We start from the raw sequence: 56,534 nt of genomic DNA, 5'->3' as shown, positions 1-56,534 counted from the left end.
CGGTCGGCGCGCACCATTTCGCACTATCCACAAAGGACCGTCGCATCGCAGGGCGCTGGTGGCCAGCGGTCGAAGGCGCGCTCGACTTCGTCACCGGTCACCAGCGCGACGGCGGCGAGTTCCCGTGGCGGATCGGCGCCAAGCGCGCGGCACTGCTCGCAGGAAACTGCAGCATCGCGCACGCACTCGCGAACGGCCTCGCGCTTGCGGACGAGTTGGGGCACGCCAAACCGGACTGGCGGCGTGCACGCGAGCGCGTGCTAGGCGCGATTACCGGCGCGCCGGAGGCATTCGAGCCGAAACCGCACGCGATGGACTGGTACTACCCCGTGCTCTGTGGTGCGCGCGATCGGCTGGCCGACCGGTGGGACGAGTTCGTGGTGCCCGACCTCGGCGTGCGGTGCGAGCACACGCAGCCGTGGGTGACCGGCGGCGAAACCGCTGAGCTGGCACTGGTTCTCGCCGCGCGGGGCGATCGTCGCCGCGCCCGCGCGCTACTCCGCACGCTCGACCGCCTTCGGCACGACGACGGCTCGTACTGGACCGGCTACCAGTTCGAGAACGACGACCTGTGGCCGCTCGAACGCACGACCTGGACCGCGGGCGCGGTGCTGCTCGCGTCGGCCGCGGCCGACGGTGATCCCGCCACGGTAGCCGTGTTCGGCGCGGGCGAGCGCCACTCGCGTGTCAGCCCGGCCGCTCTTTGAGCACCAACCGGGCCCGTCTCAGTTCTGGTATACGAATATCGCCTCGGCCGTGCCGTCCTGTTCGGACGGAGCGGCAGTGGTCAGGCGGGTGGCAGCACGAGCAGGTCCAGCAGCCGGTCGGCCTCGGCCGCCGCGGACCGGGTGAACCCGGGGTGCACCGGCCCCGCCCTGACCACCGTGCTGCGCGGCGCGGTGAGCCAGCGGAACCGCCGTCCGATCTCCTCGGCCGCGGCGGGGCCCGCATCCGGGTTACCCGCGCAGATCCCGGCCATCAGCTTCAGTGAGGTCTCGATCGCGTCGAGATCGGCGCCGGGGTCCAGTGCGCGCACGCGTGCGTGATCGAGGTGCACGCGCGCGACGAGCGAGCGAAGCGGGCGGCAGTAGACGAGCACTCCGGCGTTGACCAGCTCACCGCGCTCCGGCCTCGGCATGACCTGCAAGAGCGCGTACTCGTAGCGCTGCGGCTCCTGCGTCACGACGCGCTCCCTCCTTCGGCGAGCCACGACGGCAGCGCGCGCTTCGCGGGCGTCCGCTCGTGATGGGGCACGGCCGTGCGCACCGACTCCCGCAGTGGCGGGAGCCATTGTGGCCGGGCGTCGAGCCTCGCGCCGAGCCGGCTGACGTAGGCGGCGCGCAGTTCGTCGGCGGAGGCAAACCCGGGCTCATCCTCCAGCCACTCGTCCGGCACGGCGGCGAGCACATCCCGCAGGAGACCTTCGTGCACCACAGCCGAAAGCTCGGCGTCCGCGGAGTCCAGTTCGGACACTTCAGCCACGGCGGGGAGCAGCACGTGCTCGTTGGCCGCGTACGGGCGCGCGGCGCCCGCGTCCGCGGACGGCCAGTTGTGGTGGAACGTCAGCGCGGCGCCGTGGTCGATGAGGTAGGCGTTTCCGTGCCACCACAACATGTTCGGGTTGCGCCACGACCGGTCGACGTTCTGCGTGAACGCGTCGAACCAGAGCAGGCGCGCGGCGAAACCGCTGTCGGCCGGGAACGCGCGCGGGTCGTAGTCGAGCGAGCCGGGCAGATAGTCGACCCCGAGGTTCAGCCCACCGCTGGCCCGCAGCAGCTCCTGGATCTCGGGATCCGGCTCGGCGGCGGCGAGCGCGACGTCCAGCCCGGCGGTGACCAGCCTCGGCACCGCGAACCCCATGGCCCGTGCCAGCTCGGCGCAGACGACCTCCGCCACGAGCACCTTCCTGCCCTGGCCCGCGCCGTGGAACTTGACCACGTAGGTGCCGAGGTCGTCCGCCTCCATGAGGCCGGGCAGGGAGCCGCCTTCGCGGAAGGCGGTGACGTAACGCGTGACCTGGACGTGGTCCAGTACGCGGGGCTCGGGTTCGATGCTCACGGGTTTCAAGATACAGACCTGTATTCGAATATTGATCGGGTTTCACCAGCCGAACAGCTTCTCCATGATCCGGGCGCAGCGCGCCGCCATGTCCCCGGCGGTTTCCTGCGGCTGTTCGATCCACCAGGTGATCAGGGAGTCGACGACCCCGGTCCAGACGAACGCGATCGCCTCGATGTCCTTGCGCGCGGTCAGCCCCCGCGAATGCATCAGCTCGGTCGCGCCGATCTCGGCGAACGCGTCCAGCCGGGAGCGGTAGTCCTCGGCCGCGGCGCCGATCTCACCCGTCTTCGGCAGCGTCTCGTCGCGAAGGAGCTTCCAGGCGTACCGGTCCTGGTCGAAGGCGGTGAAGATGGCGCCGAGCACCGCGAGCGGCATCCGCTCCGGCGCGCCGCCCCGCGCCATCGCCTCGGCGACGGCCTCGGTCAGCTTGTCCCCCGACCGGTGCAGGCAGGCGAGGTACAGCCCGTCCTTCGAGCCGAAGTACTGGTACAGCAAGGGTTTCGTGACACCGACCTGGCGGGCGATCTCGACCATGGACGCGCCGGAGTACCCAGCGCGCCCGAACTCCCTGGTACCGGCGCCGATGATCTGCGCCTCGCGTTCTTCGCGCGGGACACCCTTCGTCCCGGCGACCCTTGCTTCCGTCACCCCGCTTATCTTACCCTCAGGTAAATGACCCTGCGGTAAGTTACCTGAAAGTCAGATAGGTGGGTGCGTGATGTCCGGTTTCCTCGACCACCTCCGCGATCCGGTGCTGCTGGCCACGCCGGTGTTCCTGCTGTTCATCGCCATCGAGGTGCTCGCGGTGCACGTGCTGGGCCATGACGACGCCGTCGTGGGCTACAGCGCGAAGGACACCAGGACGAGCATCGCGATGGGCGCGGGCGCACTCGTGGTGAACGCGCTGTTCCGCCTGGTGATGCTGGTGGTGTTCGCCGCGTTGTACGAGATCGCGCCGGTGCGGTGGGACCCGCGCGACTGGTGGACGTGGGTGCTCATGCTGCTCGGGCAGGAGGTGGTGTTCTACGCCTACCACCGGGCCAGCCACCGCGTCCGGCTGCTGTGGGCAGGCCACCAGGTGCACCATTCGAGCGAGCACTACAACTTCTCGACCGCGCTGCGGCAGAAGTGGACCCCGTACTTCCAGCTCCCGTTCTGGTCGGTGCTCGCGTTCGCCGGCCTCCCGCCGTGGATGATCCTGACCGGTCTCTCGATCGACCTCGTGTACCAGTTCTTCGTGCACACCGAGAAGATCGGGAAGCTGCCGCGCTGGTTCGAGTTCGTGTTCAACACCCCGTCGCACCACCGGGTGCACCACGGCAGCGACGCGGACTACCTCGACGCGAACTACGGCGGGATCCTGATCATCTGGGACCGGATGTTCTCCAGCTTCGTACCGGAGACGCACCGCCCGACCTACGGGCTCACCAAGAACATCGGCACCTACAACCTGGTGAAGGTCGGCTTCCACGAGTACGGCTCGATCCTGCGCGACCTGCGGTCCGCGACGCGCTGGCGCGACCGGATCGGGTACGTGCTCGGCCCGCCCGGGTGGCAGCCCGCCCAGAAGCTGGCCGGTGCGGGAGCGGCCTGACCCGCGCGCGATGATCACGTCATGCACGCACTTGTCCACCGCGGTGACGCGTGGGTCCGCACGGAGGCCGCCGACCCCGTGCCAGGACCGGCCGACGTAGTGGTGTCGGTGGCCGCCGCCGGGCTCAACCGGGCGGATCTGCTGATGCGCAGCGGAAACTACGTCCCCACCGGCGCGGACTGGGCCGTGCCGCTCGACCGCGTCGGCTTCGAGATGGCCGGTCGCGTCGTGGCGGTCGGCGCGGACGTCACCGGCGTCCGCGAGGGAGACCGGGTGCTGGCCCAGACCGGCGGCGCCTGCGCCGAACTCGTCGCCGTGGACCACCGCCTGGTGCTCGGGGTTCCCGACGGCATGGACTGGACCGCCGCCGCGGCGCTGCCCAGCGCGCTGCTCACCGAGTTCGACGCGCTGGCCCCGGCCGCCGAACTCCGCGGCGGCGAGCGCGTGGTCATCACGGGCGCGTCGAGCGGGGTCGGGCTCGTCGGGGTGCAGCTCGCCCGCGCGCTCGGCGCCGCCTCGGTGGTCGCGACCACGAGATCGACGGCGAAGTTGCCGCTGCTGCGCGAACTCGGCGCCGACACGGCCACCCTGTCCCTTGTGGACGCGGTGGAACCCGGCACCGTCGATGTCGCGCTCGACCACCTCGGCGGGACGGCGCTGGCGGACCTGGTGTCGTTGGCCGCCCCCGGCGCTCGGATCGTCCAAATAGGACGGCTGGCGGGCGGGCGCAGCACCATCGACCTCGAAGCGCTCGCCGCGCACCGCGTCCGGCTGATCGGCACCACGTTCCGCGGCAGGTCCGCGCCGGAACTGCACGCACTGGTGGCGCGAGTGCGGGCACTCCTCCCCGAACTGGTCGAACGGCACGGCGTGCACGCGGTCGTGGACTCGGTCTTCGACATCGCCGACGCCGAGCAGGCGGCGGCCCGCCTCGACGCGCCCGGCGTCACGGGGAAGGTCGTCCTCATCGTGATGGCTTCGCTCGCGTAGCCGCGGCGCTGGTGGCCGCGCCGACCCCCGTAGGCGAACCGGCCCGCCTGCGGGTCGGCGTCCGTTGTGGACAGTGAACCGACCGGGACGCCCTCGGCGAGCGACTCGACCACGAGGGGAACTCGCCGGAACCGGTCCGGTCGGTCAGGAGCAGGCCCCCCCCGTCCTCCCCCGCGCCGTGCGCACGACGGAACGAGCCCGCCGTGGCGTTCGAGCCGGTCACGCTCGCTTCGCGCGGCCCAACAAGCGGGAAAGCCGTTTCGTCGCGGGTGTCAGCTCTTCGATCCTCAGCAGGTAGAGCACGCCGAACGCGACGCCCAACCCGGTCGCGCTTTGCACGGCCACCTCGACCGCGGCCATGATCCGCCCGCCGGAATCGGGGAGGAGCAACCCGGCGAGCACGGCCACCAGCACCCCCAGCGCGCTGGCCGCGACCGACCACAGGATGACCCCGAGCGCCCGCCTGCTGCGCAGGTGTCCCAGGCTCACCCAGAGCCAGACCTGGCCGACGATCGCGCCGATGACGAAGGTCAGCGAGTTGATCAGCATCACCCCGAGCACCACCTGGCGGCCCTCGAGCAGCTGCGGGCACAGGTACAGCAGCGGCACCTTCACCACGGTCATCACGACCATGATCAGGGTCGGCGTCCGCGCGTCCTTCATCGCGTAGAAGACCCGGAGCTGGAGCATGACCAGCGCGTAGGGCAGCAGGCCGAACGCGGACACGGCGAGCGCCTGCCCGAGCCGGGCGGCGTCCTCGGCGGAGTTCGCCCCGCCGTGGAACAGCGCGATGCCCAGCGGCACCCCGATCACCGTGAGCACGGCGGCGATCGGGACCAGCAGCACCGTCGCGATCCGCGAACCGTAGGACAGGTCCGCGACCACCTTGCGGGTGTCGCCGTCGGCGGCGTTGCGGCTCAGCCTCGGCATGATCGCGGTCAGCAGTGACACGCCGATCACGCCGTAGGGCAACTGGAACAGCAGCCAGGCGTTGGAGTAGATCGCCACCCCGCCGGGGTCACCGGTGGCGAGCACGCGGGTCGTGACCGTGATGGCGATATTGCTGACCACGACGTAGGCGAGTACCCACAACGCCAGCCCGCCGAACTCCTTCATCCTGGCGTCGAGACCCCAGCGCCACCGGAACCGGAACCCCGAGCGCACCACCGCGGGCACCAGCACCCCGGCCTGCACCGCGATACCCGCGGTCACGCCGATGCCGAGCACCAGCAGTTTCGGCTCCCCCATGCGCACCGGGTCGAGGCTGATCTGCCCCGGCATCGCCATGAACACCGCGAGCGTCGCGATGACCACCACGTTGTTCGCTACCGGCGCCCAGGCGGCCTGGCGGAAGAGGTTGCTCGCGTTGAGGACCGCCGACAGCAGCGCGAACACGCCGTAGAAGAAGATCTCCGGCAGCACCAGCCGCGCGAACGCGGTGGTCAGCTCGGCGCTGGCACGGCTGCCTTCGGGGATGTACAGCGAGGTGAACGCGGGCGCGGCGAGCACCGCGACGACCGTTCCACCCAGCAGGACCACCAGCCCGACCGTCAGCATCCGCTGCGTGTAGGCCGCACCGCGGTCGGCGTCGTCCTGCGCGCGCACCAGCAACGGCACCACGACGCTGGTCAGCACTCCGCCGAAGAGCAGTTCGAACAGGATGTTCGGCATCGTGTTGGCGATGGTGAACGAGTCGTTCACCGTCCCGGTGCCGATCGCCCACACCAGCATGACCTTCCAGAGGAACCCGGTGATCCGGCTGGCCAGCGACGCGATCGCCATCGTGGCGCTGGACCTCGCCAGCGACGGCGCGGCCGGTGCCTCGGGTGCCGGAGCGGGAGTCGCGGGCGGCGGCACCCTCGGCAACATCCGGGTGGCGAGGCTCTCGTAGGGCCGTAGCGCGTCCGGATCCGCCACGGGCCACACCGGATCGGCGGGCACCCCGCCGACGCGCGGGAGGAACACCGTCGCGTCCGGATCGTCGGGCCGCAACGGCGGCGCACCGAACGGCATCGCGTCCAGCCCGGTTTCGCGAGGCCAGTGCGGTACCGGGGCAACGGGCAGGGTGGGGTACTCAGCCGGTTCCGGCTCTCGATCCGACAAGCGTGTCCCGTCCTCGGCGCCGACTCGACCACCCATCGTAGTCAGGCCGCCCTACCCCGGCGCACGGGCAAGCAGCTCCCCACCCCGCCAAGCCGCCCACAAACCTCGTAGGGGCTGCTGTTCCAGCTTTTCCTAAGCGGCCCAGCCGTTTGAGTGGGCCGTCAGCTCACACCGCCACGCGAGCCGACCACTGTCAAACAGCCCTAGGCGTCTTCTTCTTCGAGCATTTCCGGGGTGACTGCCGACTCGGTGTCGGGGATGTTCTGCTCCTTGGCCTTCTTGTCGGCCATCGCGAGCAGGCGGCGGATCCGGCCCGCGACCGCGTCCTTCGTCATCGGCGGGTCGGCGAGCTGGCCCAGTTCCTCCAGTGACGCCTGCCGGTTCGACAGCCGCAGCTTGCCCGCCATCAGGAGGTGATCCGGCGCGGAGTCGCCGAGGATGTCCATCGCCCGTTCGACGCGGGCGGCCGCGGCGACGGCGGCGCGGGCCGAGCGGCGCAGGTTCGCGTCGTCGAAGTTCGCCAGCCGGTTCGCGGTCGCGCGCACCTCGCGGCGCATGCGGCGCTCTTCCCAGTTCAGCACGCTCTTGTGCGCGCCGAGCCTGGTGAGCAGTGCGCCGATCGCGTCACCGTCGCGCACCACCACCCGGTCCGCGCCGCGCACCTCGCGCGACTTCGCCTGGATGCCGATCCGGCGCGCGGCGCCGACGAGCGCGAGCGCGGCCTCGGGACCGGGGCAGGTCACCTCCAGCGACGACGAGCGGCCCGGCTCGGTCAGCGACCCGTGCGCGAGGAAAGCGCCTCGCCACGCCGCTTCCGCGTCGGCGATCCCGCCCGACACGACCGCGGCGGGCAGCCCGCGCACCGGTCGGCCGCGCTGGTCGATGAGCCCGGTCTGGCGCGCGAGGCCCTCGCCGTCCTTCACCACGCGCACCACGTAGCGGGTGCCCTTGCGCAGCCCGCTCGACGACAGCACGTGCACGTCCGAATGGTGGCCGTAGAGGTCGTGGATCTCCTTGCGCAGGCGCCGCGCGACCGAGCCGGTGTCCAGCTCGGCCTCCACCACCACGCGGCCACCGACGATGTGCAGTCCGCCCGCGAAGCGGAGCATCGAGGCCACCTCGGCCCGACGCGGGCCGATCTTGGTGATCTCCAGACGGCTCAGCTCGTCCTTCACCTCGGCGGTCATCGCCATACGCCGCTCCTCACCCTCTCCCACCGTTCGACCGGGCGCGCCCCTGCGCGCGCCGTGGCCGTGGCATCGCTAGTCAAAGCTCGTTGAATGTCCTTATCGCAGGCCCGAAGACCCGCGAAGCCACCCGAGGCGGCTCCATATGCTCCCCCGGCGAGCTTAAGGCCGTGACTCCGGGCCCCGGTCACCGCGCTCGCCGAGACCGAGAGCCTCTCGCACACAGCGCGCGAGCGCATCCGGATCGTGCTGGCCCGGCGCGGCCGGATTCCCCACGTCGGCGAGGTGCGCGCGGGCGCCCAGCGCGGCGGCCGCGTCCCGCAGCCGCGCCGGGACCGGCACCGATTCCCGATCCGCGATCACCGCGTCGACCTTCAGCTCGGGTGCGTGCTGGAGCAGGACGTCGAGATGGCGCTCCGGCGAGAACCCCGCGGTCTCCCCCGGTTGAGGGACGAGATTGAGGATCACGATCTTCGTGGCCTCGGTGCGCACGAGCGCGTCGTGCAGCTCCGGCACCAGCAGGTGCGGCAGCACACTGGTGAACCACGAGCCCGGCCCGAGGAACACCACTTCGGCGCCGAGCACCGCGTCGACGGCTTCCGCGCAGGCACGCGGCGGTTCGGTGGAGTGCCGCGCGGTGTCCACGGTGATGCGGCGGACCTGTCCCGGGGTGGAGGCCACCGCGACCTGGCCGCGGATCCGGCGGACCGCGCCGGTGGCGAGATCGCCGTCGAGACCGGTCACCTCGGCCACGATTTCCAGCGGTTCGGGTGACATCGGCAGCACGCGGCCGGAGACGCCGAGCAGCTTGCGCGCCTCGTCGAGCGCGGCGACCGGATCGCCGAGCACCTCGAACAGACCGGCCAGCAGCAGGTTGCCCACCGCGTGCCCGGCGAGCGCGCCCTCACCGCCGAACCGGTGCTGGAACACCTCGGCCCAGAAGGTGCCGTCGTCCTCGGCCGCGGCGAGCGCGGCGAGCGCCTGCCGGAGGTCGCCGGGCGGCAGCAGGCCCAGTTCGCGGCGCAACCGGCCGGAAGAGCCGCCGTCGTCGGCCACGGTGACCACCGCGGTCACCTCGTCGGTCAGGCGGCGCAACGCGGTGAGCGTCGCGTGCAGTCCGTGGCCGCCGCCGAGCGCGACCGCGCGCACGTTACTCGCGGCCAAGGTCGCGGTGCACCACCTTCACGGCCATTCCGTCCTCATCGGACAGTCGGGTGGCGAGTTCCTCGGAGATCGCGACGCTGCGGTGCTTCCCGCCGGTGCACCCGACCGCGAGCGTGAGGTAGCGCTTGCCCTCGCGCTTGTAGCCTGCGCCGATGAGCCCCAGCAGCTGGTGGTAGCGGTCGAGGAACTCCTCGGCGCCTTCCTGGGAAAGCACGTAGTTCCGGACCTCGCCGTCGAGGCCCGTGTGGTCGCGCAGTTCGGGGATCCAGAACGGGTTCGGCAGGAACCGGACGTCCATCACGAGATCGGCGTCCATCGGCAGGCCGTACTTGTAGCCGAAGGACAGCACGGTGACGCGGGTCTGCGTGCTCGCCTCGGAACCGAACGCGTCCTCGATCTTGGCGCGCAGGTCGTGCACCGACAGCGACGAGGTCTCCAGCACGAGGTCGGCTTCCTCGCGCAACGGCGCGAGCAGCGCGCGCTCGGCGGTGATGCCGTCGGCGAGCCTGCCGTCGCCCTGCATCGGGTGCCCGCGGCGCACTGCCTCGAACCGGCGCACCAGCACCGCGTCCGTCGCCTCGAGGAACAGCACCCTCGGCTTGTAGCCGCGTGCGTCGAGGTCCTTGATGACCGAGGCGAGGTCGTCGGTGAACGCGCGCGACCGCACGTCCATCACCACGGCCACCTTGGTGATCACGCCCCTCGCCTGCGCGCCGAGCTCGACCATGGTGGCGATCAGCTCCGGCGGCAGGTTGTCCACGACGAACCAGCCGAGGTCCTCGAGGCATTTCGCCGCGGTGCTCCGGCCGGCGCCGGAAAGCCCGCTGACGACCGCGACCTCCATCCCTGCGCGCCCCTCGCCGCTGTTTCCGCTGTCGCTCGTCACGAGCCCTTCTCCCCTCCGTGGCCGGCTTCCGCCGAACCGTTCGTCGAACCGGCCAGCGCGGCGTGCACCACTTCCGCGGTGCGCCTGCCGAAGCCCTGCACTCCGGCGATCTCGTCCACGCTCGCCTGCTTGAGTTTCTTCACCGAGCCGAAATGCTTGATGAGCGCCGTCTTCCTCGCCTGGCCGAGGCCGGGCACGCCGTCGAGCGCCGAGGACTGTACGCGTTTGGACCGCTTTTCGCGGTGGTACCGGATGGCGAACCGGTGCGCCTCGTCGCGCACGCGCTGGAGCAGGTAGAGCCCGTCGGAGGTGCGGGGCAGGATCACCGGGTCCGGATCGGCAGGCAGCCACACCTCTTCCAGCCGCTTCGCGAGCCCCACCACGGCGACGTCGGTGATGCCCAGCTCGGCGAGCACGTCCGCGGCCGCGGTGGCCTGCGGCCCCGCGCCGTCGACCACCAGCAGGTTCGGCGGGTAGGCGAACCTGCGCGGCCTGCCGGTCTCCGGGTCGATCCCGGGGGTGGACGTGTCCGGCTCCGCGTTCTCGGTGCCCTCGGTTTCCTTGAGGTAGCGGGAAAACCGCCGCCGGACGACCTCCGCGATCGAGGCGACGTCCCCCTCCTCCGCGGCTTCCTTCAGCGCGAAGCGCCGGTACTCCGACTTGCGAGCGAGGCCGTCCTCGAACACCACCAGCGAGGCCACCACGTCACTGCCCTGGATATGGCTGATGTCCACGCATTCGATGCGCAGCGGCGCGGTGTCGAGGCCGAGGTGCTCCTGCAACTCGGACAACGCGGCCGAGCGCGCGGTGAGATCGCCCGCGCGCTTGAGCTTGTGCTGCGCGAAGGCCTCCGCCGCGTTGCGCTGGACGGTCTCGGCGAGCGAGCGCTTGTCGCCGCGCTGGGGCACCCGCAGCTGGACCCGCGACCCGCGCAGGCCCGACAGCCACTCCCCGACCGCCTCGGCATCGGCGGGCAACTCCGGCACGAGCACCTCGCGCGGCACCGGCGAAGCGGGTTCCGCGCCGTCCTGGGCCAGCTCGGCCTGCTCGCCGTAGAACTGGGTGAGGAACTGGTCGACGAGCGCGGGCACGTCCATTTCCTCTGCCTTGTCGACGACCCAGCCGCGCTGCCCCCGCACGCGCCCGCCGCGCACGTGGAAGACCTGCACGGCGGCCTCCAGGTCGTCGTGCGCGAAGGCGACCACGTCCGCGTCCGTGCCGTCGCCGAGCACCACGGCCTGCTTCTCCATCGCCCGCCGCAGCGCGCCGATGTCGTCGCGCAGCCGCGCCGCCTTCTCGAACTCCAACTCCTCGGACGCCTGCGCCATGTCCTTCTCGAGCCTGCGCACCATCGCGTCGGTGCGGCCGGCGAGGAAGTCGCAGAAGTCCTCGACGATCGCGCGGTGTTCCGCCGCACTGACCTTGCCGACGCACGGCGCGGAGCACTTCTCGATGTAGCCGAGCAGGCAGGGCCTGCCGATCTGGCCGTGCCTGCGGAAGACGCCGGTGGAGCACGTGCGCGCCGGGAACACCCGGAGCAGCAGGTCGAGCGTCTCGCGGATCGCCCAGGCGTGCGCGTACGGGCCGAAGTACCGCACGCCCTTCTTGCGCGGGCCGCGGTAGACGTGCAGCCGCGGGAACTCCTCGTGCATCGTCACCGCGAGCACCGGGTACGTCTTGTCGTCGCGGTAGCGGACGTTGAACCGCGGGTCGAACTCCTTGATCCAGTTGTACTCCAGCTGGAGCGCCTCGACCTCGGTGCCGACCACGGTCCACTCGACGCTCGCCGCGGTGGTCACCATCTGCCTCGTCCGCGGGTGCAGGCCGGAGAGGTCGGCGAAGTAGGAGCTCAGCCTGCTGCGCAGGCTCTTCGCCTTGCCGACGTAGATGACCCGCTTCGTGGCGTCGCGGAACTTGTACACGCCGGGTGCGTCCGGGATGCTCCCCGGCGAGGGACGGTAGGTGGACGGATCAGCCACGGGCACAAGCCTATGGCTCGGCACCGACAGGTTCGTGCACCCCCCGGTCTCGCCCACGTGTGAGTGGGCCTTTTCCGCCGGTTATGACGCACCGGAGCCGAATACCCGACGGAAGTCGGGCTTTTCCCCGCACCAGACCTTCGTTGGTTCCTACCGGGTGACACAGATGGTTACTTTCCGTCTCACGCCACATCGGCGCAGAAATCATCAGGGGCCTCCGGGTCCGGCGGAAAGGACTCCTCAGCCGTGAGCCGCACACGCATCCTTGGCGCAGCCTCCCTCACCGCGGTCGCACTGACCCTCGGGGCAGGCGCCGCCATCGCAGCACCGTCCTCCGGCGCGCAGCCGCTCATCGTCGGCGGCACCACCGCGCAAGCCGTTCCGTGGGGCGCGCAGGTCTACGTGAACACCCCCGGCAGGCAGTTCCAGGGCTTCAACTGCTCCGGCACGATCATCGCCGCCGAATGGGTGCTCACCGCGCACCACTGCCTCGACGAGGACGGCAGCGGCATGCACGTCAAGGTCGGCAGCAACAAGCTCTTCGAGGGCACCGAAGCGGACGTGGACCGCAAGGAGGTCTCGCCGAACGGGGACATCGCGCTGCTGCACCTGACCAAGGGTGTCGACACCACCTTCATGAAGCTCGGTGACGCCGACCCGGCCGCTGGCAAGACCAACGAGCTGTACGGCTGGGGCCGCGAGACCCCGACCGGCCCGCCCGCCTCGGCGTTGAAGACCACGAACGTGAAGGTCAGGGGCACCTCGTCGGACAACGACGGCGGCCCCGCGATCCAGAGCGTCGGCGTCAACGGCGCCGCGTGGAAGGGCGACTCCGGCGGCCCGGAGGTCTCGGACGGCGTGCAGGTCGGCGTCGCCTCGACGGTGCAGAACCAGGACGGCACCAACAAGACCGGCACGAACAACTATTCGAGTGTCGCCTCCAGCAGGGACTGGATCTCCCAGACCGCTGGGGTCTGACCCCGATCAACGGCCGTTCCCGCCAGCGCGATCCGCGGCGGGAACGGCCGTCTCCATTTCGGGCGGGCATGGAGCCGCCGGGGCTTGCTCCCTGAAGGCGCCCTTCGGGGCACGGTGTTCAGCCCGCCTCGGCGAGGAACCCGGCCACCACCTCGTCGATCCGTTCACCTACCACGTGCGGCCGGTCGACGGCCGCCGAGAGGCCGCCTTCGAGGCGCGTCGCCAGCCCGGCCAGCAACCCGGCCCGCAGCGCGCCGTGCGTGTCCCACGAGTGCACCGCGACGAGTGCGGTCGCTTCCGGCGCGACGCCGATTTCCCGGCACGCCCAGTGGTAGACCTTCGACGGCGGCTTGAACGACGCGATGCGTTCCGCGGACAGGATTCCCGCGAGCTTGTGCCCGATCCCGGCCGCGTCGAGCGCCGAGGAGAGGACGGACGCCGAGCCGTGGGTGAAGGCGTAGCAAGGGATTCCCGCGCCGGCGAGCAGATCGAAGGCGGGCTCGGCGTCGGGCTGCAAGGGCAACCCGGTGAAACCGTCCAGGATGTGGTCCACCCGGTCCGGCCCGAGGCCGGTGGTGAGGGCGAGTTCGGCGGCCGCGACCGCGCGGAACGGCGGCGCCTCCCCCGCCAGTGTGAAGGCCATCCCGTCGCGCAGGGTACGGGCGAAGAACAGCTCCAGCTCGTGACCGGGCCGTCCCGCCTCGACGAACCGCTGCCGCAGCGGTTCGAGCCGGACGAGCGTTTCCAGCACGTCGAACAGGACGGCGCCGGGGCGGCGCATCGGTACTGCCATGGTCGCCGAATCTACCCATGCCGTGCCCGGCACGCCCGGTATGCCATTCTCGGGCCATGCGCATCGCGACCTGGAACGTGAACTCCGTCGGCGCCAGGCTCCCCCGCCTGCTCTCCTGGCTCTCGTCGGCGGAACCGGACGTGCTGTGCCTGCAGGAGCTGAAGTGCACCACGGAGGCCTTCCCGCACGACGAGGTCGGCGAACTCGGCTACGAGGTCGCCGCGTACGGCCTCGGGCGGTGGAACGGGGTCGCGATCCTGTCCCGCGCGGGGATCGGCGAGGTGACCCGCGGCCTCGTCGGCGAGCCCACCTACGAGGACGCGACCGAGTCGCGCGCGATCGGCGCGACGTGCGGCGGGGTCCGCGTGTGGTCGGTGTACGTGCCCAACGGCCGCGAGCCGGAGCACGCGCACTACGGCTACAAGCTGCGCTGGCTCGACGCGTTGCGCGCGACGGCCGAGGCGGAGCTGACCGCGGACCGCCCCTTCGCCGTGCTCGGCGACTTCAACATCGCCCCCGCCGACGAGGACGTGTGGGACATCAGCGTCTTCGAGAATTCGACGCACGTGACCGAGCCGGAGCGCAAGGCACTGGCGATGCTCCGGGAGAGCGGGCTCTCCGACGTGCTGCCGAGGGCGCTGAAGTACGACCGCCCCTACACCTACTGGGACTACCGCCAGCTCGCTTTCCCGAAGAACCGCGGCATGCGGATCGACCTGGTGTACGGCAACCCGTCCTTCGCGGGCGCGGTCGAGGACGCCTACGTCGACCGCGAGGAGCGCAAGGGCAAGGGCGGCTCCGACCACGCGCCGGTGGTCGTCGACCTCACGCCCTGATCCCGGCGAAGACCCGCTGGAGCGCGCGGCGGCACAGCGCGCGGAAGTCCTCTTCGGACAGTCCGATCCGGCCGCCGAGGTAGAGCTGCACGAGTCCCTGCGTCTGCGCGGTGAACGACTGCGTGACCTCCAGGGGGTCGTCCTCGCGCAGGGTGCCCTCCTGCATGCCCGCCGCCACGGCGGCCACGGCCTGGCTGAACGGCGGGGATCCCGCGTCGCGGAAGTCCTCGGGGAACCGGCGCGCGTCGTCCCACCGGTCGGTCATCAGGAACGTGTAGAGCCGGGGACGGCGCAGCGCGAAGTCGAGGAAGTCGTCGAGCATCGCCATGATCGTGGTCTCCGCGTCTCCCGCCGCGGCGGCCCGCTTTTCCCATTCCCTGGCGAGTTCGACCGAGCAGGTGTCGGCGATCGCGCGCAGCAGCGCCTCCCGGTTTTCGTAGTGCCGGTAGATCGCCATCGGCGTGACGCCCACCGCCTCGGCCACCTTGCGCATGCTGACGGCCTCGACGCCGTCCTTCTCGAGGATCTCCCTCGCCGCCACCGCGACCCGCTCAGCCGTCTTCACGTCTACAGCGTACACATCGAAGTACTGTCGGTGCGGGATGAGAGGCTCTCGGCATGACCGGACCGAAGAGCGAGTTGCACCGTTATCTGCGCACCGGGCGGGAAGCCCTGCTGTGGAAGCTCGACGGGCTAGGCGAGTACGACATCCGCCGCCCGCTCACCCCCACCGGCACCAACCTGCTCGGGCTGGTCAAGCACCTCGCGGGATGCGAGTCGGGCTACTTCGGCACGGTCTTCGGGCGACCGTGCCGGGAGCCGATGCCGTGGCTGACCGAGGACGCCGAGCCCAATGTGGACATGTGGGCCACCCCGGACGAGTCACGGGAGGAGATCGTCGGCCTTTACCGCCGGGTGTGCGCGCATTCGGACGCGACGATCGAAGCGCTTCCGCTGGACGCCACCGGCGAGGTGCCGCACTGGCCCGCGGACCGGAACGAGGTGACGTTGCACCGGGTGCTGGTCCACATGACCGCCGAGACGCACCGGCACGCCGGGCACGCCGACATCGTCCGCGAACTCCTCGACGGTGCCGCCGGAATGGTGGCGGGCAACGACAACCTGGCTACTGGCGACCGGACCTGGTGGGCGGACTACCGCGCCCGCCTGGAAGCCGCCGCGAAGGAAGCCGCGCGCCGATCCTCCTGACGGGGCGTGGAAACGCTATTCGGACCAAGCCTGCTTGTGAAGGCGCCGCAGCACGCGCACGGCTTCGACGGCGCGTTCACGGTCCACGGCCTGCACCGCCATCACCGAGTAGTACTCGTCGTCCGGCAGTTCGAGCCTGGCCCAGGAAGCGCCGTCGGGGAAGCTCACCGACAGCACGTCCGTCCACGCGAAACGCTTGCCGAGCAAGACGTTGCGCACTTCTACGCCCTCGGCGTCGGCGCGGACCCTCGGCATCGCGAACAGCATGGTGCCGAGGCCGAGCAGCACCCCGATGCCGATCATCGCGACCTGGTCGGAGGTCTGGAAGCGCACCCCGGTGTTCGATCCGCGCAGCAGCACCGCGACCACCACGAACACCGCCACCAGCAGCACCGCGAGGGTGGCCGACATCCAGAACGCGCGGCGCGGCCGGATCACGACGCTCTCCGCGGCGTCTGCGGCTCGTGGGGTCATCACGGTCACACGAAGCCCCGATCGGTCCACGGCTGCCGCACCGACCGCAGTACGCGCGCGGTGTCCAGCGCGGCCACCGTCGCCTCGAACCCCTTGTCCTCTTTGGACTCGGGGAGCCCGGCCCTGTCCAGCGCCTGCTGTTCGGTGTCGCAGGTCAGCACGCCGTTGCCGATCGGGGTGCTCTCGTCGAGCGCCACCCTGGTGAGCCCGGCCGTGACGGCGTCGCACACGTACTCGAAATGCGGTGTGCCACCACGGATCACGACGCCGAGCGCGACCACCGCGTCGTGGTTGCGGGTGAGCGCCTGCGCCACCACCGGCAGCTCGATCGCGCCGGCGACCCTGACCACCGTCGGGGCCTCGGCCAGCTTCGCCTCCTGCGACGCCGCGAGCGCGCTGTGCAAGAGGCTGTCGGTGATCTTCGGGTGCCACCGCGTGACCACGATGCCGAGCCTCAGGTTCTCGCACTCGCTCAGATCGAGCTTGACGTCGGGACGACCTTCGCCGCTCACCGCGCGCCACCCCCGTTGCGTGCGTCCTCGACGTCCGCGCCGACCTGGTCGAAGTTCTCCAGCTGCGACAGGTCGTGCCCCATCCGGTCGCGCTTGGTGCGCAGGTACCGCAGGTTCTCCGGGTTCGGCGAAATCGGCAACGCGACCCGGCCCGTGACGCGCAGCCCGTAGCCTTCGAGCCCGACGCGCTTGGCCGGGTTGTTGGTCAGCAGCCGCATCGACCGGATGCCGAGATCGCACAGGATCTGCGCGCCGGTGCCGTAGTCGCGGGCGTCCGCGGGCACGCCGAGCGCGAGGTTCGCGTCGACGGTGTCGGCGCCGTCGTCCTGCAGCTGGTAGGCCTGCAGCTTGTGCAGCAGGCCGATGCCCCTGCCCTCGTGGCCGCGCACGTAGAGCACCACGCCACGGCCCTCGGTCGCCACCGTCTGCAGCGCCGCTTCGAGCTGCGGCCCGCAGTCGCAGCGCAGCGAGCCGAACACGTCGCCGGTGAGGCACTCGGAGTGCACGCGCACCAGGATGTCCTCGCCGTCGCCGATGTCGCCGTAGACGAACGCCACGTGCTCGATGCCGTCGAGGAGGCTGTCGTAGCCGACCGCGCGGAAAGTGCCCGCGGCGAGCGGGATCCTGGCCTCGGCGACCCGTTCCACCTGCTTCTCGGTGCGCCTGCGGTAGGCGATCAGGTCGGCGATCGTGATCACCTGGAGATCGTGGTCGGCGGCGAACACCTCCAACTCGTCCCGCCGCGCCATGTCGCCTTCGTCCTTCTGCGACACGATTTCGCACAGCACGCCCGCCGGGTGCAGCCCGGCGAGGCGGGCGAGGTCGACCGCGGCCTCGGTGTGCCCCGGCCGCCGCAGCACGCCGCCGTCCTTGGCCCGCAGCGGAACCACGTGGCCCGGCCTGCGGAGGTCCGCGGCGGAGGACTTGGGGTCGGCGAGCAGCCGGATCGTGTGCGAGCGGTCGGCGGCGGAGATGCCGGTGCTGATGCCCTCGGCGGCGTCGACCGTCACGGTGTACGCGGTGCCCCGCGCGTCCTGGTTCGTGTGGTACATCGGCGGCAGGTCGAGCCGGGCCGTGTCCTCACCGGTCAGCGAGACGCACACGTAGCCCGACGTGTAGCGCACCATGAACGCCAGCAGCTCCGGCGTCGCCTTCTCGGCGGCGAAGATCAGGTCGCCCTCGTTCTCCCGGTCCTCGTCGTCGACCACGACGACCGGGCGGCCCGCCTTGATGTCGGCGACCGCCTTCTCGATACCGGCGTCGTCCCCCACCGCGGTCGCGCCGCAGGGCGCCCACTCCGCACTGGTTTCCTGGCTCATCGAAGATCCCCTTCCGCGCCGGTACCCCCGGTGGCTCCGTTCGCGTCCCCGGCGACACCGGCGACACCGGCGACGCCAGCGACACCATTGTGCTCCCGGGTGGCGGGCAGATGGGGCGCAGCCAGCTTCTCGACGTACTTCGCGAGCACGTCGACTTCGAGGTTCACCAGGTCGCCCGGCTCGCGGCGGCCGAGCGTGGTCAGCTCGAGGGTCGTCGGGATCAGCGCGATGCTGAACTCCTCCGCGGTGATCCCGGCGACGGTCAGCGACACCCCGTCCACCGCGATCGAGCCCTTCTCGACCACGTACCGCGCGAGGCCCTCCGGCAGCGCGAACCTGGTCAGGCCCTGCGGGTCGCGGGACAGGTAGACCCCGGTGCCGTCGACGTGGCCCTGCATGATGTGCCCGCCGAGCCGGTCACCGACCGCGGTCGCGCGTTCGAGGTTCACCGGGTCGCCCACCGCGATCTTCGCCAGGCTCGAACGCTGGAGCGTCTCGTGCACGACGTCGACGGTGAAGTCGCTGCCCACGACGTCCACGACGGTGAGGCAGACGCCGTTCACCGCGATCGAGTCGCCGTGCTCCGCGTCCGTCGTCACCACCGGTCCGCGCACGCTCAGCCGTGCCGCGTTCGGGACCTGCTCGACCGCGACGATCTCGCCGAGCTCCTCGACAATGCCGGTGAACACTGCCTGCCTCCTGTATCGACGAGCCGTCCGGAGGTCCATGGTGGACCTTCCGGGGCGCTGGCGGGGTGCTGCGGTGACGGTTGCCACGTCCCGCCTGGTCAGTCGCGCTTGGCGGCGCCCGCCGCCTGCGCCCTGAGCGCGGCGATCGCCCGTGCCGGGTCCTTGGCACCGTAGACCGCGGAGCCCGCGACGAAACAGTCGACACCCGCTTCCGCGGCGCGCTCGATGGTGTCGGCGTTGATCCCGCCGTCGATCTCCACGACGAGGTTCAGGTGCCCGGTGTCGACGAGCCCGCGCGCGGTGCGGACCTTCTCCAGCACGCTGTCGATGAACGACTGCCCGCCGAAACCCGGCTCGACCGACATGACCAGCAGCGTGTCGTAGTGCTTGAGCACGTCGAGGTGGTCTTCCAGCGGCGTGCCCGGCTTGATCGACAGGCCGGCCCTGGCACCCGCGGCGCGCAGGTCCTTCGCGATCTTCACCGGGTCCGTGGCCGCTTCGGCGTGCACGGTGACGTTGTAGGCGCCGGCCTCGGCGTACCCGATGGCCCAGCGGTCGGGGTCGTCGATCATCAGGTGGCAGTCGATGGGCACGTCGGTGGTCTTGAGGATCGACTCGACGACCGGCAGCCCCAGCGTCAGGTTCGGCACGAAGTGCGCGTCCATCACGTCCACGTGCACCCAGTCGGCGCGGGCCTCGCCCGTTCCCGCCACGGCGTTGATCTCTTCGCCGAGACGGGCGAAGTCGGCGGACAGGATGCTCGGGGCGATGAGGGGTGCGATGGCCACGGTCACGCAGTGTAGGAGGTCCGCGGTCACCCGTTCACGACGGGAGGAGGTCCACCACCTCGGTCAGCGGCTTGCGCGTGTCGATGCGGTGCAGCGCCACCCCGCCCTCGGCCAGGGTATCGAGGTGGCGCTGCCACGCCGGGTGGTGCCGGCGCGCGTCGACGACCTGGTAGGCGACGACGACGTGCACGCTCGGTGACCCCAGCACGTCGCCGAGCACGGTGAGCGCCTGGTTGTCGGCGATGCCGAGCGCCAGCTTCGCGAGCGAGTTCGCCGACGCGGGCGCGAACAGGAACACGTCCGGGTCCGGGTGCGGCCTCGGGTCGCCCGGCAGCCGCGAGGTGCTGCGCACCGGCAGGTCGACGAGCGCGTCGACCTCGCCGAGACCGCCGGTGTGCTCCAGCCAGCGCGCCGCGGTCGGGGTCAGCGTGATCGCGGGCCGCCAGCCGCGCTCGACGGCGGGCGCGACGATTTCGGCGGCGAACCGGGTGTCCAGCCCGCCGCACGCGCTCGCGACCAGCCCCAGATCCCTTGCCACTAAACGGGTTTCCTCAGCACCGCGCAGAACATGGCGTCGGTGCCGTGACGATGCGGCCAGAGCTGGACGTACGGGCCGTCGCCGAGCTGCGGGACGCCGGGGAACAGTTCGCGCGCGTCGAGCACCTCGGCGCCGAGCTTGCGCGCGGTCTCCCCGATCAGCCCTTCGGTTTCGGCGAGGTGCGGCGAGCACACGACGTAGGTGAGGATCCCGCCTGGCCTGGTCAGCGCGAACGCCGCCCGGACGAGTTCGCCCTGCAGTTTGGTCAGATCGGCGACGTCCGAGGGCTGCCTGCGCCAGCGGGCCTCCGGACGGCGGCGCAGCGAGCCGAGCCCGCTGCACGGCGCGTCGACCAGAACGCGGTCGTAGCCGCCTTCCAGCTCGCTCTCGCGACCGTCGGCGACGTGCACGGTGACCGGCAGCCCGTCGGTCGCCTTTTCGACGAGCTTCGCGCGGTGCGGCGCCTTCTCCACGGCGTCGACGTGCGCACCGGTCGACACGGCGAGCGCGCCGAGCAGCGCCGCCTTGCCACCCGGCCCCGCACACAGGTCGAGCCAGCGCTCGTCGCTGCCGGTCAGCGGCGCTTTCGTCGCCGCGACGGCACAAAGCTGGCTGCCTTCGTCCTGCACCGCGGCCAGCCGTTCGCGAATCGGTTCGAGATCGCCGGGGTCGCCCGCGCCCGACTCCAGCCGCACTCCGTAGGGCGAGTACGGCGCGACGTCGCCGCCGGTGATCGCGGCGAGCTCGTCGGCGCTGATCTCCCCCGGCCGCGCGACCAGGTGGACCTCGGGGCGCGCGTCGTCCGCGGCGAGCGCGGCCTCCAGCTCGGGTCCCTTGTCCCCCAGCGCTTCCGCGAACGAGCGCGCGATCCAGCGCGGGTGCGCGGTGCGCAGCGCGAGGTGCCCGATCACGTCGGACTCCCGATCCGGCGCGAGTTGCTCCAGCCAGGCCGCTTCGTCCTTTTCGGACACGGTGCGCAGCACCGCGTTGACGAATCCCGCCACGTGCGTGCCAGCGTCCTCGCGCACGAGATCCACTGTGGACGCCACCGCGGCGTGCTGCGGGATACGGGTGCGCAACAGCTGGTACGCCCCGAGGCGCAGCCCGTCCAGCACGATCGGGTCCACTTTGGACAGCGGGCGGTCGAGGCAGGCGCCGATCACCGCGTCGAGCAGGCCGACCGCGCGCGCGGCACCATAGGTCAGCTCCGTCGCCAGCGCGGCGTCACGGCCGCTGATGCGCCGGTTGCGCAGCATCTCCGGCAGCGCGAGGTTCGCGTACGCGTCGCGCTCCCTGATCGCGCGCAGCACGTCGAGCGCGACGCGGCGCGCGGGATCCTGCACCGGCGGACGGCGCGGGCCTTCCTTGCGCGGTGCCGGGCGGCCCCGTTGCGGCCGCGACGGCTTCCGCTCCCTGCGGTCGTCGCTCATATCAGGCGCTCTCCCTGTTCCATCCGTGTACCGCGCGCCCAGTCGGTGGCCGCCATCCGCTTCTTGCCCGGTGCCTGCACCTCGCCGAGCCGCACCGGTTTCGTCGCCGTCCCGGCGAGGACCCGCTTGCGCTCCACCCGGATCTCGCCGGGCGGGATCGGGTCGTCGCCGGTCACCGCGACCGGGCCGAGCTTGAACCGCTCACCGCGGAACTCGGCCCACGCACCCGGCTCCGGCGTCACCGAACGGATCAGCCTGTCCACAGCGGACGCGGGCGCGTCGAAGGAAACGCGGGCCTCCTCGACGCTCACCTTCGGCGCGTAGCTCAAGCCTTCCTCCGGCTGCTCGACGGCGCGCACCGTGCCGTCCTCGACACCATCCAATGTGGACGCGAGCAGCCGCGCGCCGGAGACCGCGAGCCTGCCGAGCAGTTCGCCCGCGGTGTCGGCGGCACCGATGGCCTCGGTGACGACGCCGAACACGGGACCCGCGTCGAGTTCCTTCACGATCCGGAACGTGCTGGCTCCGGTGATCTCGTCACCCGCTTTCACCGCGGCCTGGACGGGCGCGGCGCCACGCCACGCGGGCAGCAGCGAGAAGTGCAGGTTGACCCAGCCGTGCGCCGGGATGTCGAGCGCCTTCTGCGGCAGCAGCGCGCCGTAGGCGACCACCGGGCAGGCGTCGGGCGCGAGCTCGCGCAGCCGGTCGAGGAACTCGGGGTCACCGGCCTTCGGCGGGGTGAGCACCTCGATCCCGTGTTCGTCGGCGAGCGCGCCGACCGGCGACCGCTGGACGGTCCTGCCCCGGCCGGAGCGGGCATCGGGCCTGGTGACCACGGCGACGACCTCGTGCCGCGCCGATTCGAGCAGCGCGCGCAGCGACGGGACGGCCGGGGCTGGGGTGCCCGCGAAGACGAGGCGCATCAGCACACCCCGCAGGAGGGCGCGGGAGAAAGGGAACGAGACATCCGCGCCAGTCTACGGGCCGTGATCGCCGCCCCTGCCGGGGTCGGCGATCACGGCCGCACCGGTCACTTGTCCCAGGGCCACCGCCACGGCAGCACGACCTGCGCGGCACCGGTCCCGCGGCGCACCGGCTCCGCGGCGGCCAGCCAGCGGCCGTCCTTCAACCGCTCGACGCCGGTCGCCGCGCCGATCTCCGCGGGCGCGGTCGCGAAGCCCTGGCCCCGCGCTTTCAGCTCGGCGGTCTCCGGCTGGTCGAGGAAGCCCTGCTCGACCTGGGCCGCCGCGGAGTTCCGCTGCGACGCGCGCGGTGCCGCGATCGCGCCGGGAAGGGACAGGCCGCGGTCGAGCCTGCCGAGCAGCACCTGCAGCACCGTGGTGATGATCGACGCGCCGCCTGGCGAGCCGACCGCGAGCAGCGCCTTACCGCCTTCGAGCACGATCGTCGGCGCCATCGACGAACGCGGGCGCTTGCCGGGGCCCGGCAGGTTCGGGTCCGGCACGCCGGGGGTCACCGGGGTGAACGAGAAGTCGGTCAGCTCGTTGTTGAGCAGGAACCCGCGGCCGGGGACCACGATCCCGCTGCCGCCCTCCTGCTCGATGGTGAGCGTGTAGGCGACCACGTTGCCCCACCGGTCGGCGGTGGTGAGGTGCGTGGTGTTCTCGCCCTCGTACGGCGTCGGCGCGCCGGTCGTCCCGGCCTGGCACGGCACCGGGTGGCGCGGGTCCGCCGGCGCGACCGGGCTGACGCCCGCCTTCTTCGGGTCGATCAGGCACGCGCGCGAGTCGGCGAACTCCTGGCTCACCAGTTCCTTCGCCGGCACGTCGATCACCGCGGGGTCGCCGATCCAGCGGTTGCGGTCGGCGAAGGCGAGGCGCGTCGACTCCAGGAAGTAGTGCAGGTAGTCGGCCTTGCTCAGCTTCGCCAGGTCCGTGTTTTCGAGGATGTTCAGCGACTCGCCGACGGTCAGCCCACCCGATGAGGGCGCGGGCATGCCGTACACGTCCAGGCCCCGGTACCGAGTCTTCGTCGGCGCGCGCTCGACGGTCCGGTAGGCGGCCAGGTCGGCGGTGGTCATCGAGCCCGGCCGCACCTTGAGCGCCGACGCGGGGTCGACCGGCGGCTGTTGCACGGTGTTCGCGATGTCCTCGGCGATCGGCCCGCGGTAGAGCGCGCCGGTGCCCTGCGATTCGAGCGCGCGGTAGGTGCCCGCGAGGTCCGGGTTGGTGAACTTCGTGCCGACCGCCGGCGGCGCGCCGCCGGGCAGGTACAGCGACCTCGTCGACGGGAACGCCGAGAACCGCTTGGCGTTGTTGGCGATCTGGTCGTGGAAGGTCTGGTCGACGGCGAACCCGCGCCTGGCGAGCTGCTCGGCGGGTTGGACCGCGGCCGCCAGCGATCGGGTGCCCCACTTCCGCAGCGCGTCCTGCCAGGTGGCGGGCGTGCCGGGGATGCCGACCGACAGGCCGCTGGTCACCGCGTCGTCGAACGGCAGCGCCTTGCCGTTCTCCACGAACAGGTTCTCGTCGGTCTTCGCGGGCGCGGTCTCGCGGCCGTCGAGGGTGTGCACCTTGCCGGTGCGGGCGTCGTAGTAGACCAGGAACCCGCCACCGCCGACCCCGGCGGAGAAGGGGTCGGTCACGCCGAGCGCGGCAGCGGTGGCGACAGCGGCGTCCACCGCGTTGCCGCCCTCGCGGAGCACCCGGGTGCCGATCGCGGTGGCGTCCGCGTCGATGCTCGACACCGCGCCGAGGTACCCGGCCGCGACGGGTGATTTCGGGCGCTGCGGCAGCGCTTCGGCCGGTGCCGCGGCGAGGGGCACGGCGACGGCGACGGCGCTCGCGAGGACCACCGAACGGCGAAGGGCTCTGGGACGGAACGCTCTCTCAGGCATGGCGAGGAGTCTGCTCCGCGGGAGCGGCACGTTCAATACGGACGGCGGGTGCCGTCCCGCCTTTTGGTCGGCAAAACTCTCCCCAGTGCCGTCCGGGCCGTCCGGGTGCCCGAACGGCCACCATGGGTGTCCATTTGGTTAGGGAGTGTGTTCGTGGGAATTTCGCGTGCGGTGCTGAGGGTGGTCGCGCCGGTGCTCGCGGCGGTTCCGGTCGCGGTGGCGATCCCGGCCGCCGCCGAAGCGTCGGCGCCCGCCTCCTGCTTCGACCAGTCCGTCCCGCTGACCGTCGAGGAGCAGCGCCTCACCGCGACGCTGCCCGCGGGCGGGCCCGCCGTCGGCCCCGAGCTGATCCGCCTCGCCGGGTTCGACCGGCTCGTCGACGAGTTCACCGGAAGGCTGTGCCGCACCAGGACCTCCGGTGGCGCGAAGCTGCTCGTGAAGTCGGCGGGCGACGACCTGTGGCGCACCGCGGTCGACCGCGCGCAGGGCAGGCGGCCGGGCATGGGCACGCTCGACCGCTACGACGACCGGCCCCTCTACTGGTCCCGGCTCGCGATGAGCAAGGCGCTGCGGCAGTGGGCGCCGAGGTTCGCGCTGCCGCCGTCGGCGAGGACCGCGCTGCTCACCTCGTTCGACCACGGCGCGCGCGGCCTCGAATCGGACCGGTTCCCGTTCGGCGGCGCGGCACACCGGATCCTGGTCAGCGGCTTCGACCCCTTCCAGCTCGACGGCGCCGGCGTCCGGATCTCGAACCCGGCCGGCGCGTCGGCGCTGCAGCTCGACGGCCGCGTCCTGGCGACCCCCACCGGACCGGCGCGGGTGCAGGCGGTGTCGTTCCCGGTCGTGTGGGGCTATTTCGACCAGGGCATCGTCGAGGACGCCTACGGCACCGCACTGCGCGGGCCCGGCGGCAAACCGGAGCTGATCACGACGATCAGCCAGGGCCGTCCAGGCCAGTTCGACATCGAACGCTGGGCGGGCGGCTGGCGGGGCACGGCGCCGGATAACAACCGCGCCATCAGCCCCGGCGCGGTGCCGCCCGCGGCGGGATGGCCCCAGCCCGCGGACTCGTTCATCGAAACCACGCTGCCGTACCAGCGGATGATCGACGCGGGAACCACGGGCTACCCGGTCAAGTTCAACCAGCAGTTCTGCGTCTGGCCGGACAGCGCGAAACCCGGCACCGGCACCCCGGTGTGCCGCACGGACGCGCCACGCCCCGGCGAGATCGCCGCGCAGGGCGGCGGCGGGGACTACCTGTCGAACGAATCGATGTACCGCAGCAACCGGGTGCGGGTCGGACTCGGCGCGACTTCCGTGCGGGGCGGGCACCTGCACACCCCCGTGCTCGGCCAGCCCACCGCACCGGACGCCATCACCGACGCCGATTTCGAAGCGCGGCGCAAGACCATCGCCGACCAGACCGTGGCACTGGAAACCGCCGCCGCGAGCGCACTCGGCGGGCGGGACTGACCCCTTCCCCTGCACCGTCCACATCGGACTCTGCCCAGGCACCCGGCGCACACGCGCCGCAGTGTCCACATCGGCCCCAACGGGATCGATCCGGGGTGTCCAGTTCCCCGAGCGTGGCCTTCGGACACGGGCGGCCGGTCCCGGTCAGATCAGTTCCAGCGGGTCCAGCTGGATACGGGCGGGGTCGGTTTCCTTGCGCGCCGCTCGTCCCGCCTGCGCGGCGGCGAGCGCGGCGGCCAGTGCGCGCCCGTCGCCCCGGGGGACGCGGATCAGCGCGCGCTCGCGTTCGGCGTTGCCCTCTTCGTCGACCTCCCCCACCGGCACCGGGCCCAGCACCTCCCCCGTTTCGGGCAGGGTCAGCTCGGCAAGCAGGTTCGCCACCGCGTCCGGGCTCCCTTCGACGCTGGCCATCCGCACCGCGGGCGGGAACCCGAGCTGACGGCGTTCCGCGAGCTCGTTCCCCGCCTGCCAGGCCGGGTCCCATCGCAGGAGTGCCTGCACGGGCCCGAGCGAGGCGTCCGCGCCGACGATCACCCGCCCGCCTTCGGCGCCGGGACGCACGAGCGCGGCGGCCGCCATCCAGCGGCGCAGGGTTTCTTCCGCGGCGCGGAGATCGGGCCTGCCCAGCAGCGCCCAGCCGTCGAGCAGCAGCGCGGCGCCGTACCCGCCGTCGGCGACCGGTTCCGCACCGGGCGTGCACACCACCAGCGCCGGTTTGCCCGGCACGGTCGCGAGCACCTCCTTGGCGCCGGAGGTGCGCACCGCGATGCCGGCGAACGCCCTGCCGAGCTCCTCGGCGGTCCGCTTCGCTCCGACGACGACCGCGCGCAGCCGGGGCGACCCGCACGCGGCGCACCGGAAGTTCGCGTCCGGCACCCCGCACCAGCGGCAGATCGGCGGCCTCGCGCCGCCGTCGTTCGCGCCACCGGGGAGCAGGAGCGGCCCCGCGCAGCGACGGCAGTGCGCCGGGGTGCGGCAGTGCCCGCAAGCGAGCGCGGGCACGTACCCGCGCCGGGGCACCTGCACGAGCACCGGCGCGCCGGCCCCGAGCGCCTGCCTCGCGGCTTCGAACGCCACCGAGGGCAGCCGGGCCGCCTTGGCCGCTTCGTCGCGCGCCACGTCGAAATCCTCGCCGACCGGGGTCACCCGTGGCGCGCTCGCCCGTAGCTGCTCGCGCGTGGCGCGCACCTCGTGCGCCCAGCCGGACTCGACCAGCAGCTGTGCCTCGGCGGTGCGGTTGAACCCGGCGACGAGCAGTGACGACTGCGTCGCGTGGGCTCGCAGCATCAGCACATCCCGCACCTGCGGATACGGCATGTGCGGATCGACGTGCAGGTCGTCGCCGTCGTCCCAGACCACGAACAGGCCGGGATCGGCGACCGGCGCGAACATGGCCGCCCTGGTGCCGATCGCGACCCGCACCGCGCCGCGCGACACCGCGAGCCAGCGCCGGTACCGCTCCGCCGGGCCTGCCTCCGCGGACAGCGCGACGAAAGCGTCCGGCCCCAGCGCTGCCGCGCACGCCGTGTCCAGGCGCTTGAGATCGCGCTGGTCCGGCACCACGAGCACGACGCCGCGGCCGAGCGCGGCGACCACCGCGGCCACCTCGGCCAGCCGCGCCGGCCAGTCCTCCCCGGGAAGCGCCTGCCACACCGCGTTCGCGGGGCGGCCCGCGCCGAGTGCTTCGACGAAGCTCTCCCCGCGCTGGTACCGGTGCCAGCCGGTGGTCTCCGGCGCCCGCGGCGCCTCGGCGGCCTCGCGCGGCGCCTCGGCCTCCGCCTTGCCGTGGCGCGGCGGGATCGCCAGCCGCAGCACGTCGATCAGCGAGCCGCCGTACCGCTCGGCGACCGCACGCGCGGTCTTCGCGAGCGCGGGCCCGAGCACCGGCTCGCTGGAGGTCACGCGGTCGAGGAAGGCGAGCTTGCCCTGGTGCTCGGTGGTGTCACCGCGCTCGGCGAGGAAGCCGTCGACGAGCTGCCCGGCGAACCGCACGCGCACCCGGCAGCCCGGTACCGCGGCCTCGTCGAACTTCTCCGGCACGTGGTAGTCGAAGGTGCGGTCCAGGTGCGCGAGCGGCACGTCCACCACGACGCGTGCGACCGGCGCGGTCGCGGCGGGCCGCTGCTGGCCCTTCGCGTCGCGCGCCTCCTTCGCCGCCTTGCGCGCCGGATCGGCCTTCTTCCTGGCGCGTGGCGGTTCCGGGAGGTCCCAGAGGGGTGTCGTCTCCTGGCGGCTCACCCCGTGATCTCTACCAGACGGGCCGGACAGTCCTCCGGGCGCGCTCAGGCACCCGCGAGCGACCGAAGCGCGTCGGCGCGCTGGGTGTTCTCCCACGGCAGGTCGAGGTCGGGGCGGCCGAAGTGCCCGTAGGCGGCCGTCGGCGAGTAGATCGGGCGCAGCAGGTCGAGATCGCGGATGATCGCCGCCGGACGCAGGTCGAACACCTCGGAGATGGCGCTCTGGATCTTCGTCGGGTCCACCGTCTCGGTGCCGAAGGTCTCCACGAACAGGCCGACCGGCGATGCCTTGCCGATCGCGTAGGCGACCTGCACCTCGACGCGGGAGGCCAGGCCCGCCGCGACGACGTTCTTCGCCACCCAGCGCATCGCGTAGGCCGCGGACCGGTCCACCTTCGACGGGTCCTTGCCGGAGAACGCGCCGCCACCGTGGCGTGCCATGCCGCCGTAGGTGTCCACGATGATCTTTCGGCCGGTCAGCCCGGCGTCGCCCATCGGGCCGCCGATGACGAACCGGCCGGTCGGGTTGACCAGCAGCCGCACGTCGGCGGTGTCCAGCTCCAGCTCGGCCAGCTCGGGCAGCACCACGTGCTCGCGGACGTCGACGCCGAGCATCTTGTCCAGGTCGATGCCGTCGGCGTGCTGGGTCGAGACCACCACGGTGTCGAGCTTGACCGCCTGCTCGCCCGCGTACTCGATGGTGACCTGGGTCTTGCCGTCGGGGCGCAGGTAGGGCAGCACGCCCTCGTTGCGGACCCCGGTCAGCCTGCGGGAGAGCCGGTGCGAGAGCGCGATCGGCAACGGCATCAGCTCCGGGGTGTCCGAGCAGGCGTAGCCGAACATCAGGCCCTGGTCGCCGGCGCCCTGGCGGTCGATGTCGTCGAGCGCGCCCTCGACCCGCGACTCGTGCGCGGTGTCGACGCCCTGCGCGATGTCCGGCGACTGCGACCCGATCGCGACGTTCACGCCGCACGAGTTGCCGTCGAAGCCCTTGGCGGACGAGTCGTAGCCGATCCGGAGGATCACGTCCCGCACGATGGTGGGGATGTCCGCGTAGGCCTCAGTGGTCACCTCGCCCGCGACGTGCACCTGCCCGGTGGTGATCAGCGTTTCGACGGCGACCCTGCTGCGCGGGTCCTTCGCCAGCAACGCGTCGAGGATGGAGTCGCTGATCGCATCGCAGATCTTGTCCGGATGGCCCTCGGTCACCGACTCCGAAGTGAACAGCCTGCGGTTGGACGCCGTCACGACGCTCGTCACATCCCCTCAACTCGACAATTCGTACCCAAAGCCCCCACGGCGCTGGAACGCGGCGCCTTGGTAGACAGAGCTTTCGCCGGGTTCAGCCTACTGATTTCGTTCGAGCGGTGGTCAACGCTTGACTAACGACACAACGGCATCCCACACCGCGGCGGCCAATTGCGCCTTGGAGCCCAGTGGGATAGGCCGTTCGGTGCCGTCCGCGGCGAGCAGCCAGCCCCCGTTGTCCTCGACCTCGAACGCCTTGCCGTCGCCGACGGCGTTGACGACCAGCAGGTCGCAGCCCTTGCGCTTGAGCTTGGCGCGGGCGTGTTCGAGCACGCTGCCGTGCTCGTCACCGGTTTCCGCGGCGAACCCGACGACGGCCTGCCCCTCGGGACGGGCGGCGACCAGCTCGGCGAGGATGTCCGCGTTCCGGTCCAGCACGATCGTGGGATCCGGCTGGTCGTCGGACTTCTTGATCTTGTGCTCGGCACGGCTGGCGGGCCGGAAGTCGGCGACCGCGGCGGCCATCACCACCACGTCGGCGACCTCGGCCGCCGCGTGCATGGCGACGCGCAGCTCTTCGGCCGTCGAAACGTGCTCGACGCGGGCGCCCGCGGGCTCGGACAACGCCACGGTGTGCGCGGCGACGAGCGTGACGTCGGCGCCGCGCTGGGCGGCGACCCTGGCCAGCGCGTAGCCCTGCTTGCCGGACGAGCGGTTGCCGAGGTAGCGCACCGGGTCGAGCGGCTCCCTGGTGCCGCCGGCGGACACGACGACCTTGAGGCCGTCCAGGTCGCGGGGCAGCGCGGCGGGCTCGGCCAGCAGCAGCCTGGCGACGTCGACGATCTCGCGGGGGTCGGCGAGCCTGCCCTTGCCGGTGTCGACGCCGGTCAGCCTGCCCGCGGCGGGCTCGGTGACCACGGTCCCGCGGCGGCGCAGCGCGGCGACGTTGTCCCTGGTCGCCGGGTGCTCCCACATCTCGGTGTGCATCGCGGGGAAGAACACGACCGGGCACCGCGCGGTGAGCAGGGTGTTCGTCAGCAGGTCGTCGGCGATGCCGTGCGCCGCCTTCGCGATCAGGTTCGCGGTCGCCGGGACGACGAGCACGAGATCGGCTTCCTTGCCGACGCGGACGTGCTGGACCTCGGGCACCTCGGTGAACACCCCGGTGTGCACGGGGTGCCCGGACAGCGCCTCGAAGGTGGCCGCGCCGACGAACCGCAGCGCGGCTTCGGTGGGGACCACGCGGACGTCGTGACCGGATTCGGTCAGCCCGCGCAGCACCTCACACGCCTTGTAGGCGGCGATGCCGCCGCCCACACCGAGTACGACTCGGGGTTTACTCACCCTCGGTGTGCTCGAGCAGACCGGCGTGGATCTCGCGCAGCGCGATCGACAGCGGCTTCTCGCGCGGGCCCGGCTCCACGAGCGGGCCGACGTACTCGAGCAGGCCCTCGCCGAGCTGGGCGTAGTAGTCGTTGATCTGGCGGGCGCGCTTCGCGGCGTAGATCGCCAGCGCGTACTTGGAGCTGACCTTCTCGAGCAGGTCGTCGATGGGGGGGTTGGTGATGCCCTCGAGCTCTTCTAGGGCACCCAGCGTCGTGGTCACTCGTGTCGCTCCCGGTGTATCGCAGTATCTCAGTATCGCAGTATCGCAGATCAAGCTTTTGAATCGTCAGTGAGCAATCTTAGCAACTCCGCCGCCGCGTCCTTGACGTCGGCGTTCACCACGCGCGCGTCGAACTCCCCCGCGGCGGCCAGCTCGCGCTCCGCCTCGGCGAGCCTGGCCTGCACGGCGGCCTCCTCCTCGGTTCCCCTGCCGGTGAGCCTGCCGACCAGTTCCTCCCACGACGGCGGCATCAGCATGACCAGCCTCGCCTCCGGCATCGCCGCGCGGACCTGGCGCGCGCCCTGCAGCTCGATCTCGAGGATCGCCGGCTTGCCCGCCGCCAGCGCCCGCTCCACGGGTTCGCGCGGGGTGCCGTAGCAGTTGCCCGCGAACTCGGCGTATTCGAGCAACCGGCCGCCCGCGGCCATCTCGTCGAAGGTCGCGCGGTCGATGAAGTGGTAGTGCCGTCCGTCCACCTCGCCCGGCCTCGGCTTGCGCGTGGTCACCGAGACGCTGAAGTAGATGTCCGGTTCGAGCAGCCGCAGCTGCGCGACGACGCTGGACTTGCCCACTCCGGAAGGCCCCGAAACGACGGTGAGCCGGTGCTGGGCACGTTGTCCCAGCACCGGCTCACCGGCTGGACCTGAGCCGGCCGCTGCCGCGCCGCCCTGTCCGTTCTCGGTCACTCGGCGCTGAACTCCGAAAGCAGAGCCTTGCGCTGACGGTCGCCCAGCCCGCGCAGACGGCGGCTGGGTGCGATCTCGAGACGCTCCATGGTCTGCTGTGCCCGCACCTTGCCGACGCCGGGAAGTGCCTCGAGCAGAGCCGAGACCTTCATCTTGCCGAGGACCTCGTCCTCGTCGGCCTGCTTCAGCACGTCGGTCAGAGTGGTACCGCCTCGCTTCAGGCGCTCCTTGAGCTCGGCACGGGCACGACGAGCGGCAGCGGCCTTCTCCAGCGCTGCCTTACGCTGCTCGTCGGTCAGCTGGGGAAGTGCCACGTTTTCCTCCGTAGTACTCAAATTCCGGGTGGGTGACGCGACGGTACCCACCCCTGACCACCCGCCACAATGCGGGGGTGGCCGCTAGGTTGCCAGGACAGGGCCTGATATTGGCCCGATCCCACCGTCCGCGAACCCCTGTCCCGCGAGTGATTCCTGTACGCGCACCACGGCTTCACGCAGCGCGACCGGGTCCGGACCATGCCTCAGGATGTCCCGTGAGGACGCGGGGAGCACGCCGGGCAGTCCTGGGCCGAAAACCCGGCGAAGGTCGGCCACAGTGGCCCCCTGCGCTCCGAAACCGGGCGCCAGCACGGGTCCGTTGAGCCCGCCGAGGTCGAGTTCCCCTGCGGGCACGGTCGCCCCGACCACGACGCCGACATCGCCGAGCGGGGCAACCCCCTCGTTCCACCGCGCCACCTCGTCCACAATGGACTGTGCGACGGTTTTCCCGTTGGGCAGCAACGCGTTCTGCACCGCCGCGCTCTCCGGGTTCGACGTCCTGGCGAGCACGATCACACCGCGTCCCGCCGCGCGCGCGAGCTCGACCGTCTGCGCGAGCGAGCCGGCTCCGAGGTACGGCGACACCGTGATCGCGTCCGCGGTGAGCGGTGCGCCGTCGGCGACGTAGGCGCCGGCGTATGCGCCCATCGTCGACCCGATATCGCCCCGTTTGACGTCGAGCAGGACGAGCGCGCCCGCCGCGCGCGCGTGCTCCTGCACGCGCGTCAGCACGGCGATTCCCGGTGCCCCGAACGCCTCGAAGAACGCCGACTGGGGTTTCACCACCGCCACCCGCTCGGCGAGCACGTCGACCGCGGTGAGCGCGAACTTTTCCAGTCCGCCCGCGTCGCGGGGCAGGCCCCATGCGTCGAGCAGGCCGGGATGCGGGTCGATACCGGCGCACAGCGGGCCGCGCGCCAGCACCGCCTCGGCCAGCCTTGCGCCGAACCCCGCCGACCGCGCGGTCACGACTGCGCCCGCAGCGCCGCCTGGAGCTCCTGCAGCGACTTGACCCCGATATCGCCCCTGATCAGTGCCTCGATGCCGTGCACGGCCGCCGAGGCGCCCTGGACCGTGGTGATGCACGGGATGTCCCGCGCGACCGCCGCCGTCCTGATCTCGTAGCCGTCCACGCGGGGCCCGCTGTTGCCGTACGGGGTGTTGATCACCATGTCCACCCCGCCGGCCAGCACCAGCTCGACGATGTTCTTCCCGGTATCGGATTCGGCCGACTCGTAGTGCTTGCGGACCACGGTCGCCGACACGCCGTTGCGGCGCAGCACCTCGGCGGTGCCCGAGGTCGCGAGGATCTCGAACCCGAGGTCGGCGAGCCGCTTCACCGGGAAGACCAGCGAACGCTTGTCCCGGTTGGCGACCGAGACGAACACGCGCCCCGAGGTGGGCAGCGACCCGTACGCGCCGGTCTGGGACTTCGCGAACGCCTTGCCGAAGGAGACGTCGACGCCCATCACCTCGCCGGTCGACTTCATCTCCGGCCCGAGCAGCGAGTCCACCCCGTGGCCCTCCGGGGTGCGGAACCGGTGGAACGGCAGCACGGCCTCCTTGACCGCGACCGGCGAGTCGGCGGGCATCATCCCGCCGTCGCCATCGGCGGGGAGCACCCCGCTGCCGCGCAGGTCCTTGATCGAGGAGCCGGTCATGACGAGCGCGGCCGCCTTGGCGAGCGGGACCGCGGTGGCCTTCGAGACGAACGGGACGGTCCGGCTGGCCCTGGGGTTCGCTTCGAGGACGTAGAGCACGTCGTCCTTGAGCGCGTACTGGACGTTGAGCAGCCCGCGAACGCCGACTCCGCGCGCGATCGCCTCCGTCGAGCGGCGAACCGCGTCGAGATCGGTGCGGCCGAGCGTGATGGGCGGCAGCGCGCACGAGGAGTCGCCGGAGTGGATCCCGGCCTCCTCGATGTGCTCCATGACCCCGCCGAGGAACAGCTCCTCGCCGTCGAAGAGCGCGTCGACGTCGATTTCGATCGCGTCGTCGAGGAACCGGTCGACCAGTACCGGGTGCTCCGGCGAAACCTCGGTCGCCCGCTCGATGTAGCCCTCGAGCGACGCCTCGTCGTAGACGATCTCCATGCCCCGCCCGCCGAGCACGTACGACGGGCGCACGAGCACCGGGTAGCCGATCTCGTCGGCGATCCGCTTGGCGCCGTCGAACGATGTCGCGGTGCCGTAGCGCGGCGCGGGCAGCCCGGCGGCGCGCAGCACCTCGCCGAACGCGCCCCTGTCCTCGGCGAGGTGGATCGCCTCGGGTGAGGTGCCGACGACCGGCACGCCCGCGTCGGCGAGCTTCTGCGCGAGGCTCAGCGGGGTCTGCCCGCCCAGCTGCACGATGACGCCGGCGACGGTGCCGGACTCCTGCTCCGCGTGCACCACTTCGAGCACGTCCTCGAAGGACAGCGGCTCGAAGTAGAGCCGGTCGGACGTGTCGTAGTCGGTGGAGACGGTTTCGGGGTTGCAGTTGACCATCACGGCCTCGAACCCGGCCTCGCGCAACGCGATCGCCGCGTGCACGCACGAGTAGTCGAACTCGATGCCCTGCCCGATCCGGTTCGGCCCGGAGCCGAGGATCAGCACCTTCCGCTTTTCCCGCTGCGGCGCCACTTCGGACTCGGCTGCGGGATCGGCTTCGTAGGCGGAGTAGTGGTACGGCGTGTTCGCGGCGAACTCGGCGGCGCAGGTGTCCACGGTCTTGAACACCGGCCGCACCCCGAGCCGGTGGCGCAGCGCGCGGACTCCGTTCTCCCCGGCCAGCTCCGGCCGCAGCGCGGCGATCTGCCGGTCGGACAGGCCGGTGCGCTTGGCGCGGCGCAGCAGCGAGCCGTCGAGCACCGGCGCCTCGCGGACCTCGGCGCCGACCTCGCCGATGAGCGCGATCTGGTCGATGAACCACGGGTCGACGCCGCTCGCCTCGTGCACCTGCTCGACGGTCGCACCGAGCCGCAGCGCGCGCTCCACCGCGTAGAGCCTGCCTTCGTGCGCCGTCCGCAGCGAGTCCAAAGTGGACTCCAGTGTGGCGCCGGCTGGATCGGGCACGGTCCAGAAGCCGGTCGCCTTGGTGTCGATCGACCGCATCGCCTTGCCGAGCGCCTCGGGGAAGCTGCGACCGAAGGACATCGCCTCGCCGACGCTCTTCATGGTCGTGGTGAGCGTCGGATCGGCACCGGGGAACTTCTCGAAGGCGAACCGCGGCATCTTCACCACGACGTAGTCCAGCGCGGGCTCGAACGACGCGGGCGTCTCGCCGGTGATGTCGTTGCGGATCTCGTCGAGGGTGTAGCCGACGGCGAGCTTCGCGGCGATCTTGGCGATCGGGAACCCGGTCGCCTTCGACGCCAGCGCGCTCGACCGCGAGACGCGGGGGTTCATCTCGATGACGACCATGCGGCCGTCACGCGGGTTGATCGCGAACTGGATGTTGCAGCCGCCCGTTTCCACGCCCACCGCGCGGAGCACGTCGATGCCGACGTCGCGCATGTGCTGGTACTCGCGGTCGGTCAGCGTCATCGCGGGCGCGACCGTGACCGAGTCGCCGGTGTGCACGCCCATCGCGTCGATGTTCTCGATCGAGCAGATGATCACGACGTTGTCGCGCTTGTCGCGCATCAGCTCGAGCTCGTACTCCTTCCAGCCGAGCACGCTCTCCTCGATGAGCACCTCGGTCACCGGGCTCTCCTCGAGCCCGACCGACGCGAGCCGGTCCAGCTCTTCGGCGGTGTGCGCCATGCCGGAGCCGAGCCCGCCCATGGTGAACGAGGGGCGGATGACCACCGGCAGGCCGAGTTCGGCGACCGTCGAGCGGACCTCGTCCATGGTGTTGCACACCGCGCTGCGCGGGACCTCGGCGCCGATCTGGCGCACGATGTCCTTGAACTTCTGGCGGTCCTCGCCGCGCTGGATCGCGTCGATGTCGGCGCCGATCAGCTCGACCCCGTACTTCTCCAGCACCCCGCGCTCGTGCAGGGCGACCGCGCAGTTCAGCGCCGTCTGCCCGCCAAGGGTGGCGAGCACCGCGTCGGGACGCTCGGCCGCGATGACCTTCTCGACGAACTCGGCGGTCACCGGCTCGATGTAGGTGGCGTCGGCGAACTCGGGATCGGTCATGATCGTCGCCGGGTTCGAGTTGACCAGGCTGACGCGCAGGCCCTCCTCGCGCAGCACCCGGCACGCCTGCGTGCCGGAGTAGTCGAACTCGGCGGCCTGGCCGATCACGATCGGCCCGGAACCGATCACGAGCACGTGCTCGATGTCTGTCCTCTTTGGCATTAGCTTCCCTCACTCACCAGGCGCCGCAGACCGTCGCGGAACACCTGAAAACTCCTGGAACGATTGGCTTCTACGTCCATGTGCACGCCGATGCCGACCGCCGCCTTGACTTTGGCCAGATGATCGCGGTGATAGCCATTCGACTTCAGTACGTGTTCCAGCGCCCTCAATGCCTTCCCGGTCGCGTCGGGGTCGCGGTACCGAGCCTGCTCGCCGAGATTTGCTGGCACCCGCGGGTAGGCCGCGCACAACGCCGGAACATCTCCGAGGAACCACGACTCCAGCTCGTCGATCGCTATCCGGAACAGCACAGCACTGCGCGGTAGTCCCGCGTCGTCGGCGATCCGGACCAGCTTCCGCTTGAGTTCGGCGCAATCATCGAGATCACGGTCGATGACGACCACGATCCTGAGCAACTCCCACTCAAGCCTGACCGCGTAACCCTTCAGCAGACCGGGCAGCCTTTTGAGCAGATCCTGCTTCCCCTGGAACTGCACTATTTCGAACGGGACGTTCGGAACGATCTTCGGCAAGATCACTCCCAGCGCCTGTTTCGTCGACGGCTCTTCGACTAGCAACTGCACCGTGACCTCCGCATCGGTCACCGTGGCCGTCCGGAACGGGTCAGCGGGTCGCCGACACCGAAGTAGCCTTCGGTCCACAAGCTGCCAAGCAGCCCACCGGCTTCGAGCATGGCGACCAAAGACCGATTCTCAGCGGCTCGTCTCACTTCCGCGAAACCCTGGTCGTTCCGGAACATCATCCAGACCTCGTCCGGGTGCAACGCGTCCACGAAATACGGCGAGTGAGTGGCGACCACCACTTGGCCGGTCTCCGCGGCGGCCATCCTGGCGTCCTCCGCAAGCAGGTAGGGCAGGCTCGGGTGAACCTGGTTCTCGGGTTCCTCCATGAACAGCACCGAGGCTTGGTCCTGCAAGGCAACGAGATAGCCCAGTAGTTTGAGCGTTCCATCGGAAATGTGGTCCGGAAGAATCGGCTGCCCGGCTCGTTGTTCGCGCAACCGAACGATCTGGCTGCCGTCACCGAGGCTGAAGGGTTCGATGTCCACGAGCCCCGGTACGTACCGCCGAAGGGAGCCGAGGATCTTCGCCCAGGCATCCGGACGTTGTTGTCGCAGACGCCGCACCACAACCGCCACGTTGTCTCCCGACGAGGAAAGCCGTGCGGTCCGGCTCTTCGTGCGAACTCCTTTTCGCATCAGCTCGACATCGAGGTCGGACACTTGGCACCGGGAAACGAACTTGAGGAAGGCAGCCACCTGGGGATTCGTGGCCACCTGCCCGATCGCCACGACACCGAGCACGTCCTGCCCCACGAGTTCAGTCGCGTTACCCGCTGCTCCGGGGACCTTGACCGTTCCCGCTCCCCGGTGGAACTCAAGTACGTCCACCGACTGGTCCTGGCCCGCTTCCCGCCAGGTCAACCGCTCCTCCACGATGACCGGAGCGCCATCCTCCTCATCCACCGCGAGACGGTAGTCGTATGAATCGCCCTCGACCCGGCAACCAAACTCGACTTGGACCGGACCAGTCGATTCACGTGTGCGTGTTTCGGCGACCCCACCACGGCGTTCCCATGCCTCGGCGAATCCTCCGGTGAACGACTCCACGATCAACCGAAGCGCGTCGAAAACCGTCGACTTTCCACTCCCGTTGGGGCCGAGCAACGCGGTGATCGGCGTGAGATCGTACAACTCCACGTCCCGCAGGACGCGGAAGTTGCGGATCCGCAGCCGTTCGATCCCGTTGAGAAGGCCAGTCATTTGGCCTTCTCCATCAGGCTCACGAACTCGTCGAACAGGGGCGCCGCGTCGTGCGGGCCCGCGGCGGCCTCGGGGTGGTACTGCACCGAGAACGCCGGGACGTCCGAGCAGCGGACGCCTTCGACGGTGTCGTCGTTCGGGCAGTAGTGGCTGATCTGCGCGCTGCCGAAGGGCGAGTCGAACCGCTGGCCCGGCTCGCCTTCGAGGGCGAAGCCGTGGTTCTGCGCGGTGATCGCCACCGCGCCGGTGGCCACGTCGATCACCGGGATGTTGATGCCGCGGTGCCCGTAGCGCATCTTGTAGGTGCCCAGCCCCAGCGCGCGGCCGAGGATCTGGTTGCCGAAGCAGATGCCGAACGTCGGGATCCGCCGCCCCAGCACCGCCTTCGTCAGCTCCGTCGCGTGGTCCTCGGTCGCCGGGTCGCCCGGCCCGTTCGAGAGGAACACCCCGTCCGGTTCGATCGCGAGCAGCTCGTCGAGCGTGCTCGTCAGCGGCAGCACGTGCACCTCGATCCCGCGCTCGTTCATCAGGCGCGGGGTGTTGGACTTGATCCCGAGATCCAGCGCGGCCACCCGGAACCGCCGCTCCCCCGGTGCGGGCACCACGTACGGCGCCTTCGTGGTGACCTCGCCCGCCAGGCGCGCGCCCTTCATCGACGGGCTCGCCAGCACCTCGGCGACCATCTCGTCGTCCTCGCGCAGTGCGTCACCGGAGAACACCCCCGCCCGCATGGCGCCGTGCTCGCGCAGGTGCCTGGTCAGGGTGCGGGTGTCGATCTCGGCGATGCCGACGATCTCCTGCGCGGTCAGCTCGGAGTCCAGCGAGCGGCGCGAGCGCCAGTTCGACGGCGTGCGCGCGGGGTCGCGCACCACGTACCCGCTGACCCAGATCCTCGCCGACTCGTCGTCCTCGTCGTTCCAGCCGGTGTTGCCGATCTGCGGTGCGGTCTGCACCACGATCTGGCGGTGGTAGGACGGATCGGTCAGCGTCTCCTGGTACCCGGTCATGCCGGTGCAGAACACCGCCTCGCCGAGCGTCCTGCCGCGCGCACCGTAGGGGACGCCGCGAAAGATGCGGCCGTCCTCGAGTACCAGTGCCGCGGGCTCACGATTTCCCGTCATCTCTCAGGCTCCTCCCTTGACCTCGCCGGAATCGGACCGGCCGTGCTCGGCGAGCTTCGCCAAGCGCTGGACCGCCTCGATCCACTGTGGATAGACACTCAGTTCGTCACCGCGGAAGCCGGTGTCCAGCTCGATGTCGCCGAGCTTCCAGGTGAACACCAGCAGGCTGTCGGTCGCCATCACCTTGCCCGCGATTCTGCTGTCCAGCCGGATGTCCACAAGGGACTCCGCGGGGATCCAGAACCCCGGCGCGCCGACGCGCTCGACCTCGACCCCGTGCTCGTAGAGCCGCCAGGTCGCCGACGTGCGCAGGCCAGCTCCCCTGGTCACGATCCGGTCCTGCCAGTGCCCGGCGCGGGTGGTGCTGACGTAGAGCCCCTCGGCGGGGGCCAGCAGGCGCTCGCCGGTGTCCTCCGGACTCGATGGCGTGGACGGGAACGGCGGCACCTGGACGCTCTGGGAGCGCGCCTTGCGGCGCCAGCCGAGCCACATGCCGAACACGCACAGCAGGAAGAACGCGACGATCGCGAGGGTGAGCAGCACTCTCTCCATCAGGAGATCTTCCCTTCTCGGCAGGTGATCCGCCCGCGCAGCAGCGTGGCGTTCACCACGCCGGGCAGCCGCATGCCCTCGTACGGCGTGTTCGCGGCCACACTCGCCAGCTCGTGCCCGCGCACCGTCCACTCGGCATCGGGGTCGACGAGCGTCAGGTTCGCGGGCTCGCCGACCGCGATCGGCCTGCCGTGATCGGGCAGGCCGCCGATCTCGGCGGGGCGCTCGCTCAGCACCTTCGCCACCCCGCGCCAGTCGAGCAGGCCGGTCCTGACCATGGTGTGCACCACGATCGACAGCGCGGTCTGCAGCCCGAGCATGCCCGGCCTCGCCGCGGCCCACTCGCAGTCCTTGTCCTGCACCGCGTGCGGCGCGTGGTCGGTGGCGACGCAGTCGATCGTGCCGTCGGCGAGCGCAGCCCGCAGACGCTCCACATCGGACTCGGCGCGCAGCGGCGGGTTGACCTTGTTCACCGGGTCGTAGGTGGCGAGCCGCTCGTCGGTGAGCAGCAGGTGGTGCGGGGTCACCTCGGCGGAGACCTGGGTGTCGCGCGCCTTGGCCCAGCGGAGCACGTCCGCGGTGCCCGCCGTCGAGACGTGGCACACATGCAGCCTTGCCCCGGCGTGCTTCGCGAGGATGCAGTCACGGGCCACAATGGACTCTTCGGCCGAGGCGGGCCAGCCGCTGTAGCCGAGCCTCGACGCGCGCTCGCCTTCGTGCGCCTGCGCGCCGACGGTCAGCCTCGGCTCCTCCGCGTGCTGCGCGATCACCACGCCCAGCGCGGTCGAGTACTCCAGCGCGCGGCGCATGATCAGCGGGTCCGCGACGCAGTGGCCGTCGTCGGAGAACACGCGCACCCCGGCCTCGGACGCGGCCATGGTGCCCAGTTCGGCGAGCCGCTCCCCCTTGAGCCCGACGGTGACCGCACCGACCGGGTGCACGTCGGCGAGACCGGCCTCGCGGCCACGCCGCCAGACGTGTTCGACGATCACCGCGTTGTCGGCGACCGGATCGGTGTTGGCCATCGCGAACACCGCGGTGAACCCGCCGAGCGCGGCCGCGGCCGACCCGGTCGCGATGGTCTCGGTGTCCTCCCTGCCCGGTTCGCGCAGGTGTGTGTGCAGGTCGACGAAACCGGGCAGCAGCACCTGGCCGTCCGCTTCGATGACCTCGGCGTCCTCCGGCGCGGCGATGCGGGCACCGATCTCGGCGAGCACGCCGCCGGTCACCAGCACGTCGACCGGCTCGCCCTCGCCGTAGGGACGGGCGCCCTTGATCAGTACGGTCACGACTCGTCTCCTTCGCCGGCGAGCAGGTGGTACAGCACGGCCATCCGGACGTGCACCCCGTTGCGGACCTGTTCGGTGATCGCCGAGGACGGCGCGTCCGCGACCGCGGAGGCGATCTCCATACCGCGCAGCATCGGGCCGGGGTGCAGCACGACCGCGTGCTCCGGCAGCAGCTTCAGCCGCTTCTCGGACAGCCCGTAGGCGATCGAATATTCGCGCGCCGACGGGAAGAACCCGCCGTGCATCCGCTCGGCCTGCACGCGCAGCATCATCACGGCGTCCGACGCGGGCAGTTCGGCGTCGAGGTCGTGCGACACGGTCACCGGCAGGCTGTCCACTCCGGACGGCAGCAGCGTCGGCGGCGCGACGAGCACGACCTCGGCGCCGAGCGTGGTCAGCAGGTGGATGTTCGAGCGGGCGACCCTGCTGTGCAGCACATCGCCGACGATCGCGACGCGACGGTCCTTCAGGGACCCGAGCCGCTCGCGCAGGGTCGCCGCGTCCAGCAGCGCCTGCGTCGGGTGCTCGTGCGTGCCGTCACCGGCGTTGACGATCGCGGTGCCCGGCTCGGCGAGCCAGCCGGCGAGCCGCTGCGCCGCGCCCGAAGCGGGGTGGCGCACGATCACGCAGTCGGCGCCCGCCGCGGCCAGCGTCAGCGCGGTGTCGCGAAGGGACTCGCCCTTGTTCACCGACGAGCTGGCCGCCGAGACGTTGATGACGTCGGCGCTCATCCACTTGCCCGCGATCTCGAACGAGACCCTGGTCCTCGTGGAGTTCTCGTAGAACAGCGTGATCACCGTGCGGCCGCGCAGCGTCGGCAGCTTGCGGATCTCGCGGCCCATCAGCGTCCGCTTGAGCTCGTCGGCGGTGTCCAGCACGGCGAGCGCGCTGTCGGCGTCGAGGCCGTCGGTGGCCAGTAGGTGCTTCATCGCTCCCCTTCTCCGGAACCGTCTTCCGGGCCGCGCAGCAGCACCGCGTCGCGGCCATCCACTTCGGACAGCAGGACGTCGACGCCCTCGGCGCGGGAGGTGGGCACGTTCTTGCCGACGTAGTCGGCGCGGATGGGGAGTTCGCGGTGTCCCCTGTCCACCAGCACGGCCAGTTGCACGGCCTTCGGCCTGCCGTGCTCGCGCAGCGCGTCGAGCGCGGCGCGGATGGTGCGGCCGGAGAACAGCACGTCGTCGACGAGGATGACGACCCGGTCGTCCAGACCACCGTCCGGCAGGCTGGTCGGCTCCAGCGGCCTGGTCGGGCGGCGACGGAGATCGTCGCGGAAGAGGGTCACATCGAGCGCGCCCGTCGGCGTGTCGTGACCGGAGAACTCGGCGATCCGCGCGGCCAGCCTGCGTGCGAGCGGTGTTCCCCTGGTCGGGATCCCGAGCAACACGGGTGGCGGTGCGGGCCCGGCACCCACAGCGGTCTTTTCGATGACCTGATGGGCCATTCGGGCGATGGTGCGCGCGACGTCGCCAGCGGTGAGCAGTTCCCGCTCACCGGCCGGTTCCGCCGCGCCACGAGGGCGTGGCGCCACGGCAAGACCTCCTTCCCCGCCTCTCTGGACGGGTCCTTAAAGGATGTCGGATCTCCTGCTTGCCTGAGGAAATCGACCCGACAGTAGCAGGCGGACGTGCTCAGCCTTCCGGGTGGTGTGGCCGTCGCGGAACTCACCTGGAACGAGGATGCGCTTGACCTGGTGACGACAATGCGTAACCATTACTCTGAGTATTCGACTCAGGAGTCCCCCCGGGACGATCCACACGATCGGCCAGGGGCAAGGAAACGGAGAACCACCAGATGGGCGATTACGCCAAGGCGCTCGGGGCCAAGCTCCGCGGCATCCGCCAGCAGCAGGGCCTCTCCCTGCACGGGGTCGAACAGAAGTCCGGCGGGCGCTGGAAGGCCGTTGTCGTCGGCTCGTACGAACGGGGCGACCGCGCGGTAACCGTCCAGAAACTGGCCGAGCTGGCCGATTTCTACGGCGTGCCGGTCGTCGAGCTGCTCCCGGAGGGCCGCGTCCCGTCCGGTGCGGAGCCCGCCACGAAGATCGTGATCAACCTGGAGCGGCTCCAGCAGCTGCCCGCGGAGAAGGTCGGCCCGCTGGCCCGCTACGCGGCCACCATCCAGAGCCAGCGCGGGGACTACAACGGCAAGGTGCTCTCCATCAGGACCGAGGACCTGCGGTCACTGGCGATCATCTACGACATGACCCCCGGCGAGCTCACCGAGCAGCTCATCGACTGGGGCGTGCTGCCGCCGGAAGCCCGTCCGTCCAAAGAAGACTGATGCCATCCCCTCAAGAGAAGGCACTTGGGGGAGGGCCTTCTCTTGAGGTAGGGGAAATCCCGCGTCAGAGCACCGCGCGAAGGCGGTCGGCGATATTGCCGATCCGGCCCAGCACGCCGTTGACGAAGCGCGGGGAGTCGTCAGTGGACAGTTCCTTCGCCAGCCCGACGGCCTCGTCGATCGCCACCGGGTCCGGCACGTCCGCCGCCCACAGCAGCTCGTAGACGCCGACCCGCAGCACCGCGAGGTCCACCGGCGGCATCCGGTCCAGCGTCCAGCCCTGTGAGTGCTCCGCGAGCAGCTCGTCGATCCGCTCCCGCTGCGCCGTGACGCCCTCCACCAGCGCGATGGTGTGATCGGCGATCGGGTCCACCTCGATCGCGCCGACCCGGTCGGCGACCAGGGTCACCGCGTCGGCCGAGCGTTGCGCGGCCTCGTAGAGGATTTCCACCGCGCGCTTGCGCGAGGCGCGGCGGCCGATCGGGCCGCCGCGCTTCGCCGAACCTCCGGATGTCATCCGCGCCTCAGCCGGAGACACGGCCGAGGTACCGGCCGTCCCTGGTGTCGACCTTGACCTTCTCGCCGGTGCTCACGAACAGCGGGACCTGGATCTCGGCGCCGGTCTCCAGCTTCGCGGGCTTGGTGCCGCCGGTGGAGCGGTCGCCCTGCAGGCCGGGGTCGGTGTGCTCGATGACCAGTTCGACCGAGGTCGGCAGCTCGACGTAGAGCGGGGTGCCCTCGTGCACCGCGACCTGGACCTCGGTGTTCTCCAGCAGGTAGCCCGCGCCCTCGCCGACGACCTCGGGCGGCACCGTGATCTGGTCGTAGGTGTCGGAGTCCATGAACACGTAGTCCGAACCGTCGTTGTACAGGTAGGTCATGGTCCTGCGGTCCACGGTGGCCGTCTCGACCTTCGTGCCCGCGTTGAACGTCTTGTCGACGACCTTGCCGGAAAGCACGTGCTTCAGGGTGGTGCGCACGAACGCGCCGCCCTTGCCCGGCTTGACGTGCTGGAAGTTCACGACGGACCAGAGCTGGCCGTCGAGGTTCAGTACCAGGCCGTTCTTCAGGTCGTTGGTGGTGGCCACGGGGTTCGGTTCTCCTGTGCTCGTCTTTGCTTGTCTCTGCGGGCCGCCCTCAGACGACCACGAGTTCTTTGCTGCTCAAGGTGAGGAGTTCGGGACCACCGTCCCGCACGACCAGCGTGTCCTCGATGCGCACGCCACCCCGTCCGGCTAGATAGACGCCGGGCTCGACGGTGACCGCCATACCGGCGGACAGTGTACCGGCGCCGGTCGCGGCCAGGCTGGGCGCCTCGTGCACCTCGAGGCCGACGCCGTGCCCGAGGCCGTGGGAAAACTCGTCCCCGTGCCCCGCGCGCTCGATCACGCCGCGCGCGGCCGCGTCCACCTGGCTGACCTCGATCCCCGGCAGCACCGCCGCGCAGCCCGCGGCCTGCGCGGCGTACACCAGCTCGTAGACCTCCCGCTGCCAGTCCGCCGGCGCGCCGAGCACCAGCGTGCGGGTCATGTCCGAGTGGTAGCCGTCGACCGTGGCGCCGAAGTCGAGCTTGACGAAGTCGCCCGGCGCGAGCACCGAGCCGGTCGGCTGGTGGTGCGGGATCGCGGAATGGGCGCCCGCGGCGACGATCGTTTCGAACGACGGGCCCGACGAGCCGTGGTCGAGCATGCGGCCCTCGAGTTCGCGGGCGACCTCGCGCTCGGTGCGGCCGGGGCGGAGCCCGCCGTGCTCGACGAGGTCGGCGAGCGCGCGGTCGGCGGCCGCGCAGGCCATGCGCAGCGCCTCGATCTCGGCGGCGTCCTTGACCAGGCGCAGCCGCTCCACCAGTCCGGGCGCGCGGCGCAGTTCGATGCCTTCGGCGAGGCCGCGCAACGACTCGTGCGCCTCCACGCTGACGTGCTGGCTCTCGAAACCGGTGCGGCGGAACGCCTCCGCGTTCGCGCTGCCGTGCTTGGCCAGCGCGGCGGCGCTCGCCCGCTCCAGCACGCGTTCGAGATCGGGCACCTCGGTGGCCGACTGGGCGGTGTAGCGCCCGTCGGTGCAGAACACCGTCCCGGACTCACCGGCCGCGGACACCAGCAGCGCGGCGTTCGAGCCGGTGAACCCGGTCAGGTAGCGGATGTTGAGGAGGTCGGTGACCAGCAGCGCGTCGAGGTCGGCGGCGGTGATCAGGGCACGGAGGGCTTCGCGTCGGTGCGCATGGGTCTCAGGCACCCGCCCACCCTATCGCCAGCACCCGCGCTCCCCAGCCGGGTGAGCCGCCCGCTCCACCGCCGCCCTTGGCTGCGTGGCCGCAGCTATTTTTTGCCAGCGGCGGAGCCGCTTGAGTGGGCCGCCGACCGGCACCGCCACCCAAGCCAGCCACTGGCGAAGACGAATTGGGGGGATACAGTGGCTCGATGCCGCCATGGTTGCTTCGCGGGACCGGGATGGGTGTGCTCCATGCCGTCGCCGCCACTCTGCTGGCCAAGGTCGCCGTGAACTCGCCGACCGACACGATCACGACACGGGTCGTCACGATCGCGCTGCTCGTCGGCGCCGCCGCGCTGTGGAGCGCGCTCGACGGCTGGCTGCGGCACCGCGACCCCGGCCGCACCTGGTTCGCCGGTGCGCTGCTCGCCGGTGTCGTCGCGCCGATCCTGTCGACCATCGGCAGGGCCGTGTTCGTGGACCAGACCGGGATCGGCACCTTCTTCGACGAGTTCCTCGGCACGTTCGCGTTCACCGCGCTGCTCGTGCTCGTCCCCGCCGGGCTCGGCCTGTTCGTCGGCGGCCGGATCGGCAAGGCGCCCGGCGAACGGGAGCCCGAGCGCCCGAAGCCGTCGCCGGGGCCGAAGGCGAAGCCGGGTCCGGCAGCTTGACCGGCACTACCCGGTCAGCGGCCCAGTGACGCACCGGCCGGGTAGGACCGCCACCGCTCGTCGGTGACGGTTTCCACCGGTGAGCCGTTCACCTCGGCGACCGAGCCGGGGCGCACGCGCCACAGCGTCCCGTCCGCGAGCACGAACCCGGTCCTGCCGTCCGGTGTCCTGACCGCGGGCGCCTGGCCTCCCAGCCGCGCGGCCACCGGCAGGCCGTCCAGCACGGGGAGGCGCCGCGGGCCCAGCGTGGTCGCCAGCCGCTCGGCGACCGAACGGCGGTCGACCCGGAGCACCCGGCCCGCGATGACCAGGTCCATCGTGCGATCGGGCGAGGGCATCGCGAACCCGTCCAGCACGGCGAGCGTGCGGCCGGGGTCGGTGCACGCGCGGACGCCGTGCACGTCGATGCCGAAGTGCCGCAGGTCCGTCGGCGCGTTCGCCCCGCCGATCACGGTCGCGCGGACCACGTCGAACGGCACCCTGCCGCACGGGTCGGCCTGCGACAGCGGCGCGTGGCCGTCCGGCGCGCGGACCAGCCCCGGCCCCTCCTGCCACGCACCGGGCACGGTCACCGGGCGGAACGGGTTCGCCGTGAAGTCGCGGTCCCAGAACGTGAGCGTGGTGCCGCCGCTGGTCTCGTGCGCGATGACGAACGCGTCGAGCGCCTCGACCCACATCAGGTCCGCGCTGAACGCGTCGACGAGCGACCTGGTGCGCTGCGCCGAGGTCGTGGCCGCCGCCGCGAACCCCTTCTCCCCCAGTGCCTCCACGCCGCTGGCGAACGCGGGGTCCTTCGACCGCAGCAGGAACTGGCCCGCCCCGTTCCAGCCCGCCGCGCGGCCCGTGGTGTCGGTGAACATCAGGTAGAACCAGCCGCCGAGGTACACCACCGATGGCTGCCCGGAGCCGTAGTTGTTGTCGCGGTGCACGTCGTGCGCGGGGTTCAGGATCGGCTTGCCGCCGTTCGCCCGCGTCCAGGTGATCCCGTCGGCGCTGGTCGCGAGCCCGACCGAGTTCCCGAGCGCGTGATCGCCCGCGGCGCCGGTGTAGTAGAGGTAGTAGGTGCCGTCCACCCTGAGCACCGACGGGTCGCAGGTGTGCATGCCGTCGAACTGGCCGGGGTTCCCGGACAGCACCGCCACCGGCGGGCCACCACCCGGCGCGGTGAACGGGCCGTCCACCTTGGGTGACTCTCCGTACAGGATGTCGTCGCCCGCGGGCATCGCCGACGGGTACTGGCTGCACCACCACATGCGGGTCGTCGGCCCGTCGGCCATCGCCGACGGGCCGTAGTTGTACGGGGCACCAGGACCGCCCGCGGCGACCACCGCGCCGCCACCGCGGCCGGCGTCGGCGTTCAGCGGGACGTCGTGCGGCCGGGGCGGCCGGGGCTTCGAGGTTTCCCCGCTGCCACCAAGGCTTCCGCCACTGCCGGGGCTCGTTCCGGCGGCTTCGGCGCGCAGCTCCCCCGAATCGCTGCAGCCCGTCAGCGCGGTGGCGCCGAGCACCGCGCCCGCGGCGACGGCGAGCAGCCGCGCGCGGCGTTGACGGAACGTGCGCATCGTGCCCGGTGCCCTCCGTCCGTGCCCACCGCCCCGTCGTGCGACGGGCCGCGGCACAGTGTAGTGAGCGTTAACCCTGTCGAGTGACAGGCGTGCCGATTGTCGCCGTGCGTCATCGGCCGGCGGGCGACGGACGGCCGTGCGGAACGGGGAAGGCCACCGTCACCCGATGCGGCCGTCCATAGTGGATCTCACCGCCGACGTCCAGGAAACCCAAGCGGCGGGCCAGGTTTCGACTGGCCACATTGGACTCGTGGATGAGCGCCCACACCGAGCGGAGGCCGAGGGTGTGAAAGCCGTACCGGACCAGTGCCTCCGCCGCTTCGGCGCCGAGGCGCTGCCCGGCGTGCGCGCGGTCGAAGTAGTAGGCGATCTCGGGAAGATCACCCGGGAGCCCCTTCGACGGGTGCAGGTGCCCGACCCCGGCGACCACGCCCTGGTACTCGAAGACCCAGTGCCCCATCCCCGGCGGGTCCACCGATCCGACCCTCGCCGCGACCATCTCCGCGACCTGCGCCGGATCGGTGAAGTCGCTGGCAAGGAACTCGCTCATCGCCGGGTTCGCGAAGACGGCGACGAGCGCGTCCAGATCGGACGGCTCGATGCCGCGCAGGGTGAGCCGGGGCGTGCGGAGGACGGGAACGCTCACCCCTCGCGAGCGTTCTCCCCCAGCCAGCGCAGCGCAAGCCGGTACCCGTCGACGCCGAGGCCAGCGACCACACCGGTGGCGATGCCGGAAAGCACGCTGTGGTGGCGGAACTCCTCGCGCCGGTGCACGTTCGAGATGTGCAGCTCGATCAGCGGCGCGGTGAGCTGGGCCGCCGCGTCCCGCACCGCGATCGAGTAGTGCGTCCACGCCCCGGCGTTGAGCACCACCGGGTGCCCGCCGTCGGCAGCCTCGTGCAGCCAGCCGACCAGCTCACCCTCGTGGTCGGTCTGGCGCACCTCGACCTCGAAGCCCTCTTGCCGCCCGGTCCGCCGGCACAGGTCCACGAGATCGGCGTGCGTCGTCGAGCCGTACACCGACGGCTCCCGCTTGCCGAGCCTGCCCAGGTTCGGGCCGTTGAACACGAACGCCTTCACAGCAGGACGCTCCCGCCCGAGGTGGGCTCGGCGGCGATCGCGGAGTACGCGGCGGCCAGCAGCGCCGGGTCCGGTCCTTCGAGCCTGCCCGGTTTGGCGAGCCCGTCGAGCACGACGAACCGCAGGACCCCGGAGCGGGCCTTCTTGTCGCCCTTCATGGTCTCCAGCAGCTGCGGCAGCGCGTCCGGGTCGTAGGTGGTCGGCAGGCCGAGCTGGGTGAGCACCGCGCGGTGCCGTTCGGCCGTCGCGTCGTCGAGACGGCCCGCCAGCCGTGCCAGCTCGGCGGTGAACACCAGCCCGACGCTGACCGCCGCGCCGTGGCGCCAGCGGTAGCGCTCGCGCCGTTCGATCGCGTGGCCGAGGGTGTGCCCGTAGTTGAGGATCTCGCGCAGGTTCGACTCGCGCAGGTCCGCCGCGACGACGTCGGCCTTGACCTGGACGGACCGGCGCACCAGCTCGCCGAGCACGTCCCCGGTGGCGTCCACGGCGGCCGCCGAGTCCCGCTCGACGAGGTCGAGGATCACCGGATCGGCGATGAACCCCGTCTTGACGACCTCGGCCATCCCGGCGACGAGTTCGTTGGGCGGCAGGGTTTCCAGCGTCGCCAGGTCGACGAGGACCGCGGACGGCTCGTGGAAGACGCCGACGAGGTTCTTGCCCGCTTCGGTGTTGATCCCGGTCTTGCCGCCGACCGCGGCGTCCACCATGCCGAGCAGCGTCGTGGGCACGTTGACCAGCCGGACGCCGCGCATCCAGGTCGCCGCGACGAAACCGGCGAGATCGGTGACCGCGCCGCCGCCGAGGCCGACCACCACGCCCTCGCGGTCGAGCCCGATCCGGCCGAGCACCTCCCAGCAGAAGCTGGCCACGGTGAGCGCCTTGCCGTCCTCGGCGTCGGGGATCTCCACGCGATGCGCGTCGAGGCCCGCCTTTTCCAGTTCCTCGCGGATCGCCTCCGCGGTGGTGGTCAGCGTCGGCGAGTGGATCAGCGCGATCTTCGACGCGGCGCGCAGTGCCTCGGTGAGGTCACCGAGCAGGCCGCGTCCGATCACCACGTCGTACGGCTTCGCGGTGTTCACCTTGATCCGCACCGGCTCGGTCAACTGCGTGCTCCTTAACGAATCGGCTGGTTCAGTCTGCTGGCAGCGCGGCCAGCTCGGCGGCGATCGCGGCCACCACCTCGGCGGGTGTGCGGTCGTCGGTGGCCACCTCGATCGTGGCCACCTCGCGGTACACCGGCAACCTGGCGTCGAGCAGTTCCTTGTAGGTGGCGCGCGGGTTCACCCCGGCGAGCAGCGGCCGCGCGGTGGACAGGCCGACGCGCTGGACGCCGACCGCCATGCCGACGTTGAGGAAGACCACCACGTGCCCGTGCAGCCGCGCGCGGGTGGCCTCGGAGAGCACCGCCCCGCCGCCGAGCGACAGCACGCCGCCGTGCTCGGTCAGCGCCGTCGCGATCGACCGCTCTTCGAGTGTGCGGAACACCGCTTCGCCCTGGGTGGTGAAGATGTCCGAGATGCTGCGGCCTTCCGCGGCGACCACATCGTCGTCGGCGTCGCGGAAGCCGACGCCGAGGTGCTCGGCGAGCAGCGGGCCGACCGTGCTCTTGCCGGATCCCGGCGGCCCGACGACGACCGCGCGGGGACTCACCACCGCTCCTCCAGCGCCTTCAGGTACGCGTCGGCGTTGCGCTTGCTTTCGACGAGCGAGTCGCCGCCGAACTTCTCCAGCGCCGCGTCGGCGAGCACGAGCGCGACCACCGACTCCAGCACGACGCCCGCCCTCGGCACCGCGCACACGTCGGAGCGCTGGTGGATCGCGACCGCCGGCTCGCCGGTCGCGACGTCTATTGTGGACAGTGCTTTGGGGACGGTCGAGATCGGCTTCATCGCGACGCGCACGCGCAGCGGCTCGCCGTTGGTGATACCGCCTTCGAGACCGCCCGCGCGGTTGGACCGCCTGGTGACGCCGACCGGCCCGGTACCGCGGTCGATCTCGTCGTGCGCCTTGCTGCCCCAGCGGGTCGCGGTGGTGAAGCCGTCGCCGACCTCGACGCCCTTCATCGCCTGCACGCCCATCAGCGCGCCGGCGAGCCTCGCGTCGAGCCTGCGGTCCCAGTGGACGTGCGAGCCGAGGCCGGGCGGGAGCCCGTAGGCGATCACCTCGATCACGCCGCCGACGGTGTCACCCGCCTTCCGCACGGCGTCGACCTCCTCGACCATCGCGTCGGTGCCCGCCTTGCCGAACGCGCGCACCGGGCTCTCGTCGATGGCGGCGAGGTCCGAAGCGCGCGGGAGCGGGCCTTCCGGCGCCTGCGCGCCGCCGATCGACACGACGTGGCTCAGCACCTCGATCCCGAGGAGCTGCCGGAGGTAGGCGCGCGCCACGGTGCCGAGCGCGGTCCGCGACGCCGTCTCGCGGGCGCTCGCCCGCTCAAGAACGGGGCGTGCCTCGTCGAAGCCGTACTTCTGCATGCCGGGCAGATCGGCGTGCCCCGGTCGCGGGCGGGTCAGCGGCTCGTTCCTGGCGAGACCGTCCAGCTCGGCCTTGTCCACCGGATCGGCCGACATGACCTTCTCCCACTTGGGCCACTCGGCGTTCTCGATCTGGATCGCCACCGGCCCGCCCTGGGTCAGGCCGTGCCGCAGCCCGCCGAGGAACTCCAACTGGTCGGTCTCGAAACCCATGCGCGGGCTGCGGCCGAAGCCGAGCCTGCGCCGTCCGAGCTGCTCGCTCACGTCGGCAGTGGTGACCTCGACCCCGGCCACCATGCCCTCCAGCACGGCGACCAACGCGGGCCCGTGCGACTCACCAGCGGTTATCCAGCGCAACACCGTACGATCCTGTCATGGCACCACCTCCGCGGTTCAAGTGCCCATGCCCAGCGCGGGGCAGGCGGTGACCAGGCAGACCGCCGCGACGAGACCGGGGCCGTGCGGAACGCCGCCGCGCCAGCCACGCCACCGGCACAGCGCCGCCGCGACGGCCAGCGCCGCGGTGACGAACGCCGCGAGCACGGCCGCCACCGGCAGCGCCGCCCAGCCCGCCGCGCCGAGCACCCCGCCCAACGCGCCGGAGAGCTTCACGTCGCCTGCGCCGAGCGAACCGGGCGAGAGCGCCCTGATCGCGAGGTGCGCACCGCCGAACACGATCGCGCCCCCGGCGGCGCGCACCGCGAGCCCGGCCCCGGGACCGAACGCGGCGGCGAGGCCGAGCACCACCGCGGCCAGCGGGTAAGCGGGCAGCGTCAGCACGTCCGGCAGGCGGCGGACGCGAAGATCGGTGACGACCAGCGGGACGGCGAGCACCGCCACCAGGCACGCGGTGGGCAGCCACCACGACGGCCAGCCGCCGGAAACCCAGCGCCACGCGACGAGCCCGGACAGCACGGCTGTGCCGGCCGCGCACCACGAGCGCGACGGCGGGAATCCGGCGCGCGCCAGCACCAGCGCGGCGGCCAGCCCGATACCGGCACCGGCGACGGCGAACGCGAGAACGATGATCCCCTGCACGCCGCCCAGGTTCGCCCGCCTCGGGCACCGCGGCAAGAAAGTGGCCGTACGAACTCGACCCTTCGTACGGAACCGGCGCACACACCACTCGAACGGGCGAGCCACCGGAAATCGTGGCGGGGTCCGCGCCTATCGGAGTGGCTTCTCGGGAACGCCGGCGCTGTCCGCGTGCGCCCGGCCTCCGCCCGCCTGCCGGAGTAACGCGAGGGCTTCCTCGGAAGACGATCCGGCGGGGGTCGTGCACACGATGAGCGCCTGGTCCGGTGACCGGGCGATGGACAGCGTCTGCTGCGTCACGGTCACCGCGCCGATGACGGGATGGCGCAGTTCGTAGGACGCGGCGTCGCACGGCGCCACGCGGTGGTCCCCCCACAGCGCGACGAACTCCGGGCTCTTCATCGTCAGCTCGCCGATCAGCTCCGCGAGCAACGGGTCCTCCGGGTGCCTGCCGACGGCGATGCGCAGGTTGCCGACAACCGCGCGCGCCTTGCGCTCCCAGTTCGCGTACAGCTCCCGGCAGTGCGGGTCCAGGAACAGCATCCGGCTCGTGTTGGGGCGGCGCGCCGGGTCGTCCGGGCCAAGGAGGTCGAGGTGACCGGCCAGCAGGGCGTGCCCGAGGGTGTTCCACGCCAGTACGTCCGTGCGGCGGCCGAGCACGATCGCCGGGACGCCGTCGACGGCGCGGAGCAGGTCGCGCGTTTCGTCAGCGAGCTTCTCGGGGCGCGGGCGGCGCACCCGGGGCGAGTGGCGGGTGGCACCGGCGAGCCGGTCGAGGTGCTCGCGCTCGTGACCGTCGAGCAGCAGCGCGCGGGCGATCGCGTCGAGCACCTCCGCCGACGCCCCGCGGGACAGGCCCTGTTCCAGCCGCGTGTAGTACGAAACGCTGACACCGGCCAGCTGGGCCAGTTCCTCGCGCCGGAGCCCGGCCACCCGGCGGCGGGGCCCGAAGCCGCGCAGGCCGACGTCCTCTGGCCGCAGTTGCGTCCGCCGGGCACGGAGGAAGTCGCCGAGCGGGCCGGGTTCGTTCATCACCCCAGTATTCGGTCCACGGCCCGATCCCAGCCACCCCCTGTGCGGGGTAGGACAACCGGGGAGTGGCCCGTGCCCGTCCGCGCGCCAAGGCTCGGTGTCAGTCAGCCACCCCACCCCGAGGACGGACCACATGGACCAGCTCACCCTTGGCGACGTCACCGTCACCCGCGTCAAAGAGTTCTGCGGCTCGGTCGAGATGCCGCCGAGCCAGTTCTTCCCGGACAGCCCCGACGGCTCGTGGGACGAGCACCGCCACTGGCTGGCGCCCGACTTCTGGGACGCGGAGGCGGACGAATGCCGTTCGGCGATCCAGTCCTGGCTGCTGCGCAGCGAGGGGCGCACGATCCTGGTCGACACCGGCGTAGGCAACCACAAGGAGCGGCCCTACGCGCCGGTGTGGAGCCGGCTGGACACGAACTACCTCGACAACCTCGCCGCCGCCGGAGTACGGCCGGAGGACGTCGACATCGTGATCAACACCCACCTGCACATCGACCACGTCGGCTGGAACACCCGGCTCGACGGCCGGACCTGGGTGCCGACCTTCCCGAACGCCACGTACCTGATGCCCCGGCGGGACTTCGAGTTCTGGGACCCCGCCAACGAAAACGAGACCGTGTTCGGCCGCGGGAACCAGAACGTCTTCGAGGACAGCGTGACGCCGGTTCACCAGGCCGGGCGGGCGCACCTGTGGGACGGGACGCACCGGATCGACAAGAACCTGCGGCTCGACCTGGCGCCAGGGCACACCCCCGGCTCGTCCGTGCTCAGCCTGGAGTCCGGCGGCGACCGGGCGCTGTTCGTCGGAGACCTGCTGCACAGCCCGCTGCAGATCGTGGAACCCGGGACCAACTCGTGCTTCTGCGAGGACCCTGCCGAGGCACGGGCCACCCGGCACAGGCTGCTCGGCCGCACCGCCGAGGACAACGCGCTCGTGTTCCCCGCGCATTTCGCCGGCCGAGGTGCCGCGGAAGTCGAACGAAACGGGTCGAAGTTCGCGATCAGGGAATGGGCCGGTCTTTCCCGTATCTCCTGACCCCGGAAGGAAGCGTTTTCCGTGTCCCAGCAAGCAGATCCGGCCGTGGAAACCCCAGCGGGCGCCGTGCGCGGCCTTCGCGCCGAATTCGGCGAGCGCTACCGAGCCGTCCCGTACGCGGCGGCGCCGACCGGTGCCGGCCGTTTCGCCCCACCCGTCCCGCACCCCGGCTGGTCCGGTGCCCGTGACGGCACGCAGCCCTCGCCGACGGCTCCCCAGCCTGCCCGCGACTTCGGCGGGCTCGACATGATCCCCTACTTCGGCCCGGGCTGGATGCCCGGCGAGGAGTACCTGACCGTCGATGTCCACACGCCCGCCGCCGACGGCGGCAGGCGCCCCGTCATGGTCTTCGTGCACGGCGGCGGGTTCGTCACCGGCTCGAACCGCGCCGCGCTCTACGACGGCAGCGCGTTCGCCCGCGACGAAGTCGTCCTCGTGACGGTGAACTACCGCCTCGGTATCCCCGGGTTCCTCGATCTGGCGGGTGCGCCGGCCAACCGCGGGCTGCTCGACGTGCTCGCCGCGCTCGGCTGGGTGCGCGAGACGGTCGCGGCGTTCGGCGGCGATCCAGGGAACGTCACGGTCTTCGGCCAGTCCGCGGGCGCCACGCTCGTCGGCGCGCTGCTCGCGGCACCTCAGGCCAAGGGCCTGTTCCGGCGAGCGATCGTCCAGAGCGGCAACGGCACCGGCGCGTTCACCCCGGAGCAGGCGCGGCGGGTCACCGACGCGGCGGCCGCCGCGCTTGGCGTCGAACCGACCGCCGAGGCGTTCGCCCCGGTCACGGACGAACGGTTCCTGGAGATCCTGCCCGCACTGGCCGGACTCGATCTCCGCACCGGGACCGCCACGGACCCGCTGGCCGGGCTCAGCCCGTTCAGCCTGGTCCTGCCGGTCCAGCCCGCCGACGGTCTCGCCGACGGCCCGGCGGGCGATGTCGATCTGCTCATCGGCACCAACACCGAAGAGGGACGCCTCTACGTCGTGCCGCAGGGCGGCCCGGAGCCCGCCGCGAAAGCCGCCGCGCTCGGGGAGGTCCTGTTCGAAACCGGTACGACGCGCATGGCGGAAGCCCACGCGAGGATCTCGGGAGGCCGCACGCACCGCTACTCGTTCGGGTACCGCTCGACGGCGCTGGACGGACGGCTCGGCGCCGCCCACACCGTCGAACTGCCCTTCGTGTTCGACATCGCGGGCGAACCCCGGCTGCACGGGGACACCGGCCTGCTCGGCCCCGGCCCCGCCCCGGCGGGTCTCGCGGCCCGGGTGCACGGCGCCTGGGTCGCGTTCGCCCGCACCGGGGACCCTGGCTGGGCCGCCTACACCCCGCAGCGACCCGTCGTGGAGGTCCTCGGCGGCTGAGCTAGGGATTCCAGCGCAGCAACGGTTTCCCGGCCGGGGTCCGGATTTCCAGCGCCGCGATGTCCGCGCGGTGCAACGCGGTCCCCACCGAGATGCGGGCGGTGTCCTCAGTGGCCACTCGCCACGTCGCCAGCTGCTGGTCCTGCCCGCCCGGCCCGACTGCGACGAGGAGGTAGTCACCGGCGCGGCCACCGTGATAGCCGCACGACATGTCGACGCGCGCGCCGCCCGGCGTGTCGGTGACGCGGGCTTCCGCCCGCACCGGGTATTCGCCGAGCGGGGCCATCGCGGTGCCGTCCTCCCCGGACTGGCTCCAGGCTGTGCCGCGAATGTGGCCCTGATGGAGCCAACCCCCGCTCCAGAGCCCATGCCCCGAAGGCGCCCTTGAGGGAATCTAACGCCGCAAAAGGCACCCTCACGACATCAGCAGCGCCATACTCCACGCCATGCCACGAACGTGACCCCCCGTGAAGTCAGCCCCCACTCCGGAGTGCATGCCCCGAAGGCGTCCATGAGGGAATCTGATGCCGCGAAGGGCACCTTCAGGGCATCAGCGCCGCCACGACGCGCATCGCGAGAGCCAAGAACGCGGCATCAGATTCCCCGAAGGTCACCTTCAGCGCCCCGGCGGCTCCACGCCTCGGCACCCCATCGAACCGGAATCAACGCGCGCATCATCACGGCGACTTTCCGGGCTTGTGAGTCCTCGAAAGCCACAGTGATGATGTGTGCGCGTTGATTCTGGTGAGGTGGGTGGCGGAAGCGCGGAGCCGCCCGGGGGCTTGGTCCGTGAAGGTCGCCTT

The 56,534-nt window shown here is 71.4% G+C and carries 57 protein-coding genes (1 of these 57 running past the window's edge); 11 read left to right on the top strand and 46 right to left on the bottom strand.

The features are described from left to right. A protein-coding gene (locus ABD256_RS38085; protein WP_344430160.1) for a prenyltransferase/squalene oxidase repeat-containing protein crosses the window boundary here: on the top strand, positions 1-707 show its 3' portion. 256 nt of this gene lie to the left of the window's left edge; only the last 707 of its 963 coding nucleotides appear in the window; its start codon lies off the left edge, out of view; its stop codon occupies positions 705-707. Between the two features lie 80 nt (positions 708-787). Here ABD256_RS38085 and ABD256_RS38080 read toward each other — a convergent pair whose 3' ends face one another. From ABD256_RS38080 to ABD256_RS38070, 3 genes are read right to left on the bottom strand one after another with little or no spacing between them, the layout of a single operon-like run. Next, on the bottom strand, positions 788-1,183 hold the full coding sequence (locus tag ABD256_RS38080; protein WP_344430158.1) for a DUF3037 domain-containing protein: 396 nt from the start codon (positions 1,181-1,183) through the stop codon (positions 788-790). Continuing rightward, a complete protein-coding gene (locus ABD256_RS38075) occupies positions 1,180-2,058 on the bottom strand; it encodes a HipA family kinase (protein WP_344430156.1) in 879 nt (292 codons plus the stop codon). The genes ABD256_RS38080 and ABD256_RS38075 overlap by 4 nt, the downstream gene beginning before the upstream one ends. 42 nt (positions 2,059-2,100) lie before the next feature. Then, positions 2,101-2,709, bottom strand: coding sequence for a TetR/AcrR family transcriptional regulator (locus ABD256_RS38070; protein WP_344430154.1), 609 nt, complete (start codon positions 2,707-2,709; stop codon positions 2,101-2,103). A 70-nt stretch (positions 2,710-2,779) separates the two neighbouring features. Between ABD256_RS38070 and ABD256_RS38065 the strand changes: the two genes are divergently transcribed. Both ABD256_RS38065 and ABD256_RS38060 read left to right on the top strand, forming a co-directional pair. Next, positions 2,780-3,655, top strand: a complete 876-nt coding sequence (locus tag ABD256_RS38065) for a sterol desaturase family protein (RefSeq protein ID WP_344430153.1) — start codon at positions 2,780-2,782, stop codon at positions 3,653-3,655. A 21-nt stretch (positions 3,656-3,676) separates the two neighbouring features. Then, positions 3,677-4,645, top strand: coding sequence for a zinc-binding dehydrogenase (locus ABD256_RS38060; protein ID WP_344430151.1), 969 nt, complete (start codon positions 3,677-3,679; stop codon positions 4,643-4,645). 219 nt (positions 4,646-4,864) lie between these two features. Here the strand turns inward: ABD256_RS38060 and murJ are convergent, their stop codons facing one another. The 5 genes from murJ to uvrC form a co-directional block, all read right to left on the bottom strand. Continuing rightward, positions 4,865-6,658, bottom strand: coding sequence for a murein biosynthesis integral membrane protein MurJ (murJ, locus tag ABD256_RS38055; RefSeq protein ID WP_344430178.1), 1,794 nt, complete (start codon positions 6,656-6,658; stop codon positions 4,865-4,867). Positions 6,659-6,951: 293 nt separating this feature from the next. Then, entirely contained in the window at positions 6,952-7,941 is a 990-nt protein-coding gene (gene whiA / locus ABD256_RS38050) for a DNA-binding protein WhiA (RefSeq protein ID WP_344430150.1), read from the bottom strand. A gap of 156 nt (positions 7,942-8,097) precedes the next feature. Beyond that, the gene (locus tag ABD256_RS38045) at positions 8,098-9,084 is read right to left on the bottom strand and encodes a gluconeogenesis factor YvcK family protein (protein ID WP_344430176.1); all 987 of its coding nucleotides are present in this window, start codon (positions 9,082-9,084) and stop codon (positions 8,098-8,100) included. A 1-nt stretch (position 9,085) separates the two neighbouring features. After that, positions 9,086-9,943, bottom strand: coding sequence for an RNase adapter RapZ (gene rapZ / locus ABD256_RS38040; protein WP_215550391.1), 858 nt, complete (start codon positions 9,941-9,943; stop codon positions 9,086-9,088). A gap of 38 nt (positions 9,944-9,981) precedes the next feature. Beyond that, on the bottom strand, positions 9,982-11,964 hold the full coding sequence (gene uvrC / locus ABD256_RS38035; RefSeq protein ID WP_344430148.1) for an excinuclease ABC subunit UvrC: 1,983 nt from the start codon (positions 11,962-11,964) through the stop codon (positions 9,982-9,984). Between the two features lie 246 nt (positions 11,965-12,210). Between uvrC and ABD256_RS38030 the strand changes: the two genes are divergently transcribed. Then, positions 12,211-12,942: a S1 family peptidase gene (locus ABD256_RS38030; RefSeq protein WP_344430146.1), complete on the top strand. Its 732-nt coding sequence runs from the start codon at positions 12,211-12,213 to the stop codon at positions 12,940-12,942. Positions 12,943-13,060: 118 nt separating this feature from the next. On the opposite strand, the gene ABD256_RS38025 is transcribed toward ABD256_RS38030, so the two are convergent. Continuing rightward, positions 13,061-13,735: an HAD family hydrolase gene (locus ABD256_RS38025; protein ID WP_344430144.1), complete on the bottom strand. Its 675-nt coding sequence runs from the start codon at positions 13,733-13,735 to the stop codon at positions 13,061-13,063. 56 nt (positions 13,736-13,791) lie between these two features. Here ABD256_RS38025 and ABD256_RS38020 point away from each other — a divergent pair, with 56 nt between their 5' ends. Continuing rightward, entirely contained in the window at positions 13,792-14,571 is a 780-nt protein-coding gene (locus ABD256_RS38020; protein ID WP_344430142.1) for an exodeoxyribonuclease III, read from the top strand. On the opposite strand, the gene ABD256_RS38015 is transcribed toward ABD256_RS38020, so the two are convergent. Further along, positions 14,561-15,136 (bottom strand): TetR/AcrR family transcriptional regulator, encoded by a 576-nt coding sequence (locus ABD256_RS38015; protein WP_344430140.1) that lies wholly within the window; start codon positions 15,134-15,136, stop codon positions 14,561-14,563. The genes ABD256_RS38020 and ABD256_RS38015 overlap by 11 nt on opposite strands. Positions 15,137-15,189: 53 nt before the next feature. Here ABD256_RS38015 and ABD256_RS38010 point away from each other — a divergent pair, with 53 nt between their 5' ends. Continuing rightward, complete coding sequence (locus tag ABD256_RS38010) at positions 15,190-15,780, top strand: DinB family protein (RefSeq protein WP_344430138.1); 591 nt, start codon at positions 15,190-15,192, stop codon at positions 15,778-15,780. A gap of 15 nt (positions 15,781-15,795) precedes the next feature. Here the strand turns inward: ABD256_RS38010 and ABD256_RS38005 are convergent, their stop codons facing one another. The 9 genes from ABD256_RS38005 to ggt all read right to left on the bottom strand — a co-directional run bounded on the left by ABD256_RS38005 (position 15,796) and on the right by ggt (position 24,387). Then, positions 15,796-16,254, bottom strand: coding sequence for a PH domain-containing protein (locus ABD256_RS38005; RefSeq protein WP_344430137.1), 459 nt, complete (start codon positions 16,252-16,254; stop codon positions 15,796-15,798). 5 nt (positions 16,255-16,259) lie between these two features. Beyond that, on the bottom strand, positions 16,260-16,766 hold the full coding sequence (gene ribH / locus ABD256_RS38000; protein WP_344430136.1) for a 6,7-dimethyl-8-ribityllumazine synthase: 507 nt from the start codon (positions 16,764-16,766) through the stop codon (positions 16,260-16,262). Beyond that, positions 16,763-18,085: a bifunctional 3,4-dihydroxy-2-butanone-4-phosphate synthase/GTP cyclohydrolase II gene (locus ABD256_RS37995; RefSeq protein ID WP_344430135.1), complete on the bottom strand. Its 1,323-nt coding sequence runs from the start codon at positions 18,083-18,085 to the stop codon at positions 16,763-16,765. The genes ribH and ABD256_RS37995 overlap by 4 nt, the downstream gene beginning before the upstream one ends. Next, complete coding sequence (locus ABD256_RS37990; RefSeq protein WP_344430132.1) at positions 18,082-18,774, bottom strand: riboflavin synthase; 693 nt, start codon at positions 18,772-18,774, stop codon at positions 18,082-18,084. The genes ABD256_RS37995 and ABD256_RS37990 overlap by 4 nt, the downstream gene beginning before the upstream one ends. Before the next feature lie 98 nt (positions 18,775-18,872). Then, the gene (gene rpe, locus ABD256_RS37985; protein WP_344430130.1) at positions 18,873-19,562 is read right to left on the bottom strand and encodes a ribulose-phosphate 3-epimerase; all 690 of its coding nucleotides are present in this window, start codon (positions 19,560-19,562) and stop codon (positions 18,873-18,875) included. A 34-nt stretch (positions 19,563-19,596) separates the two neighbouring features. Further along, complete coding sequence (locus tag ABD256_RS37980) at positions 19,597-20,100, bottom strand: flavoprotein (RefSeq protein ID WP_344430128.1); 504 nt, start codon at positions 20,098-20,100, stop codon at positions 19,597-19,599. Continuing rightward, a complete protein-coding gene (locus ABD256_RS37975; protein WP_344430126.1) occupies positions 20,100-21,530 on the bottom strand; it encodes an RsmB/NOP family class I SAM-dependent RNA methyltransferase in 1,431 nt (476 codons plus the stop codon). Before ABD256_RS37975 ends, ABD256_RS37980 begins: the two co-directional genes overlap by 1 nt. Beyond that, positions 21,527-22,453, bottom strand: coding sequence for a methionyl-tRNA formyltransferase (fmt, locus tag ABD256_RS37970; RefSeq protein WP_344430124.1), 927 nt, complete (start codon positions 22,451-22,453; stop codon positions 21,527-21,529). Before fmt ends, ABD256_RS37975 begins: the two co-directional genes overlap by 4 nt. A gap of 107 nt (positions 22,454-22,560) precedes the next feature. Continuing rightward, positions 22,561-24,387, bottom strand: coding sequence for a gamma-glutamyltransferase (gene ggt / locus ABD256_RS37965; protein ID WP_344430122.1), 1,827 nt, complete (start codon positions 24,385-24,387; stop codon positions 22,561-22,563). 153 nt (positions 24,388-24,540) lie between these two features. On the opposite strand from ggt, the gene ABD256_RS37960 reads away from it, so the two are divergent. Next, a complete protein-coding gene (locus tag ABD256_RS37960) occupies positions 24,541-25,860 on the top strand; it encodes a pyroglutamyl-peptidase I (RefSeq protein WP_344430120.1) in 1,320 nt (439 codons plus the stop codon). A 144-nt stretch (positions 25,861-26,004) separates the two neighbouring features. Here the strand turns inward: ABD256_RS37960 and ABD256_RS37955 are convergent, their stop codons facing one another. The 15 genes from ABD256_RS37955 to pyrR all read right to left on the bottom strand — a co-directional run bounded on the left by ABD256_RS37955 (position 26,005) and on the right by pyrR (position 42,513). After that, positions 26,005-28,098, bottom strand: a complete 2,094-nt coding sequence (locus tag ABD256_RS37955) for a primosomal protein N' (protein WP_344430118.1) — start codon at positions 28,096-28,098, stop codon at positions 26,005-26,007. A gap of 44 nt (positions 28,099-28,142) precedes the next feature. Then, positions 28,143-29,345, bottom strand: coding sequence for a methionine adenosyltransferase (gene metK, locus ABD256_RS37950; protein ID WP_344430116.1), 1,203 nt, complete (start codon positions 29,343-29,345; stop codon positions 28,143-28,145). A gap of 123 nt (positions 29,346-29,468) precedes the next feature. Then, a complete protein-coding gene (gene coaBC, locus ABD256_RS37945; protein ID WP_344430114.1) occupies positions 29,469-30,689 on the bottom strand; it encodes a bifunctional phosphopantothenoylcysteine decarboxylase/phosphopantothenate--cysteine ligase CoaBC in 1,221 nt (406 codons plus the stop codon). Beyond that, positions 30,682-30,951, bottom strand: a complete 270-nt coding sequence (rpoZ, locus tag ABD256_RS37940; protein WP_215543730.1) for a DNA-directed RNA polymerase subunit omega — start codon at positions 30,949-30,951, stop codon at positions 30,682-30,684. Before rpoZ ends, coaBC begins: the two co-directional genes overlap by 8 nt. Before the next feature lie 50 nt (positions 30,952-31,001). Then, on the bottom strand, positions 31,002-31,637 hold the full coding sequence (gmk, locus tag ABD256_RS37935) for a guanylate kinase (protein ID WP_344430110.1): 636 nt from the start codon (positions 31,635-31,637) through the stop codon (positions 31,002-31,004). Continuing rightward, positions 31,634-31,951: an integration host factor, actinobacterial type gene (mihF, locus tag ABD256_RS37930; RefSeq protein WP_215543728.1), complete on the bottom strand. Its 318-nt coding sequence runs from the start codon at positions 31,949-31,951 to the stop codon at positions 31,634-31,636. The genes gmk and mihF overlap by 4 nt, the downstream gene beginning before the upstream one ends. Positions 31,952-32,035: 84 nt before the next feature. Then, complete coding sequence (gene pyrF, locus ABD256_RS37925; protein WP_344430107.1) at positions 32,036-32,923, bottom strand: orotidine-5'-phosphate decarboxylase; 888 nt, start codon at positions 32,921-32,923, stop codon at positions 32,036-32,038. Further along, the gene (gene carB, locus ABD256_RS37920) at positions 32,920-36,237 is read right to left on the bottom strand and encodes a carbamoyl-phosphate synthase large subunit (RefSeq protein ID WP_344430105.1); all 3,318 of its coding nucleotides are present in this window, start codon (positions 36,235-36,237) and stop codon (positions 32,920-32,922) included. The genes pyrF and carB overlap by 4 nt, the downstream gene beginning before the upstream one ends. Beyond that, positions 36,237-36,842, bottom strand: a complete 606-nt coding sequence (locus ABD256_RS37915; protein ID WP_344430103.1) for a DUF4276 family protein — start codon at positions 36,840-36,842, stop codon at positions 36,237-36,239. Before ABD256_RS37915 ends, carB begins: the two co-directional genes overlap by 1 nt. Continuing rightward, positions 36,839-38,020 carry an AAA family ATPase gene (locus ABD256_RS37910; RefSeq protein WP_344430101.1) on the bottom strand — a complete coding sequence of 394 codons (1,182 nt, stop codon included), beginning with the start codon at positions 38,018-38,020 and terminating at the stop codon, positions 36,839-36,841. Before ABD256_RS37910 ends, ABD256_RS37915 begins: the two co-directional genes overlap by 4 nt. Continuing rightward, complete coding sequence (carA, locus tag ABD256_RS37905) at positions 38,017-39,141, bottom strand: glutamine-hydrolyzing carbamoyl-phosphate synthase small subunit (protein ID WP_344430099.1); 1,125 nt, start codon at positions 39,139-39,141, stop codon at positions 38,017-38,019. Before carA ends, ABD256_RS37910 begins: the two co-directional genes overlap by 4 nt. A gap of 3 nt (positions 39,142-39,144) precedes the next feature. Beyond that, positions 39,145-39,693, bottom strand: a complete 549-nt coding sequence (locus tag ABD256_RS37900; RefSeq protein WP_344430097.1) for a PH-like domain-containing protein — start codon at positions 39,691-39,693, stop codon at positions 39,145-39,147. Next, the gene (locus ABD256_RS37895) at positions 39,693-40,982 is read right to left on the bottom strand and encodes a dihydroorotase (protein WP_344430095.1); all 1,290 of its coding nucleotides are present in this window, start codon (positions 40,980-40,982) and stop codon (positions 39,693-39,695) included. The genes ABD256_RS37900 and ABD256_RS37895 overlap by 1 nt, the downstream gene beginning before the upstream one ends. Beyond that, positions 40,979-41,911, bottom strand: a complete 933-nt coding sequence (locus tag ABD256_RS37890; RefSeq protein ID WP_344430093.1) for an aspartate carbamoyltransferase catalytic subunit — start codon at positions 41,909-41,911, stop codon at positions 40,979-40,981. Before ABD256_RS37890 ends, ABD256_RS37895 begins: the two co-directional genes overlap by 4 nt. After that, positions 41,908-42,513: a bifunctional pyr operon transcriptional regulator/uracil phosphoribosyltransferase PyrR gene (gene pyrR, locus ABD256_RS37885; RefSeq protein WP_344430091.1), complete on the bottom strand. Its 606-nt coding sequence runs from the start codon at positions 42,511-42,513 to the stop codon at positions 41,908-41,910. The genes ABD256_RS37890 and pyrR overlap by 4 nt, the downstream gene beginning before the upstream one ends. A 263-nt stretch (positions 42,514-42,776) precedes the next feature. Here pyrR and bldD point away from each other — a divergent pair, with 263 nt between their 5' ends. Next, positions 42,777-43,265, top strand: a complete 489-nt coding sequence (bldD, locus tag ABD256_RS37880; protein ID WP_003096372.1) for a transcriptional regulator BldD — start codon at positions 42,777-42,779, stop codon at positions 43,263-43,265. A gap of 64 nt (positions 43,266-43,329) precedes the next feature. On the opposite strand, the gene nusB is transcribed toward bldD, so the two are convergent. Genes nusB through ABD256_RS37865 form a run of 3 tightly spaced genes read right to left on the bottom strand, consistent with a single transcriptional unit; the run spans position 43,330 to position 45,500 of the window. After that, complete coding sequence (nusB, locus tag ABD256_RS37875; protein WP_344430090.1) at positions 43,330-43,782, bottom strand: transcription antitermination factor NusB; 453 nt, start codon at positions 43,780-43,782, stop codon at positions 43,330-43,332. Positions 43,783-43,789: 7 nt separating this feature from the next. Then, positions 43,790-44,353, bottom strand: coding sequence for an elongation factor P (gene efp / locus ABD256_RS37870; RefSeq protein WP_344430088.1), 564 nt, complete (start codon positions 44,351-44,353; stop codon positions 43,790-43,792). A gap of 49 nt (positions 44,354-44,402) precedes the next feature. After that, positions 44,403-45,500: a M24 family metallopeptidase gene (locus ABD256_RS37865; protein ID WP_344430086.1), complete on the bottom strand. Its 1,098-nt coding sequence runs from the start codon at positions 45,498-45,500 to the stop codon at positions 44,403-44,405. A gap of 185 nt (positions 45,501-45,685) precedes the next feature. Here ABD256_RS37865 and ABD256_RS37860 point away from each other — a divergent pair, with 185 nt between their 5' ends. Continuing rightward, positions 45,686-46,147, top strand: a complete 462-nt coding sequence (locus ABD256_RS37860) for a B-4DMT family transporter (protein WP_344430085.1) — start codon at positions 45,686-45,688, stop codon at positions 46,145-46,147. A 14-nt stretch (positions 46,148-46,161) separates the two neighbouring features. Here the strand turns inward: ABD256_RS37860 and ABD256_RS37855 are convergent, their stop codons facing one another. From ABD256_RS37855 to ABD256_RS37820, 8 genes are all read right to left on the bottom strand, one after another. Continuing rightward, positions 46,162-47,709, bottom strand: a complete 1,548-nt coding sequence (locus ABD256_RS37855) for a beta-xylosidase (RefSeq protein WP_344430084.1) — start codon at positions 47,707-47,709, stop codon at positions 46,162-46,164. Between the two features lie 112 nt (positions 47,710-47,821). Next, the gene (locus ABD256_RS37850; protein WP_344430082.1) at positions 47,822-48,358 is read right to left on the bottom strand and encodes a GNAT family N-acetyltransferase; all 537 of its coding nucleotides are present in this window, start codon (positions 48,356-48,358) and stop codon (positions 47,822-47,824) included. Beyond that, positions 48,355-48,792, bottom strand: a complete 438-nt coding sequence (gene aroQ / locus ABD256_RS37845; RefSeq protein ID WP_344430080.1) for a type II 3-dehydroquinate dehydratase — start codon at positions 48,790-48,792, stop codon at positions 48,355-48,357. Before aroQ ends, ABD256_RS37850 begins: the two co-directional genes overlap by 4 nt. Then, the gene (gene aroB / locus ABD256_RS37840) at positions 48,789-49,895 is read right to left on the bottom strand and encodes a 3-dehydroquinate synthase (RefSeq protein WP_344430078.1); all 1,107 of its coding nucleotides are present in this window, start codon (positions 49,893-49,895) and stop codon (positions 48,789-48,791) included. Before aroB ends, aroQ begins: the two co-directional genes overlap by 4 nt. A gap of 28 nt (positions 49,896-49,923) precedes the next feature. Next, on the bottom strand, positions 49,924-50,442 hold the full coding sequence (locus ABD256_RS37835) for a shikimate kinase (RefSeq protein WP_344430075.1): 519 nt from the start codon (positions 50,440-50,442) through the stop codon (positions 49,924-49,926). Beyond that, positions 50,439-51,626 carry a chorismate synthase gene (aroC, locus tag ABD256_RS37830; protein WP_344430074.1) on the bottom strand — a complete coding sequence of 396 codons (1,188 nt, stop codon included), beginning with the start codon at positions 51,624-51,626 and terminating at the stop codon, positions 50,439-50,441. Before aroC ends, ABD256_RS37835 begins: the two co-directional genes overlap by 4 nt. Before the next feature lie 33 nt (positions 51,627-51,659). Beyond that, on the bottom strand, positions 51,660-52,304 hold the full coding sequence (locus ABD256_RS37825; protein WP_344430072.1) for a prepilin peptidase: 645 nt from the start codon (positions 52,302-52,304) through the stop codon (positions 51,660-51,662). Positions 52,305-52,433: 129 nt separating this feature from the next. Next, positions 52,434-53,333 (bottom strand): helix-turn-helix domain-containing protein, encoded by a 900-nt coding sequence (locus ABD256_RS37820; protein WP_344430070.1) that lies wholly within the window; start codon positions 53,331-53,333, stop codon positions 52,434-52,436. Positions 53,334-53,466: 133 nt separating this feature from the next. On the opposite strand from ABD256_RS37820, the gene ABD256_RS37815 reads away from it, so the two are divergent. Further along, positions 53,467-54,372: an MBL fold metallo-hydrolase gene (locus ABD256_RS37815; RefSeq protein ID WP_344430068.1), complete on the top strand. Its 906-nt coding sequence runs from the start codon at positions 53,467-53,469 to the stop codon at positions 54,370-54,372. A 21-nt stretch (positions 54,373-54,393) separates the two neighbouring features. After that, a complete protein-coding gene (locus ABD256_RS37810) occupies positions 54,394-55,731 on the top strand; it encodes a carboxylesterase/lipase family protein (protein ID WP_344430066.1) in 1,338 nt (445 codons plus the stop codon). Between the two features lies 1 nt (position 55,732). On the opposite strand, the gene ABD256_RS37805 is transcribed toward ABD256_RS37810, so the two are convergent. After that, positions 55,733-56,017 carry a hypothetical protein gene (locus ABD256_RS37805; RefSeq protein WP_344430064.1) on the bottom strand — a complete coding sequence of 95 codons (285 nt, stop codon included), beginning with the start codon at positions 56,015-56,017 and terminating at the stop codon, positions 55,733-55,735. Between the last annotated feature and the right edge of the window lie 517 nt (positions 56,018-56,534).

This window comes from Amycolatopsis minnesotensis (genome assembly GCF_039529815.1).
In the GTDB taxonomy this organism is placed as follows: domain Bacteria; phylum Actinomycetota; class Actinomycetes; order Mycobacteriales; family Pseudonocardiaceae; genus Amycolatopsis; species Amycolatopsis minnesotensis.
The sequence above is the reverse complement of the archived record's forward strand: the minus strand, read 5'-3'. Positions and strand labels throughout refer to the sequence as shown.

Excerpts from the sequence above, each read along its gene's own strand:
- ABD256_RS38065 (WP_344430153.1), top strand. The coding sequence starts at position 2,780 with ATGTCCGGTTTCCTCGACCACCTCCGCGATCCGGTGCTGCTGGCCACG.
- ABD256_RS38060 (WP_344430151.1), top strand. The coding sequence starts at position 3,677 with ATGCACGCACTTGTCCACCGCGGTGACGCGTGGGTCCGCACGGAGGCC.
- murJ (WP_344430178.1), bottom strand. The coding sequence starts at position 6,658 with ATGCCGTTCGGTGCGCCGCCGTTGCGGCCCGACGATCCGGACGCGACG.
- whiA (WP_344430150.1), bottom strand. The coding sequence starts at position 7,941 with ATGGCGATGACCGCCGAGGTGAAGGACGAGCTGAGCCGTCTGGAGATC.
- rapZ (WP_215550391.1), bottom strand. The coding sequence starts at position 9,943 with ATGGAGGTCGCGGTCGTCAGCGGGCTTTCCGGCGCCGGCCGGAGCACC.
- ABD256_RS38025 (WP_344430144.1), bottom strand. The coding sequence starts at position 13,735 with ATGGCAGTACCGATGCGCCGCCCCGGCGCCGTCCTGTTCGACGTGCTG.
- ABD256_RS38020 (WP_344430142.1), top strand. The coding sequence starts at position 13,792 with ATGCGCATCGCGACCTGGAACGTGAACTCCGTCGGCGCCAGGCTCCCC.
- ABD256_RS38010 (WP_344430138.1), top strand. The coding sequence starts at position 15,190 with ATGACCGGACCGAAGAGCGAGTTGCACCGTTATCTGCGCACCGGGCGG.
- ABD256_RS38005 (WP_344430137.1), bottom strand. The coding sequence starts at position 16,254 with ATGACCCCACGAGCCGCAGACGCCGCGGAGAGCGTCGTGATCCGGCCG.
- ABD256_RS37995 (WP_344430135.1), bottom strand. The coding sequence starts at position 18,085 with ATGAGCCAGGAAACCAGTGCGGAGTGGGCGCCCTGCGGCGCGACCGCG.
- ABD256_RS37975 (WP_344430126.1), bottom strand. The coding sequence starts at position 21,530 with ATGAGCGACGACCGCAGGGAGCGGAAGCCGTCGCGGCCGCAACGGGGC.
- fmt (WP_344430124.1), bottom strand. The coding sequence starts at position 22,453 with ATGCGCCTCGTCTTCGCGGGCACCCCAGCCCCGGCCGTCCCGTCGCTG.
- ggt (WP_344430122.1), bottom strand. The coding sequence starts at position 24,387 with ATGCCTGAGAGAGCGTTCCGTCCCAGAGCCCTTCGCCGTTCGGTGGTC.
- carB (WP_344430105.1), bottom strand. The coding sequence starts at position 36,237 with ATGCCAAAGAGGACAGACATCGAGCACGTGCTCGTGATCGGTTCCGGG.
- ABD256_RS37910 (WP_344430101.1), bottom strand. The coding sequence starts at position 38,020 with ATGACTGGCCTTCTCAACGGGATCGAACGGCTGCGGATCCGCAACTTC.
- carA (WP_344430099.1), bottom strand. The coding sequence starts at position 39,141 with ATGACGGGAAATCGTGAGCCCGCGGCACTGGTACTCGAGGACGGCCGC.
- ABD256_RS37900 (WP_344430097.1), bottom strand. The coding sequence starts at position 39,693 with ATGGAGAGAGTGCTGCTCACCCTCGCGATCGTCGCGTTCTTCCTGCTG.
- ABD256_RS37890 (WP_344430093.1), bottom strand. The coding sequence starts at position 41,911 with ATGAAGCACCTACTGGCCACCGACGGCCTCGACGCCGACAGCGCGCTC.
- bldD (WP_003096372.1), top strand. The coding sequence starts at position 42,777 with ATGGGCGATTACGCCAAGGCGCTCGGGGCCAAGCTCCGCGGCATCCGC.
- nusB (WP_344430090.1), bottom strand. The coding sequence starts at position 43,782 with ATGACATCCGGAGGTTCGGCGAAGCGCGGCGGCCCGATCGGCCGCCGC.
- ABD256_RS37860 (WP_344430085.1), top strand. The coding sequence starts at position 45,686 with ATGCCGCCATGGTTGCTTCGCGGGACCGGGATGGGTGTGCTCCATGCC.
- ABD256_RS37855 (WP_344430084.1), bottom strand. The coding sequence starts at position 47,709 with ATGCGCACGTTCCGTCAACGCCGCGCGCGGCTGCTCGCCGTCGCCGCG.
- ABD256_RS37820 (WP_344430070.1), bottom strand. The coding sequence starts at position 53,333 with ATGAACGAACCCGGCCCGCTCGGCGACTTCCTCCGTGCCCGGCGGACG.
- ABD256_RS37815 (WP_344430068.1), top strand. The coding sequence starts at position 53,467 with ATGGACCAGCTCACCCTTGGCGACGTCACCGTCACCCGCGTCAAAGAG.
- ABD256_RS37805 (WP_344430064.1), bottom strand. The coding sequence starts at position 56,017 with ATGGCCCCGCTCGGCGAATACCCGGTGCGGGCGGAAGCCCGCGTCACC.